Source organism: Corallococcus carmarthensis, assembly GCF_003611695.1.
In the GTDB taxonomy this organism is placed as follows: domain Bacteria; phylum Myxococcota; class Myxococcia; order Myxococcales; family Myxococcaceae; genus Corallococcus; species Corallococcus carmarthensis.
In genome coordinates, this window is the sequence record NZ_RAWE01000046.1 from 1 (window position 1) to 55213 (window position 55213).

A 55213-nucleotide genomic window follows, 5' to 3' on the forward strand; every position below is an offset into this window, starting at 1 on the left:
CAACTCCACCACCATCGGAGACGTCTGCAGCAGCACCGGGACGTGCGCCGGGACGGCCTGCAACACCCCTCCCAACAGCGAGTGCTACAACCCGACGGGCACGGACTCCAGCGGCACCTGCGTCTACACTCCGAAGTCCTCGGGTATGAGCTGCAATGACGGCAACTCCTGTACGACGGGAGACGTATGCAACGGCGGCGGCACGTGCGGCGGCACAGCCCTGAGTTGCTCCACCGCGAGCACGACCTACTGCAGCGGCAACGACGTTCGGAGGAGCACCGGCACCGGAACCTGCAGCGGCGGCGCCTGTAACTCCACCGACACGCTCGTCCAGACCTGTCAGACCGGCACCAGTGGTGCCTACTGTAGCGGCAACGGCGCCTACCAGACCGTCTACGGTGGTTGCAGCAATGGCACCTGCACGTCCAGCCAGCAGCTCATCCAGACGTGCTCCCCCTCGGACAGCTATTCCTGCAGCGGCAACACCGTCCAGAAGACCACCAGCGGCGTCTGCAGCGGCGGCGGCTGTTCTGGCTCCAGCACCGTCAACATCACGACGTGCTCCCCCTCGGACAGCTATTCCTGCAGCGGCAACACCGTCCAGAGGACCACCAGCGGCCTCTGCAGCGGCAGTGGTTGTTCTGGCTCCAGCACCGTCAACATCCAGACGTGCTCCCCCTCGGACAGCTACTCCTGCAGCGGCAACACCGTCCAGAGGACCACCAGCGGCTTCTGCACAGGCGGCGGCTGTGGTGGCACCAGCACCGTCAACGTCCAGACGTGCTCCCCCTCGGACAGCTATTCCTGCAGCGGAAACTCCGTCCAAAGGACCACCAGCGGCCTTTGCAGCGGCAGCGGCTGCTCTGGCTCCAACACCGTCACCATCCAAACGTGCTTCCCCTCGGACAGCTATTCCTGCAGCGGCAACACCGTCCGGAAGACCACCAGCAGCATCTGCAGCGGCAGCGGCTGTGGTGGCACCAGCACCGTCAACGTCCAGACGTGCTCCCCTTCGGACAGCTATTCCTGCAACGGCAACACCGTCCAGAGGACCACCAGCGGCCTCTGCAGCGGCAGCGGCTGTACCGGCTCCAGCACCGTCAACATCACGACGTGCTCTCCCGTGGACAGCTACTCCTGCAGCGGCAACACCGTCCGGAGAACCACCAGCGGACTCTGCAGCGGCAGCGGCTGCAGCGGCTCCAACACCGTCGACGTCACGACGTGCTCCCCCGTGGACAGCTACTCCTGCAACGGCAACACCGTCCAGAAGACCACCAGCGGCCTCTGCAGCGGCAGCGGCTGCACCGGCTCCATCACCGTCAACGTCCAGACCTGTGGCAGCGGACAGACGTGCAGCAACGGAGCGTGCGTCCAGGTCACCTGCGGCTCCGGGCTCACCATGTGCGACGGGGTGTGTACGGACCTGCAAACGGACTTTCACAACTGCGGCCACTGCAGGAACGATTGCGCGGCGGGCAACTATCACTGGTGCGCAGATGGCAACTGTGAGGGCATCTTGTAGTTGAAGCCCTGAGAACCCGCCTTGACGCCAAGGCCCTCGCTGAACTCCTGCCCCTGAGCCGCATGGCAGGCGACCTCCTGGCGGACATGCATCGCCAGGAGGTCCATGGGGCGAGGATTCCAGGCTCCAAGGCGTCTCATGCACAAAGCCAGACTCCCCGTATTCCTGCCGGAGGGCTGAATCCCCTGGCCGAGCCCAGCGAAGAAGCGCCTGGGCTCGCCGGGTGCGCGTCGCCCCCCGGTGACACCGCCTCCACAGGAGACGTCCATCACCTGCACGCTGATCGGTTACAGCTCGGGGATCACCGCCGGAAGCGGTAGCCTCTCCCGAACGATGAACCGCACCGAAGCCACCCAGGCCCTCGAACTCATGCGCCGGGTCGTCGCGCAGGCCCGCGACGACACCGCGCTCCAGAACTGGGGCGCCATCTGGATGCTCCATGCCTTCACCAACGGCGGAGGCTTCCTGGCCACGGACTGGCTCTGGGAAGCGGGCCACCGCGGCCCGGGTCCCTTCGTGCTGCTCTGGGGCGTGCTGCTGGTCATCAACTTCGCCAGCATCTTCATGATGAAGCGCGGCCAGACGGCGGGGGTGCGCTCGTTCATCGAACAGCAGATCTGGGCCATCTGGACCACCTTCATCGGAGGGTTGGTGCTGGTGGCGCTGCTCAACCTGCTGCTCGGGCTGGACCGGCTCTTCGTGCCCGCGGTGGCGTGCGTCCTGTTCGCCATGTCCTTCGCGTCCATGGGCGCGCTGATGGGCCGCGTCTGGTACGGGATGGCCGCGCTCTTCGCGCTCTTCGCATTGGGGATGACCCGCATGGAGGCCCATGCGTTCGCCTTGCTGGGCGGGCTGTGGTTCCTCGTCCAGTTCGGCTCCGGCCTGGCGCTCCACCGCGCAAGGAGCCGGCGGCTCGCCGCCGGGGGCGAGGGGCCCCGGCTGGTATGACCCCGGAGGCACTCGCGGCCCTGGTGGCGCTGGCCCTGGAACCGCTCGGGCTCCCCGAGCGGACGCTGACGGCGCGACTGAAGGCCGCGGGCATCGTGGAGCCCGGCTCGGTGCTGCGGCAGCTCGTCGCGGCGGGGCGGGTGCAGGCCACTCAAGGCGCGTGGGTGTTGACGCCGGCGGGACACGAGGCCCTGCGGGAGGCGCACGCCGCGCTCGCACGGGCCCAGGACCCCAGCCCGAGCTCCGCGGGCATGGAGGAATGTCCCTCCGTGCCGTGGCTCACGCAGGTGCAGACGCATTGGGTGGAGGCCGTCTCCGTCAACTACGCGGTGGACCCGGACCTCCTCGCGCGACTGCTGCCCGCGCCGCTGGAGCCCGAGGTCTTCCACGGCACGGCCTGGGTGCAGGTGCTGATGTCCTCGCTGCGCGACATGCGCCCCCGGGGACTGTCACCGCTGCTGGGCGTCTGCTTCTATCAGGTGAGCTACCGGGCCGCGGTGCGCTACCGCAACGCGAAGGGCGACTGGCGACGCGGCGGCTACTTCGTGCGCAGCGAGACGAGCGACCCCGTGATGCGCGGCGTGGGGAACGCGCTCAAGGAGTTCAAGTTCCACGAGTTCGGCGAAGCCCGGATGGTGATGGCGCGAGAGGGCGACCTGCTCACGGTGGGCGTGGATCCGGAGCCCGCCTTCCCCGGTGGGAAGCTGGTGGGCGTCTTCGACACCGAGCCGCGGACGCAGCCGCCCGAGGGCAGCGTGTGGCCGGACCTGGACGCGCTCCATGAGCCGCTGGTCGAATGCTACGACGCGTTCGGCGTGGCCGACGGGCACGTCTACGTGCTGACCATCGACCGCGAGCCCTGGAACGCGCGCTTCGCCAACCCGGTGCAGTTGTATTGCGAATACCTCCAGGAAGGTCCGCTCGCCCCGGGCGCGAGGCTCGACTCGGTGCTGCACCTCACCGAGTGCGCGTACCACTGGCGCCCGCTGCGTCGCGAGCGCTACGCGCGCTGAGCCCTGCCTTGTCGCTCCGCGCCCTCGCCCGCCACAGAGCGCGCACCGTGCCACCTGCGCGGTACAGCGCCTCCAAGGCCGCCACCGCGAGCGTGCCAAGCGCCGCTTGCAAGGGGATGGGCAGCCAGTGAAACCCTGGCGTCATGAGGTGCGGCTCGATGGGGAACCAGAAGTTCGGCGTCTGGATGAAGAGCACGGGCGCCAGCCGGCGGGCCTCGTGCGCGAACTGCTTCATCCGGGCCCATGAGCCCAGGTGCTCAATCATCGAGTTGGAATGAACAATGTCGAATTGATGGTCGGCGAAGCTCCTTTGGATGGGAACTCCAGGAACAAGAACCGTGCCGGGCCAGAATCCCCGGAGCGGACGTGCAGGGGCCGGGTCCCTTTTGAATCATCATTGTTCATGCATTCACATAAAGACCGGCCTGTCTCGTTTTAGCCGCTCTGACCGCGGCTCTCCAGTGCGGGGATTGCTTGACGCTCATGCCTGTCGTTGGGCCTTTGAGGTGGGGTCGCAATTACTCCCTCTGGTTCAGGACACCCTCACCGGTGCTTGCATTGTGCGTCAAAAGCAGAGGCCCCGTTGCTTGTTCGACACATTCCAGGCTCTAAGGCGCCTCATGCACAAAGCCAGATTCTCAGTCTTCCTGCTCATCGCACTCGCGATGGGCAGCTTGAGCTGTAACTCCAAGCCCGCGAGTCCCACGCCGGCCAGGACCGCCAGCTCCCAGGCGGCCCTCACCACGGGATGGCAGGAGACAGGCTCGATGAGCCTGACCCGCAGGTTCCCCACGGCCACCGTGCTCAGCTCCGGCAAGGTGCTCGTCGTCGGCGGCTGGGACAACGGCTTCCTCGCCTCGGCGGAACTCTATGACCCGGGCTCGGGCACGTGGCTCTCCACGGGGGCCATGCCCTTTGGACGGGAGGGCCACACCGCCACCCTGCTGCCCTCTGGCGAGGTGCTCATCGTCGGCGGGGAGATTCAGTCCGCGCCGGGCTACACCGCCACCGCGCTGCTGTATGCGCCGCAGACGGGCCTCTGGACGCAGGTGGGCTCCACCTCCATGGCACGCGCCTACAGCACGGCGACGTTGCTTCCCTCCGGAAAGGTCCTCGTCGCGGGGGGCGGCAACAACAATGGCTCTTATGCCAACGTGGACGTGTATGACCCGACAGCGGGCTGGTCCACCCTGCCCTCTGGGATGAACGACGAGCGCAGGCGCCACACGGCGACGCTGCTTCCCTCCGGAAAGGTGCTCGTCGTCGGCGGCCGGGGCTGGCGCATCTTCGAAACGGTGGAGGCTTACGACCCGAACCATCCGCAATCGGGCTGGACTCCGGTCGCCTCCATGGCCACGCACCGCTACGACCACACGGCGACGCTGCTGCCCTCCGGCAAGCTCCTCGTCGCGGGCGGCAGGAATGAAACGGGCCCTCTCAACACCTCCGAAGTCTATGACCCGACGACGAATAGCTGGACCGCCGCGCAGATGGCCACGCCTCGGACGCTCCACACGGCGACGCTGCTGCCCTCCGGCAAGGTGCTCATCGCGGGTGGCGAGGCGGCCACCCCTCTGGACACCGTGGAGCTCTACGACCCGGAGACGAACACCTGGTCCTCCAGCATCACGCTGCGGACTCCGCGCAGGCTCCACGCAGCCGTCATGTTGAACGCCCTCGCCAAGGTCCTCGTGCTGGGGGGTGAGCATGTTGTCTCGGGCCAGACCGCGAGGCTCAGCACCGCGGAGCTGCTCGGTACCTGCGAAACGGTTACGTGCAACACCGCGCCGAGCCAGTGTCACAGCTCGGCTGGCGTCTGCTCCAACGGCGGCACCTGTACCTATCCCCTCCAGCCGACCGGCTTCAGTTGCAACGACAGCAACGCCTGTACTGGCAATGACGTCTGCGACAGCACGGGCACCTGTGCCGGCGCTCCCGTCGCCTGCGAGGCCCCTCCTGGGCAGTGCTACCAAAGCGCCGGCTCCTGCTCCGACGGCTCCTGCTCCTATGCCTACAAAGCGGCGGGGGCCGCGTGCGATGACGGGGATGCGTGCACGCTGAGCGAGACGTGCAATGGGTCTGGAGGATGCGCTGGCACGCCGGTGAGCTGCACCACGCCTCCCGGGCAGTGCTACCAGGCGGCGGGAACCTGCGGCGGTGGGGCATGCACCTATGCGCCGAAGGCCGCGGGTGCCACCTGCAATGATGGCAATGCGGGGACCCTCAACGACGTGTGCAACGGAGCGGGGGCCTGCGCGGGAGTCCCGGCATGCACGACGCCGCCGAGCGCGTGCCATGACTCCCCGGGCACGTACGCCAACGGAGCCTGCACATACCCGGTGAAGGCGGCTGGGACGGCATGCGGCGCCGGACAGGTGTGCAACGCGGCGGGCCAGTGTCTGAGCGGGTGTTGGATTGGAGGGGCGTACTACGCGGCGGGGGCCACCAACCCGAGCGTGGCCTGCCAGGAGTGCAACCCGGGCGTAACGACGAGCGGTTGGAGCAACAAGGCCGTGGGAAGCACGTGCGCTGCCCCCACGAATGGAAACTGGGGGAGCTGCGGTGGATTCAGTGACACGTGCGATGAGACGGGGAGCCAGTCGCGCACGGTGACGGCGTATGCCTGCACCAGCAGTGGGACGTGCGGCTCCTCCACCGGCACGGAGTCTCAGGCATGCACGCGCAGCACGGGGGGCACGGCTTGCGGCACGAGCTATGGGGGCTGGGGAAGCTGCGGGGGCTTTGACGACTCCTGCGACACGACGGGGACGCAGTCGCGGACGGTGACGGCGTCGACGTGTGGCACCGGGACGTGCAACGCGTCGAACACCAGCACGGAGACGCAGGCGTGTACGCGAGCGGCGCCCAACACGAGCTGCGCGGCGCCCAGCTACGGGGCGTGGAGTGCGTGCAGCTTCAGCGATGTCTGCGCGCAGACGGGGACGCAGTCGCGGACGGTGACGACCTCCAGCTACAGCTGCGCCACCGGGCAGTGCGTGGCGTCCACGAGCACCGAGACACAGTCCTGCACGCGCAACACGAACGGCAACAACTGCGGCGCCCCCAGCGCCGGAGGCTGGGGCACCTGCAGTGGCTACAGCAGCACCTGCGACGAAACAGGGACGCAGTCACGCTCGGTGACCTCGTATACCTGCTCCAATGGGACGTGTGGTTCCTCCACCGGCACGGAGTCGCAGACGTGTACCCGCAACAGGGACGGAGTGTCTTGCGGTACGAGCTCTGGAGGCTGGGGAAGCTGCGGAGGCTTCAGTGACTACTGCGACGCGTCGGGGTCCCAGTCGAGGACCGTGACGGATTACGAGTGCGGCGGTGGATCGTGCAACCTTTCGAGCAGCGACACGGAGACGCAGACTTGTACGCGGACGCCTCCCGGTCCTCAGGCCTGCCCCCCGAGCTATGGGAGCTGGAGCGCCTGTAGTGGGTTCAGCGATGCATGTGACGCGACGGGCACGCAGTCTCGCCAGGTGACTCAATACACCTACAGCTGCGCGACAGGACAATGCACGCCGACATCCAGCAGCGCGGAGACGCAGACGTGTACGCGGACGGCTCCCGGTCCTCAGCCGTGCCAGCCGACAAGCTACGGGCCGTGGGGCACGTGCACCCGCGCTACCCCCTGCGGGCAGGGGTTCCAACAAAGGTCGGTGACGACCTACAGCTACAGCTGCGCAAGCGGGGCGTGCGGGGCGACCACGACCACGGAGACGCAGGACTGTTCAGTCCCCGCGATTCCTGGCTGGACGCAGTGCGGCAACACGTGCTCGATTCTGGAGTCCGACTCCAACAACTGTGGCGCTTGTGGGAATGCCTGTACGGGCCCCAAGTACAATGTTTGTATGGGTGGAAGTTGCTGTTATTCGCCCACCAATTGCTTGTAGGTCCTGGCGCTCCGTCATGACGTGAGGACTGGAGCGTGAGCAGGTCCGTCACCGCTCGACGTGTTCGCCTGCATGAGGTGTGGAGGCAGGCGGCGAGTGCTGGCGGACGGGAAGAAGGCGGGGCTGGCGCGAGCTGCCCTTCCGATGCTCCTGGGCATTCAACGCAGGCTGCGATTCGCATTTCGCGTCGCAGCCTGCGTTTCCATGCTGTGCATTGGGGCGCCGACCTACGTCCATCCGTCCCGGACTGCACGGCGCCGCCACTCCTGTTGGCTTGCGCCTCAAAGCATCTCCCTGACGCGTTCAGCGAGGCTCCTGACGTGTCAGGAGCCTCTCCTGTTTCGTGGCTCCAGAGGGGAAAGGGGCTGGCACGTGCCTTGGATTGAGCGGGGCTCGCCTCCCGTTTCCATCCGCCAGGAGTCCCACCCCATGAAGCACCTTGCCTTCCTCTTCTTCTTCACCGCGACCGCGCATGCCGCGGCGCCGTTGGGCACCGACAAGGAGCGGGACAGCTACGCACTGGGTCAGGACGTCGCGGAGTCCATCAAGCGCACCGACGCGGACCTGGACGTCAACGCGCTGGTGCAGGGCCTCCGGGACAACCTGGAGGGGAAGCCCTCGTTGCTGAGCGGACCGGAGCTCACCCAGGCGCGGACGCGGGCGCAGGGCACGATGCTCCAGAACCGCACCGCGAAGCGCGCGGCGGACTCGGCGAAGTACGGTGCGGCGGGCCAGTCCTTCCTGGCGACGAACAAGGCCCAGAAGGGCGTGGTCACCACCGCGAGCGGGCTCCAGTACCAGGTGCTGACCGCCACCACCGGCCCGAAGCCCGGCCCCGCGAACCGCGTGGTGATTGACTACAAGGGCACCGTGGCCGGCGGGACGGGCACGGAGTTCGACAGCTCCGCGGCCCAGGGGAAGCCGGCCGTCGTGGGCGTCAGCGACGGCATCGCGGGTTGGAAGGAAGCCCTCCAGCTCATGACGATTGGCAGCACGTACCGCTTCGCGCTCCCGCCGCAGCTGGCCTACGGCGCGCAGGGGCTGCCCGGCAAGGTTCCGCCGAACGCGACGGTCATCTACGAAATCACCCTGCGCGAGGTCGCGAAGTGAGCGCCCCGAACCTGCACGTGGCGTTCTGCGCCGCGCTCCTGTTCATGGGTTCGACGGCCGCCGCGCAGACGCTCGACTGCCAGACGTCCCAGGAGCGCTTTCCCTCCGCGGGCCTGACGCCCAACCCGAAGGTCGTGGCGATGGTGCCCGCCGACAAGCTGGCCGCGGGCTACGTCCGCGTGGGCGGTGGGTGCGAGGTGTCGCGCTTCGGCTTGGAGTCCGTGCACGCCGCGGTGATGGTGCAGAACGCACCCGACGGGACTTCCGGCTGGCGGTGCAAGGGCGCGGACCCCGCGTTCGTCTCCAACCCGGCCTGGGCGAAGGCGTCCGTCACGTACTGCCGGGCCACCGACGCGGGGGGCACCCCGCTGCCGCTCCAGTGCACGACGCTCACGAAGAAGACGGGCCTGCTTCGCAACCCCACCGTCGAGGTGACCCTCACCCCCAACCTCGTCACCGACGGTTACGTGGTGGTCTCCGGTGGCTGTGACACTTCCCATTTCGGCAATGGCTCCGTGCACGCGGAGAACGTGGTCATCTCCCGGCCCACGCCCGGCGGGCAGGGCTGGTACTGCCAGGCGGCGGATCCGCCGAACCACGCGCAGGACGCCACGGTGGAGGCCTCGCTCGTCGCGTGCCGCGTGGGCCCGACGGCCGTCACGCCGAAGCCCAACCTCCAGTGCACGGTGACGCAGGGCGCGCAGGGCACGGGGGCCTATCCGAAGTCCGTCGCGAAGGGGACGGGCAGGACACTGGGCGGCGGCTGCGAGCTGTCCTCCGCGGGAAATGGCTCCCTCCACGCGGAGTTCATGGTGCAGCAGGGGCCGCAGGCGGATGGCTCGTGGGCCTGCCTCGCCGCGGATCCTCCGCTCATCTCCAACCCCGGAACCGCGAAGGCCAGCGCCGTGAGCTGCAACCTCACCACCACTCCCCTGCCCCCGCCGGTCGTCGTGCCCGCGACGCGGAAGAACCCGGTCATCATCGTGGGCGGCACGCTGGCGAGTGAGATCCTGTACTGGATCCTGGCCGGGCGGCTCCGGGCGGACGGCTACTACGTGGAGATCTTCGAGCTGCCCGGGGGCGGACTCATCGACATCCGCGAGGGCGCGCAGGTCCTCAAGAACCGTGTCTCGGAGGTGCTGCTGAAGACCGGCGCGGAGAAGGTCAATCTCATCGGTCACAGCCAGGGCGGCATCACGGCCCGGACCTACGTGCATGACTACGGCTGGCGGCTGGTGGACCACCTCATCAGCCTGGGCTCGCCCCACAAGGGAACCCACGTGGACCCGCTGCTGGCCGCGCTGCTGGTGGGGTGCACCGGAAAGCCCACGGACAGCCCCATCTGCACCCAGCTGCGCGCGGGCGCCTTCCTGGATGAGATCAACCAGCGGGCCCCGGACGACGGCATCGCCTACACGAACATCAACAACCTGAAGCAGTTCGATGTCTTCACGGACGGGCTGACCAACGGGCGCATGGACAACTGCGACCGCACGAACGCGCAGGGACAGGCGCTCAAATGCAACGTGGTGGTCCAGGAGCAATGCCCGGCGATCTTCGTCGAGCACATCGGCCTGGCGTCCAGTGGGGCCGTCTACAGTGGCGTCCGCCAGGCCCTGGCGAACCAGCCCCTCCAGTTCAACTGCGCGGAACTCTAGCCCCAAGGACCTGCACATGAATCCCAAGCATTGGCTGTCCCGGATGGTCCTCGCGGTGCTGGCGGTCCCGGGCCTCGCGTCCGCGGCGGCTCCGGCGTACCAGACCCAGAACATCGAAGGCTGGACGGTGAACATCGACACGCGTCTGCCGGCGACGAACAAGGCCGCGACGGACAAGGCCGTCGGCCTGCTGACGTCGCAATTGAAGGACATCGTCCGGGGGGTCCCGGCGGGGCCCGTGGCGGAGCTGCGCAAGGTGACGCTGTGGTTGTCGCCGCAGTACGCCGGCCAGCCCCCCAGGGCCGAGTTCCACCCCAGTCCCATCTGGCTGAGCCAGAACGGACGCAACCCGGCCATGGCCCTGGGCGTCGAGATCTCCAACGTCTTCGTCTATGAGGCAGAGACGCAGCGGATGCCCCTGTTCGTCCTGCACGAGCTGGCGCACGCCTACCAGAACCGGGTCCTGGGCGACGGGAACGCGGACATCCTGGCTGCCTTCAACCGGGCCACCGCGAGCAAGACCTATGAGCGCGTGGAGCGCTTCAACGGCCCCGGCCTGCCCGTGACGTACGAGCGCGCCTACGGCATGAACAACGCGGCGGAGTTCTTCGCGGAGACGAGCGAGGCGTACTTCGGCCGCAACGACTTCCAGCCGTACACGCGCGACGAGCTGGCGAAGCATGATCCCGTCACGCTCGCGATGCTCCACAAGGTGTGGCAGGTGCCGCAGCCCCAGCCGGCGCCCCCGCCCCCCACGACGACGGCGGGCTTCGACACCCGCTGCTTCTACCGGCTGACGACCCAGTGGCAGGGAGAGGGCATGTCGCTGGACATCGTCAACGACGGCAAGAACAACACGCCCATCCTCGCGAAGTCGGGCAACTACGCCGGGCAGCTGTGGAAGCTGATGCCGGAAGCCGGCGGCGCATACCGGCTGGTGACCCAGTGGCGCGGCAACGGCCTGTCCCTGGCCAACACCGCGGGCAACCGGCCGCTGCTGGTCAACACGGCCGCCGCGGCGGAGCAGCTGTGGAAGGTGACGCCGGAGCTCAACGGCACCTTCCGGCTGACCAACGTGGCCCAGGCGGAGAGTCTGTCCTTGGACATCCTGAACGACGGCAAGGCCAACACCACGCCCATCCTCGCGAAGAAGGCCCTGGTGTCCGGACAGCTGTGGAAGGTCGCTCCCGTGAGCCCGTGCCCTTGAGGGACGGCGGCCATTGCCGCGGCGCTCGCGCTCAGCGCGGGCCCATGGCTTCGCCCGTCTCGACGCCCAGCTCCGGGCAGGCTCCGGGGAGGACCTCGTCCTTGACCGGACGGAACGTGCCCTTGTCGAGGACGAAGTCCCGCAGGACGCAGGTCTCGGCCCCGCTCTCGTTGCCGCCCATCCAGATGGCTCGCATCCACCGGCTGTCCGGGCGGAAGGCCAGCTGGAGCTGCCGGTAGTCTTCGCCACTCGCTGGCAGGGGCATGACGTGGCCGGTCTTCGCGTCAATCACGAAGCCGAGGATGCACTCGGTGCCACAGCCGCTGATCATCACCGCGTACTGGCCGCCGAACGTCACCCCTCTGGCGGCCGCCTGACGGAGACGGGTGCGGTACAGCTTCACCGCCGCGCCACCCCCAGCCAGGTCGGGCTTCGCGAGCGGCCCGGTGTAGACCTGCGCGGGATGCGCCTGGAAGGCAGCGGGCGGGAGGACCGCGGCCGGCGGCTCGGCGTCGCTGGCCTCCTCGGCCGCCGGCGGCGAAACCACCGCCGTCGCGGTGGACACAGGCGGCGGGGGCGCGGCCTTCTCACCGCAGGCGGCCAATGCCAGCAGGACCGCGTGCCTCAGGACCTTCGCGTTCGCCACGTTCGAGCCCGCTCGCATCGTTGCGGACAGGGGCTTCACCCGCCCCTCTCCAGGCGTTCCCGCAGGGCCTCCACGGCGTCCTTGGCTTCCTTCAGGCCGACACCGTGGCGCTCCCGGTAGAGCTTGATGGCCTGGATGAGATTGCCCTCTTCCACGGCCTGCGCGATGGCGGCATCCGCATCCGGGGCGGGAACGTTCCCGGTCGCGGGCGGCCCGATGGGGGCCCGGCCATCCCGCATCGCGTCCACGGCGTCCTTCGCTTCCTTCAGGCCCGTGCCGTACAGCTCCCGGTAGAGCTTGATGGCGTCGATGTGCCGCCCGGAGGTGATCAACAGCGAGAGACGGGCCTGCCCTTCCTCCGGCGTCAGCCGGCGGGCCTCCGGCTCCAAAGTTCCCGAGGAGGCGCTACGAAAGAAGCGCCACAGGAGCCCCGCGACGCCTCCGACGAGCGCCGCGACAACGACCCAGACGATGCGATCCATGGACATGCCGTCGAGCATAGCTCCGGCCTGCTCTCTTGAAGGGAGATCGCCGTGCCGTTCCCCCTGGCGTCCCAACCGAGATGGAGTTCATCGGATTGGGATTGCGGGTTCTGCTCTGTCCAGAGCCGACAATAATAGGAAGAGCGGAAAGCGCCACAAAGTCCGACCGACTGTGACCTGAACCGCCACAATCCCCGGACGGCAATCATTGCCATCCAAGGACTTGAACAGACGAAAGTCATGGTCTGGCCATTGCAGATGACTGGCATTCGCTGTCCACACCCAGGGAGGCATGGATGTCAAAGATGCGCACGAGAGTGTTCATGGGCCGGCTGCTGACGGCCACGATGTTGGGAGTATTCGCGGGCTGTCAGGCGGAGCCCTCGCAAGAGTCCGGCCCCAAAGCCACGTCGCAGGAAGTCACGGCGGCCACGGATAACTGCGTGAATCGCTTCGAGGGCATCACCCACTGCACCACGGGCAATGCGGCGCTGGAAGCCACGGACGAGGGCCTGGTGATCACCGGCCTGGCCAACCAGGAGCAGGACGGCATCGTCGGGGCCGTGGGCCGCGCTGAGAGCTGGCGGCAGCGGTCCATCGTGGACTTCGGCGAAGGCGACAAGGCCGTGACCTATTACGGCCGGAACGAGGACCAGGTCATCAGCACGCTGCGAATGGCCCCGGACCCGGACCATCCGGGCGTCCTGCGCTTGCGACCCACGTTCACTGGAAGCCCTGGCGGCTCCACCTACACCGTCACCGTGCGGGACCACGGCGAGCCGACGGCCTACAAGCTTCCGTACGGCTATTTGGATGAGCTGCGCATGGCCCTGGCGGAAATGCAGCGGCTGAACCGCCTGGCCGCCACCTTCTCCCGAACCGAGGGCGGATCGTCCTTGGGTGGGGACACCCAGGGGGCCTGTATCTGGACCGTGCGCTTCGAGGAAGCATCGTTCCAGTTGACCCTGAAAGATGGCACGGAGGTGACGGGCGATGAGATCGAGTTCGTGGAGGAGCTCGCGGACGGCGCCTACCCGTACTCCTCGTTCACACACATCGGGATGACCGGCGCGGTGGACAAGGTCACCGTCCTGGACGAGTCCGTGACCCTGAACAGCAAGTGATTGCCCGGGGCCCGCGCGTGGAGTGGGCGCGGGCCCCCTTGAATGGATGCCGGAGCCGCCGGCCTCAGCCCAGCACGGCCCAGAGGTAGACGGCCGAGTACGTCTGCGCCTCCGTGTAGATCTCCGTCCCCGTCCTCACGATGGTGGTGCAGTCGGCCAGCCACCGCGTGGATTCGAATTCGAAGACGCCGGGCGAGGCCGGCACCGCCACCGGTTCGCCCGCGCCCATGGTCACCGAGCTGAGCGGGCTGGTGGACAGGTTCGTCGCGCTGAAGCGCCCGTAGAAGGACTGGAGCAGCACCGCGGCGTGCCGCAGCGGCACCGGCGCGCCCGTCTCCACCCGCAGCGTCGTCTTCCCCCAGTTGGTGTCGTTGACGGTGTAGGTCGACTCGTCGGCGACGAGCCCGAACCACGCGTTCTCCTCGGCCTCCCCCAGCACGAGCCCCGACGGGCTCACCGTGCAGTTGGAGGCGCCCTTGCCCGTCAGCGTCCCGGCGCCCGTGACGTAGGCGCTGCCCGGGTCGGTGAGGGACGCAGAGATGCCCGCCGACGCGCCCACGCCACCGACGTTGTGGCTGCCCGAGGCGAAGTCGAGCTTGAAGCCCGACAGCGCGGCGGCGGAGAACTCCGGCCAGGCCACCACGGCCTGCGGCCTGGACATCTGTCCCGTCGCCAGCTCCTCGCCGCTCACGACGTAGCGCGTGCTGGACGCGCCTCCGACCCAGGCGATGACGGTGATCCACACCGTCGCGGAGGACAGCGGCGTGCCCGTCACCTCCGCCTTCACCTTGACCTGCCGCTTGCTGTTCTCCCCCGCGTTCTCCCGCGTCAGCTTCACGCCGAACCCGGAGATGGGGGAGCCCCCCAGGTTCCCTCCCGAGGCCTTCGTGGCGAAGTTGATGTCGAAGCGCGAGATGCCATACAGCGCGAGCCCCACATCGCCCGAGAAGTCGAACGTCGCCGTGTCCCCGGATGCCACTTCCTTGCGGCTGAACTGCCAGCTCATGACGCACCTCCAGGCCGCGGCCTTGTGATTTCGGCGATGACGAACGCCGTCAGGTTGCTCTCGGGGGGCGGCGCGACTCCGTAGTCGTCTCCCGTGCGCGAGTTGAAGATGTTCAGGATGAGCGTCCCGGAGATGGTCTTGCCATTCGTGACGCTCAGCGTGTCACTGGTGACGCCCGCCTCGAACAGCTCCAGGTCGCTCGTCTTGTCCCGCTCGAAGTTGATGTTCACGTTCTGCAGGAGCACCCCGGCCCGGCGCACCGTCTCGCCCGACGCCAGGGTGGGCGTCACGCTGAAGGCGCACGTCACGCCGTAGCGCTCGTCGTCGACCTCCGTCCACTGGCTGGAGCCCGTGTCGATGGACAGGACCCGGTAGGAGGTCACCCCGTCGGTGGACAGGAAGGCCACGTCCGCCGTTCCCGTCCGCTCCTCGTCACCGCTCTGGGTCGCCGTCCCGCTCACCTTCGCCTGGGCGCCGCCGGGCCGCTCCACGGAGGAGGTGAAGGACAGGCTGCTCAGCTCCTTCGCGCTGCTGCCCGCGATGTAGAAGCCCGCGAGGAACGCGCGGGCCTCCGCCGACGCGGAGGCGATGGGGATGGCGTCGGCCCACTGCCCGGCGAGCCCGTAGAGGTTGCCCGCCACCGCCTGGTACGCGGGGTTCATCACCCCGAGCACGGCGACCACGGTGATGCGCACGAAGCTGTCGTGCCCGGTGCCGTCCGTCGAGCTGGCGGCCTCGGCGCCATCGTAGTTGGTCATCACCAGCGACGCCGTCACATGGACGGCGTCCTCGGTGAGGTTCGGCACCAGCGTGACGCTGGTCTGTCCCACCGCCTCGGAGGTGGAGCCGTTGTCGGCGTAGTACAGCCGGAAGTAGCTCAGCCCCGCCATCGCCGCGAGCACGCGCTCACCCGGCAGCAGGTCTTCACCGAAGTCCACCTTCATGGGTGACGCCCAGGTCTTGTTCTTGGGCATCACCGCGGTCTTCACGCAGATCCTCATCGACGCTCTCCTCTTCTCAGGAAATTCCCATGACGCCGACGAGCCGGCCGGCCGGCCCGAAGTCCATGCCACCCGCGCCACCCACCACGCTCGATCCCGACAGTCCGTCCAGCATCGCGCTGCCCGCGGATTCGAGTTTGCGCGTCAGCCGCTCCTTGAGCTTGTAGCGATTCTTGACGTAGCCGAAGGACGTCCCGCCCACGCCCACGGTCAGCCCCCAGGCCCCGTCCAGGATGACGTTGACGGCGTCCTTCCAGTCCATCCCGAACTCGTTCTCGCCGGAGACGACGAGCGTCACCAGGTTGGTCAGCGGGATCGAAACCAGTCCGGCGACGGTGTAGCCGATGGTGTTGCCCAGCGCGCTGTGCGGCAGGGCCACCACGAATTGCTCCCACGCGTCTTCGGCGGGGTTGAGCTTCTTCTGAAGCTGGTCCCAGTAGGTGGACTCGGACATCCACTTCCTCGCCTTCGTCGCGCGCGAGGCGTCCGGCCTCGCCGCGTCCTCGGCCAGCCTGGCGGCCTGCTGCGGGAAGCCCCGCACCTTCTCCTCGCGGCCCGCCCTGGCGCGTCCCTGGATGCCGCCAGAGATGGCGCCGCGGATGAAGCCGGTCGCCGCGCCCACGGCCACCGCGCCGGAGAACTCCTTCCAGCTGAAGTCGTCGGCGGTCAGCGCGTAGGTCATGCCGTTCCAGCCGGCCGCGGAGACCATGCTCGCGAGCGCCGACAGCCCCGCCGTCCTCCCCATCGTCGTCACGTCCAGGACGAGCCCCGCCACGGTCCCCGCGGCGGAGACGGCGCCAGAGAACACGACGACCGCCATGCGCATGCCGTCCGAGATGGCGCCCGTGCGGTCCACCCGCGTGGTCGGGTGGTTGCCCGCGTAGGTGTAGGGGCTGGGGAACTCGTCGGCCGGGTCCGGCGCGTAGAAGCGGCCCAGCACCGGATCCATGAGGCGGGCGTTGAGGTTGTAGAGGCCCGTCTCCGCGTCGTACTCGGCGCCGGAGAAGCGCAGGCGCATCCACGGCGCGGCGCCCGTCGCCTCCCGTGCCGCGCCGAAGGCGGTGTAGCCGAAGCCCTCCACCAGCGTGCCCTGCGCGTCGAACAGCGCGCGCGTGGAGCGCAGCCGGTCGCTGGAGGCGTGGTAGCGGACACCGTCGCGGTACACCAACGGGCAGCCCGTGGGGCCCGGCACGTACAGCACGGTGCCGCTCTCCCCGCCCGTCACGAAGAGCGGCTGGTTCTCACCCGGGAAGCGCACCTCGCGCTGCTCGCCGACAGGGCCTTTCACCCGGGTGGCCACGCGGACGCCGTCGGCGTCGTAGGCGTACTCGACGGTGCTCGCGTCGCTGGCGCCGGGGCGGACCTGGATCCGGCTTGGCAGCGCCATGCCCGGCGAATAGGCGAAGTCCAGGTCCACGGGTCCGGAGCCCCGCGTGCGGCGCGACGACACCGTTCCGTCGGCCCGCCAGGTGAACGACGTCTCGCCGCCTTCCGGCCACGCCACCACATCCAACCGGTTGCCGCCCGGCACGTACGACAGCCTCGCGCCGGAGAGCTCGTGGATGTTGCCGTTGAGGTCTTCCTCGTACTGGAAGCGCTCGGGGGCGTCGGTGCCCTCTACCGTCTCGGAGGCGGTGATGCGGCCCAGCCCGTCATAGCCATAGGCGAGCTGCTCCCGCTGCGTGCCGAGCACCGCGCTGACGCCGCGCACGTTGCTGTCGGGCGCGAAGGTGTACGCCTGCGTGGCGCTCGTCCCGGCGGAGGCGGTGGAGTGCAGCAGGTGGCCCGGCGAGTCGTATTCCAGCTCCCAGCTCACGGGGCCGGAGCGGCTGGTCCGGACACGCGCCATCGCATCCCACCCGAACGAGGCCAGCTCCGTGCCCGCCTCGTCCTGGATGGAGGTGATGTTGCCCTGGACGTCGCGGCCGTACCGCAGAGGCCCAGGCTGGGGGAACAGCTCCCGCGGCAGGCCCAGCCGCACCAGCGCGTTCGTGTTGTCGTAGCCGAACGTCACCTCCAGCGGCGCGGCCTCCTCGCCGTCGTCCCACGTCACGCGCAGGGTGCGCGCCTCGAGCTGTCCCAGCGGAGTCCAGCGGTACGCGGAGTCCACCGTCGCGGGCGCGCCCGTGTCCTGCGAGCGAGAGCCCACCAGCTGTCCCAGCGCCAGCGCGTCCCAGCCGTCGCCGTCGTAGCGCCACACGCCCGTCGTCACCGCGCCCGAGCCCGGATCCGTCAGCGGCCAGCCCGGGAGCTCCGCCCGCTCGAGCAGCAGCGCGTTCCATTCGGCCGTCACGTGGCCACGCGCCGTCATCCGGCTCAGGGCGTCGTAGGTCGTCCAGGTGATGCGGCCCTCGGCCGCGTCCGCCGCGGTCTGGGCGAAGCGCGCGCGCCCGCCCCGGTCATGGACGTAGCGCGTCTCCCCCGCGTCGGGAGTGGACTCGCGCAGCAGCCGGCCCAGGCAGTCATAGTCGCGGACGATGGCCGTGTCCGTGCCGTCCCGCCAGCCGTCGGGGAGGATGACGCGCGTGCTCGTCCCCGTGGGCTCCATGCACAGCTCCATCGCGGAGACGTACGTGGAGTCGTCCCGCAGCGGCACGAGCACGGCGAGCGGGGCGTCCTTCGCGTCACGCACCCGCAGGCTCCGCTCGCCCACGGGGGAGATGAACGTGGTGACGCGGAAGTCGGTGGCCGGCAGGTCCAGCCCCGGGAGCACCGCCGCGTCCGGCGCGTAGCGCACCTTCGCCGTGGGCCGCGAGTCCGCGGGCGTGGTGTACGGGTCGACGATGGCCCACGCGGCGCCCGCCAGGCCCACCTCCACGGTGCGCCCCAGCGGTGACGCCTCCAGCAGGCGCCGCGAGTACGGGTAGCCCCCGTCCGCGGAGCGGCCCGCCTGGCCATTCCAGTAGTCCGCCGCATCGCCGGCCATGACGCCGCTGCCCGCGAGCGAGGCCTGGAAGGCCGGCAGGTCCACCAGCCCCGTTCGATAGAGCAGCGGGGCCAGCGCCGCGCCCGAGCCGAAGTCGCCGGGCACGGACTTCGTCTTCACGATGGTGCGCCCCAGCGCGTCCTCGATGAGCTGGTTGACGAGGTACGTGTCCCCCCCGAGTGCCTGGAGCTGACGGTCCGCGCCGGTGGAGTCCTGAAGGCGCGCTTGAATCACCGGGCCCTCCATCCACGCCAGGTGGCGCAGGCCGAGCGCTCCCGTGCCCGAGGTGAGCGCCGCGCCTCCGCGTACGTCCGCCGCCACGGAGAACACCAGGCCGCCGTCCGTCCAGAACAGCAGCCGGCCTCCCGTCACCACCAGCAGCAGCGAGGCCGGACTGGAGGCACCCGTGCCCACGGGCGAGACACCCTGCCCTCCCACTTCCAGGTGCCAGCCCCCGTCCCAGGAGAGCCGCGCGGCGGTGCCCACCGTGAAGCCGAAGCCCGGCGACAGCCGCACCGGGCCACCATCCACCGCGGTGGGCTCCACGTAGAGGGCCCACGCCTCCGTCTCCGGCGCGGTGGCGGTGAGCGACGCGTCGGTGGTGCCCTCATGCAGCAGCAGGCCCGAGGCCGCGCGCCACGCGCCCTCCGCCGACGGCGTCCAGGCATCACGCCACGCCTCACCGTCGCGGAACGTCTGCACGGTGCCGCCGCGCGTGGCCTGGAGGGCCACCTGGGCGTTCGGATCCCCCGGCTCGAAGGCGGCGTTGCGCTGGCGGGAGCTGAACTCGAGCTGCACGCCCTTCAGCGATCCGTTGGCGCGCACCTGGCCCACCATGCGCCGGGTGGGGCCATAGATCGCCCGGGACGTCAGGCCTCCGGGGCCCACGTTGGCCGTCAGTTTTTGCGTCCCCGGCTCGAAGGCCTGCGCCATGACGTTGGCCTCGCGCGGGTAGAAGCCCACGTCGTCCACCCACAGCTCGCCTCCGCCCGCCTCGACGCGGAGCCTGACGGAGAGCGGGCCGCCGGATGCGACGTGCTCACCCAGCGGAATGGCCGCCTGCGCCCAGGCCCAGCGCCCGGAGGTGTCGTCCAGCGCGATCCGGAGGGGCTCGCCCACCACCGTGCTTCCCGAGGTCACGGTGATGATCAGCACGGGCGACGCGCCTGCCGCGGCGTCGCGGGGGCGCGCGTACCAGCAGCCGGCGACGTAGGTGCGCGCGTTGTCCGCGGGCGTCAGTGGTGCGCGCTCCACGGCGGCGGTCCCGCCCGGCAGCCACGCGCAGCGGACGCCGGTGTGGGCGCGCTCGGTGGTGACGGCGGCGCCTCCGGTGAAGGTCCACGCGGCAAGCGGCTCCTGCGACTCGAAGCCGCAGGCGTCGGCCTCCTGCGCTGCCAGGTCCGCGTTCGTCACCATCAACAGCGGCAGCTGCCCGGTGGCATCCACCCGGGTGGAGTGCGCCACGCCCGTCGCGTCCTTCGACAGCGTGGCGATGCCCCGGGCGTCGCGCGTCAGGATGCTCGTGCGCATGAACCATTCCGGGGGAACGGTGTCCGCGCCGAACGGGAACCGTGCGCCGTCCGATGCCGTCGAGCCGCCCCAGTCATAGCGGGCGGACACATCGAGCACCATGCAGCCTCCGGCCGTCTCGAAGGAGCGGTAGGTGGTGGCGGCGCACGCGGACACGGCGTCCACGCCGTCCTTCGGCCACACGCGGGTGCGCATCTGCGCGACGGAGGTCAGCACGTTCTCCCACGCCAGGGCGCGCCAGGCGGGCACGGCGGCGGCGAAGGTGGTGGCCATCTCCGTCGTCCACGTCACGCCGTGGACGTCGCGCGTGTCGAACGACTCGGAGGTGGTGCCACCCGTCAGCGGCGCGGGGAAGCCTCCCAGGTAGCCATAGCGCGTCTCCAGCGCGAGGCCGTCCTTCATGGAGCGGATGCTCGCCGGCCGCACGTAGGCGCCATGCAGCATCACCTCGCTCCACGTTCCCGAGGCCGCGTCCTGGAGCGACGTGAAGCCGGCGCGCGACGTGAAGACCTCCCAGGTGTTCGTCTCGCTGGCGACCAGATGGCCGGTGTAGCCGCGCACCGCCGTGGGGGACTCCGGATCCTCGTCGCTGTCCACCGTGTAGCGGCGCCGGGTGGTGGGATCCTCGACGGACCAGTACAGGAATCTCCCGTCGACGCGGCGGGCCTCGTAGACGGCCTGGGCGGACAGCGCCGCTCCTGCCGGGAACAGCGCTCGCAGGGCCTCCGGCACGGGGGTGCCCGGCGCCACGTCGGGAGTGAGGCCCAGGGCCGCGGAGGTGGGCGCGGCGAACAGCGCGGCGCCCTCGAAGGTGAGCGTCTGGAGGGGCTGGCCGTCCAGCATGCTCAGTCCATCGGCCGTGGTCCCGTTGTCGTAGGTCGTCACGGTCCGCCCGCCATGCGCGGAGGACGGATCGTCACAGCCATCCCAGGCCGTGGAGCGGTAGTACTTGATGACCTCGCCGGACGGATCGCACGCGGCGCTCACCCGGTCGAAGCTCCACACGGAGCGCAGCGGCTCACCCAGGCCGGTGTCGATGGACAGCGAGCGCACCGGGTAGTCCACCAGCGCGCCCTGGATGTCGCCGCCCACGAAGCGGTGCAGGGTGAGGCTTGGCGCGCGCTCGAAGTCGGGCGCCGTCTGCGGGTAGGTGACGAGGGTGGCGGGGCCCGCGGGGCTCTTGCCCGCGCGAGGCGGAGACAGCAGTCCCTCCGGCGACAGGGGGCTGACGAACGTCTGTCCGGCGATGGTGGAGGTGGCCTTCGCGCGGCCGTTCTCCAGCAGGGCCAGGGCGATGCGCGCGGCGCCCTGCCCCGGCGGCAGGCGCCACCCCGCGAAGTCCGGGGCCGCGTCGACGACGCTGAAGAAGTCCGCGCCTTCCGGAGCGCCCTCGTAGACGGGCTGCTCGCTCTCCGGCCCCGTCCATCCGGGTGCGGCGCCGCGGTACCAGACGGTGTTGGCGGCGACGATGAAGTCCTCGCCGGTGGCCGCGGGGTAGCCGGAGTCCTCCCCCGGCGGCAGCGCAGGCAGCGTCCTCGGCGCGCGGGCGAAGGTGCCACTGTCGGCGTCGTAGGCGAGCAGCCGCGTGGTGATGCCATCCGACACGTTGAGCACCTGCAACACCACGTCGCGCCCGTACGCGTAGGCCAGCCAGCCCGGCCGGCCGCGCCCCTGGTCGGTCAGCGCCTCGGAGGTGTTCCAGCCCACGCCATCGAAGCGCCACAGGTACCGGTCGGTCCCCACCAGCTCATTGCCAGACACGGACGGCACCGGCGGCCATGAAGGCCTGGGCACCTGCGTGACGGAGGACAGGCGCAGGTTCTCCGCGTCCACGCCCTGCCCTTCCTGGAACTGGTAGTCCGCGTCCCAGCGGCGTACGCGCAGGGCGTAGCGGCCGGTGGCGCTGGAGTCCGTGGCCTCGCACCACGCCACCATCGACGGGCCGTCCGCCCAGGACATCTCCGTCTGCCGGGGCCCCAGCTCCACGTCCAGGGAGCCGCCGTCGTTCCACCGGTGGTCGCCGTCCAGCCACGCCAGCGACACCGTCCCCCTGCCGTTGAGGTGGTGCCACAGCAGGTAGCGCTCGCCGCGAGCGAGCACCTGCATCATCCGTCCCTGCACCGCGGGCGCATCCCCGCCATTCCAGGTGCGCTGCTGCCAGTCCCAGGTGAGCCGGTAGAGGCTGTCACCGGCGCCGTCGAAGCCGGAGACGGTGGCCAGCAGGAAGCGCTCTCCGGCGGCGAGCCGGGCGCCCGTCGCCCGCGGGAAGGTGAGCCACGACGTGCCGTGCCCGCCCGAGTACGGCGCCCACTCCCACGCGCGCAGCGTGCTGCGCCGGAACGGGAGCACGCGCACCTCGTCGCCGACGCGGAAGGTCAGCCCGAAGAAGTCCATGGAGGTGACGCCCGCGAGCGAGTCCGCGTCCAGCGCCTGCTCACCTTCGTAGACGAGCCCTTCGCCGAGGGTGGAGCGCTGCCAGTGTCCCGTCCACGTGTGGACCTGGAGGCTCAGCCGCTTGCGCTGCGCATCCAGCCAGCAGGTGACGGCGTAGTCCGGCCCCAGCCAGACGAAGGGCGTGTTGCCGGTGGCGCTGAAGCCCACGGGCGGCGTGACGGTCAGGTCGCGCTCGCAGATGTCCAGCGGGATGGCGCCGTCGTAGGTGAAGGTGCCGGTGGCACCCTCGGGATAGGTGATGCGCGTGAGCGCGCCCGGGTGGGCCGCGCTGTCCTCCAGCGCGTAGCCGAACACGTAGCCGGGCAGGCTCCGTCCGGCCGGGTCCTGTTCGGTGATGCCCGTGAGGAAGCGCTTGCAGAGATCGGCGGACGACACGGCGGGGGTGCCGGGCAGGGCCTGGGGCGGCGCGTAGTCCAGCTTCACGCGGTACAGCTCGCGGCCCGCGTCGTCCAGGACGCGCAGCCGATGGAGGTACAGCGTCTCGTAGCGGTCCTGGAAGGCGTTGGGGGTGGTGAGGTTCCCTGGCGCCACGCCGTCGGCGGCGGGCGCGAGCACCTTGTGCGGATCCTGGTACTCGTGGACGGTGGCCGTGTACCACTTGGGCGCGTAGTCCAGCGCCACGCTCCGGCCGCCCACGCCGGTGATGCTCGAGAGGTAGCAGGCCTTGGTGTACGGCAGCCCTTCGGAGCCCACGCGCTGCTCGACGGTGGGGAGCAGTCCGTCCGCGCCGCGCTCGAAGGTGTTGTACGCGTAGGTGACGCGGTCGCCGTAGCGATCCACGCGCGCGACCAGGTTCCACGCGTGCGCGTACTGCGCCTGGCCTTCCCGGCGCGTCGAGCTGCCCACCCAGCCGCCCCGCTCGCCGCCGAAGCGCACGCCCCACTCGATGCCGTGGCCGGTGCTGGTGGCGAAGCCCTGGGGGGTGACGGAGACGCCACCGCCGAAGACCCGCTGCGTGCCCGAGTCGTCCACCGCCACCCAGCGCTCGTAGGCCGGGTAGTAGCGGACGCGCCAGAAGCTGAAGTCCTGCGGCTCGAAGCCGAGTCCGCCCGCGGCCACCGCGAGCACCGGGGCGCCGTCCGTGCCGGCCTGCTCGGACAGGACGAAGGACTGCTCGTGGAGGGGATCCTCCACGTCCCACGGGCCCTGACCGCTGACGGTGGCCTGGGTGGACAGGGGGAGACCGGCTGCGGCGAAGGCGGCGATGAGCTCCTGCGAGACATGGGGCCCGCCGAGCCGCGAGGTCAGCACCGCGTCCAGCAGCGCGCGGACCCACGGGCGGGTGGTGGGCACCAGCCGGTTGCGCGAGCCTCCGGACTCCAGGCTGAAGCGCCGCGCGGCGAGCGACAGGGCGCCGTCGGACTCCGCGACGATCCGCTCGCGGGGGAGCATCCATCCCAGGCCGGCCACGCCCGTGGGCGCGTCGAGGTTCCAGCGCGTCGCGGCGAGGTGGATGGAGCTGTCATAGGAGAGGCCCAGCTCCACCGCGAGCGTGTCGTCTCCGAGCTTCCCCGGGAGTTGGACCAGCGGGCGCTGGTAGCTCACCGAGCCTCGGAAGAGGTTGATGCTCTGCCGGAGGGAGCCGACGTCGGTCGACGCGAACTGGGCAGGACGCTTCGGAGGAACCTGGTTGGGGGCGCGGGGAGGCATGACGGTCCAGGGAGGGGATTGGATGGGCGCCCGTGATCAGGGGGAGAGCGCAGCGCGGGGTAATGCGTGGAGCGTGCCAGCGCGTGTTCAGGCGCGGCGTGGGGCCGCACGCCTGGGGAACACGGGGATGAAGCAGGTGATGACGCGTTACCTGGGCACGCGTGTGCGTTCTGGAGGAACGCGCTCGGCAGCAAGAAGACGCCCCCGGGTTGGAGCTTCGCCTCCTTCTCGGACTGGGACCGATCCTTCCGGGAGGCCGCCACGACGATCGCTGAAGGAGCTGGAGGCAGCAGGCTACCGTCTGGAGAAGATGAACAAGGGCTCCCAGCCCTATCGGATTCGCCGTCCGGACGGGCAGGCCCTGGGCGACGAGTACGGAGCGCTCACCATCACCGAGGACGCGCTGGTCGTGCTCAAGGTCGGCAAGGGGACGCCCCGCCTCAGTATCTTCAGCCGCTACCGGAAGAACTGGGGCTGTCCCTGATCTCCGGTCCGAAAATTCAACCTGCCGGATCGAACATCGGGGTTGGACCCGGCTTCGGGAGGCATCAGGAGGTTGCCAGCCAGCGTCAGGCATGATCAACGCTGGCTGTGCGCCGACATGAACTGAGCGATGCCGAGTGGAGCCGCATTGAGCCCCTGCTGGGCTTGCGCAGCGGTCCTCCCTCGAAGCGTGGGGACCGCGACTTCATCAACGCCGTCATCTGGCGTGTGAAGACGGGCGTGCAGTGGCGCGACCTGCCCGAGCGATTCGGCCACTGGAAGACGGTCTACAACCGCTTCCACCGTTGGGCGCAGGCTGGGAGATGGGAAGCCATCTTCAAAGCCTTGCGGCTTGAAGTGGATGAGCGCGGCTCCCTCGCGGATGCCTCCGTCGTCCGAGCGCACCAGGACGCCTCGGGCGGAAAAGGGGGGTCCGAAGAAATGCTCTGGGACGTTCTCGAGGAGGTTTTTCAACGAAAGTTCACGCCGTCACAACGACGGGCGGTAAGCCGCTCCACCTCGAAGTAACGCCCGGCCAACAGCATGAGTCCACGATGGCCGAGGAGCTGCTGGTGCACGCCGAAGGCGACGCCTTCATCGCGGACACGGGCTACGATGCCGACCGCATCCTCGCCAACGTGCGCAAGCTCGGGATGACGCCTGTCATCCACTCCCACCCGGGCCGCAAGCACCCGCCGCCCTTGGACCGCACCCTCTACCGGTTGCGCTACCGGGTGGAATGCTTCTTCCACGACCTCAAGCGCTTTCGGGCTGCTGCTACCCGCTACGACAAGACGGCGACCTGCTACCTCGCCGTCCTCCACGTCGCCTCCATGCTTCTCTGGCTGCGTTAATCAGGGACAGCCCCTACCTGGACTGGGTGGAGAAGACCCACGGCCCGGCCGCCCGGAAGGCAGCGGAGGTTCGCATCGCTCGCGGAAATCCCCCAAATACAACAGCGATGTCACCACCCTGCCCGATGATGCGCTGGAAGCCCTTGATGACGCCCTGAGCAAGCGCAAGCCAGGATCCAGCCCGGCACCGCGTGAGATCGAGGATGGTATCGTCGTGGGGGTGAAGCTGGCGTTGCTGGAACTCCCATCCCACGAGGAGTCACTCACGGCATGATGTACGCACTGACGGCCGACATCTCGCACATCGAGGAAGAAGATGTCTTCGACGCCGTCAGCATCGAGTTCGACGGCTTCGAGTCCGTGACGTTCCACAAGCCCGGCATCGACTACCAGCGGGAACGGGGGGCTCCCGAGGTCATTGAGTTCGTTGGCAACCTGGAGAACGCCGCCCGGCTCGACCACCTGTTCACCGCACCCCGGGGGCTGCTGCTGATCTCCCGGCGCATGGTGCGCGTGCTCGAATCCGTGGGGCCATTCCGCCACCGGCTCATCCCCACGGTCATCTACTCGGAACGCATCAAGCAGCTGGTGCGGGACCGGTTCACCCGGCAGCGGACCTGGTACCCGGTACAGGACCCCGCGATGAAGAACGAGGACTTCGTCATCCTCCAACTGCTGGAGGAGACCGACTGCCTCGACCGGGAACGAACCCTCGTGAAGGGCGTGCCCTTCCACCAATCCGGAGCGGGACTCCTGGGCAGGGAGAAGGCCCGTCCCCTCGTGCTCCACCCACCACCGGGAGGCTTCCCTCCCGTGTTCGCCGTCCCCGAGCTGGCCTTCTACTGCTTCACGGAGGCAGCCCGGCAGGCATGTGAACAGGCAGGACTGAAGGGGCTCTGGTGGAGGCCCCAGCAGTAATTGTGGGTGCCTGGGGTTCAACACCCAGTGAACACAGCCAGATTCAACCAACCCTACGGTCGCCTTCGATGTGCCGCACCGGACCCGAGGAATGGACAGACGTGCAGGTCCAGCCTCGCACCGGTGTGTGACATTGACATTCACTGAGGCGCGACGAACCTTCCGGGCAGAAAGCTCCGCTGCTCCCTGCTCCAGGAACCCGAGGGCCGTCACGCATGGACACGACAGGCGAGCCCCCCTTCATCTCCACCGGGCAGCTCCCCGCCGCGGAGCGGGTCCGGGCGCTGGTGGACGAGGCCTACCAACGCCACCGGGGGAACACGGAGGGACAGTGCTCCCAGGTCTACCCTGCCCTGGCGCGGGTGGATCCCCGGCTCTTCGGCGCGTGCGTCGTGGGGATCAACGGCAGCAGCCATGGGGCTGGGGACGTGGACCATCCCTTCTCCATCATGAGCGTCTCCAAGCCCTTCCTCTTCGCCCTCGTCTGTCAGGCCCTGGGGCCCGAAGTGGCCCGGCGCAAGCTGGGGGTCAATGGCACCGGCCTGCCGTTCAATTCGGCCATGGCCATCGACCAGAGCCCGGACGGACGGACGAACCCCATGGTGAACACAGGAGCGCTGGCGACCACCAGCCTCGTTCCAGGCAGCAGCCCCGAGGCCCGGTGGCGCTTCATCCATGAGGGGTTGTCTCGCTTCGCCGGACGTCCGCTCGCGCTCGACGAAGAGGTGTATGCCTCCGCGCGAGAGACCCACCACCGCAACCAGGGGCTCGCCTTCCTGTTGCACGGGCTGGGCCGCCTGGAGACGGATCCGGTCCTGACGACGGAGCTCTACACCCGCCAGTGTTCCCTGGCGGTGACCGCCAGGGAGCTCGCCGTGATGGGGGCGACCCTGGCGGACGGAGGCGTCAACCCGCTCACCGGGACGCGCGTCGTCGACGAGGAGGTCTGTCATCACACGCTCGCGGTGATGGCCACGGCGGGGATGTATGAAACCTCCGGGGACTGGCTCTACGACGTGGGGGTCCCGGGCAAGAGTGGCATTGGTGGCGGCATCGTCGCCGTCGCGCCGGGAAAGGGCGGGCTGGGCACCTTCGCCCCGCTGCTCGACGCGGCGGGGAACAGCGTCAAGGGGCAGCTCGTCGCGCGGTTCCTGGCCCCACGGCTTGGCTTGAGCCTGTTCATGTCGCGCCCCAACCCCTGAGCGCCCTGATGCGGGATCTGGCAGTCACCACGCTGTTGGTGTTGGCCCTGGAGGGGGTGCTCTTTCTCACGCTGCTGCTGGCCATCGAAGTGGCCTACCGCATCGCGCGCAAACGGAAGTTCCCCTCCTCCCAGGCGCGCTCGGTCAACGCGGTCACCAACGTCGTCTTCTCCTTCATGGGGCTCATCCTGGCCTTCTCCTACTCCGAGGCGGGAAAGCGCCTGGAGGTGCATCGGAACCTGGTGGTCGACGAGGTCAACGCCATCAGCGGTGTGTGGTCGCTCGTGGACGTGGTGCCGGAGGCGGATCAGGCGCCGCTGCGCGACCTGCTCCGGCAGTACCTGGACGCGCGCATCGAGGCCCATCAGATGCTCCCCTGGGTGGAGGAGTTCGAAGCGCGCCGCGCCTGGGCCGCCCGCCTCCAGAAGCAGGTCTGGGCGTCGATGGTGGCCATCACCCAGGCCGCTCCCGACAAGGAGGTCCTGCTGCTGCCTCCCGTCCGCCTGATGGCGGAGGTCGCGGCGAAGCGAACGCTCGCCGTGCGAACACACATCACCTCGCCCACCTTCATCTTCATGCTCGGGCTCTCCGTGATTGGAGCCATGCTCGTGGGCCTGACGACGGCGCGGGGCGAGGGCCGCAACTGGCCCTACCGGTTGCTCTTCGCCTTCGTCATCTCCTCGGCAATCCATGTCGTCGTGGACCTGGAGTACCCCCGCACGGGCATCGTCAGCACGGAAGACGCCGACTCGCTCCTGCTGGAGCTGCGCGAAAGCATGGAGTGATTCCTGGCAATCCACATCCGAGCGCCCGGACCGGGGTAGCCTCTCCCCATGAGCACTCCGATGGATCCCTTCATGCGCGTGGCCTACCGCGGCGCCTACCACCTGGCGCTCGCGTGGTGGTTCGTGCGCCGTCCGCGCACGGAGGGCACGCTCGTAGGGGTGTGGCGCGGCCGCGAGGTGCTGCTGCTGCAGAACTCCTACAAGCAGGCCTTCTCCCTGCCGGGCGGCGGCCGGCACCGCGACGAGTCCCCGGAGGAGACGGGCGCGCGGGAGTTGCGCGAGGAGGTGGGCCTGGATGTGCCGGCGTCGCGGCTGCGCTTCGCGTGCGAGCTGCACCACACGGACGAGTTCAAGCGGGACCGGTGTCACTTCGTCGAGCTGGAGCTCGACACCGAGCCTCACCTCGTGCTCGACCAGCGCGAGGTGGTGTGGGCCCGGTGGCTCGACGTGGAGACCGCGCTGCGGCTGCCGCTCATGCCCGTGGTGCGCGCCTACCTCGAGGATGCCGCGCGGCGGCGGGGATTCATGCCCTGACGGGACGGCCTTCGGGCCTCAGCTGAAGCCATCGTCAGTCAATGACAGACATTGCCCCGGTTCGTCCATGCGAGGAGCCTTGACCGCGCTTCGCCGCCGCGCGACGAGCCCACGGACGGAGGCCTGGAGCCCCCAGCCCAACGCGACCAGCCCCACCGATTCTCCGATGCGCGTCAAGCGGCGAAGACAAGCCGGCGCGGGCGCCAGGTGCCCCGTCGCGGGATGCTGGCGTTGGACGCCCGTGCTCACGGTGCGCGCGGGCCGCGGGGTTGCCCGTGGCCGCCTGCTCCGGGTGCCGTGAGGACGGGGTAGGCTCCCGGGCTCATGAGCACGAGCGGAACGGCGGCGCCCGGATTCTGGCTGGAGGTCGACCTCGCGCTGGCAGGCGAGGAGGTCAGCGCCACGGCGCGGGGCAGCGGGGGCCAACAGCCCGCGCCGCACATGTTGGGGCCCGCGCACTCGCTCGAGGCCCTCCGCCGCTTCGGCGAGTGGGTGCGGGACGCGGCCGTGCGCGGGGGGCCCCTGGAGTCTCCCGAGCAGGCGCGGGCGCTGCATTCCGCGCTCTTCCGCGATGGACTCCAGGAGGTGCTGCTCGAGCTGCGCGGGGTGTTGCGCAACACCGGGAGCAAGAAGCCGCTGCTGCTGCGGCTCCTGCCCCGGGACCGCGAGCTCCAGGCGCTTCCCTGGGAGGCGCTCTGTGGACCGCTCGGGGCGCTCGACTTCCTCGGCATCTCGCCGGAGATGTGCATCGTGCGCGGGGTGCAGTCCACGAAGCCCTGGCTTCCTCGCGAGGTCACCGGCGCCGTGCGGCTGCTCGTCGTCTCGCCGCTGGACGCGGAGGCACCGGCCCGCCTGCGCGCCATGCTCCAGCCGGCCATCGACTCCGGAGCGCTGGAGTGGATGGAGCCGCTCGTGGGGCCCCGCACGCGGCGCGACTACGTCATCGACCGGCTCCGCTCCGAGCCCGCGCCGCACATCCTGCACTTCATCGGGCATGGCGGCGTGGACACGCGGGGAGCCCCGGTCCTGCAACTCACGGATGCGGACGGCGCGTCCGCGGGGCTTCCCGTGGAGCTGCTGGCGAAGGAGCTGGCGGGAGCCTTCCGGGGCGACCTGCGATTGGTGGTGCTCGAAGCCTGTGAGGGCGCGCAACCGGGGACGCTGACGAGCGCGGCGGAGCTGCTCGCACAGGGCGGCGCGGACGCGGTGGTGGCGCACCTGTGGCCGGTGAAGACAGACGTGGCGCGCGCGTGCTCGCGGGCCTTCTACCGCGCGTTGGTGGGAGACACCCGGCACCGGGGCGACGTGGCCCGCTGCCTCCACGACGCACGCAGCACGGTGCTGACGGAGTTCAACGAGAGCGCCGAGGCCTTCTCCCCCGTGCTGTACCTGCGGGGCAGTGACACCACCCTCTTCTCCTTCCGGCCCGCCCGGGCGAACAGCGCCCCCCGAGCCCCCGTGCAGGCCGAACCGGTGCGCGCGGAGGACCCCTCCCTGCGCGGGCTGATGGACCTGGTCTCACGTCCCTTCTCCCTGGTGCTGGGCGACCACGGCGGCACCCCGGACGACGACCTGCGGGAGCTGCTGCACGGCCGGATGCGGGGCACGCCGTGGGCCGTGCCGGAGGCACTGCCGATGAGCGCGCTGGCGCAGCGATTCACGCTGCGCTTCGGGCCGAAGACGCTGGACTCGCACTTCCAGGAGGTGTTCCGGGATGCGATGCCCACCCTGCCGCTGGTGGAGGCGCTGGCGCGGCGGCTGAGGCCCGGCGTCCACATCACGCTCTTGCGCATGCCCGTGTTGGAGCAGGCGCTCGCGCTGCACCGGCCCGAGCTGCCGCTGTACGTCATCCAGCCCTCGACGCCCGACGAGGGCTCCGCGCTGATCCGGCGGCGCCTGCCGGGGCAGGACTGGGAACCGCTCGACACGCTGCCCCTGGACTTCGACCCATCGCGCGACGTGGCGCTGGTGAGGCTGTACCGGGGCTACCTGCCCGACCGCGTCTTCGAAACGCCCCTGCTCACGGAGGACGACTACCTGCACGGCGTGCGCGACCTGGAGTCCGTCCTGCCGCCGGACCTGGCGGACGCCATCCTGGGGACGCTGGACAGCCGGCCCGCGCTGCTCATCGGACTGTCCTTGCTCGCATGGCACCACCGCATGCTGCTGTCGCGGCTGTTCGGACGCCGGCCGCTCCCTCGCAAGAGCCTGGTCCTGCTGGAGCCCGGGGTGCATGAGGCGGAGTCGTGGAGGTCTGGCCGGGGCCTCCCCGCGGGCGCGGGCATCCAGGTGGTGCAGGCGGACGCGGGCGCGGTGGCCGAGTCCCTGGGCGTGGGGACGCCGGGAGGTTCGCGATGAGCAACCTGGTGAACCCCTTCCTCGGGCCGCAGCCCTACCGCGCGGCGGACCGCGAGCGCTTCTTCGGCCGCGAGACCGTGACGCAGCGGCTGGTGAACCGCATCCTCGCGCACCCGTGCCTCACGCTCTTCGGCCCCTCGGGCGCGGGGAAGTCGTCGGTGATGCAGGCCGGCGTGATTCCGCTGCTGGAGGAGGTGCACGAGTTCCGCACGGTGCGCATCGACGGGTGGCTCGCGGGGGAGGCTCCGCTGGCGCGGCTGGTGCGCACGATGCACACGGAGCTGGAGCTGGGGCCGCCGCCGGAGCAGGCGGGGACGGCGCAGGCGCTGGACGCGGCGCTGGAGCTCGCCTCGCAGCGGTCGGACCGGCCGGTGCTCATCTACCTGGACCAACTGGAGCAGCTCTTCCTTCCGGGGCGCGACGTGGAGGCGACAGGCGCGCTGCTGAAGGGGCTGGACGCGCTGGCACGCAAGCCGGTGCGTGGGCTGCAGCTCGTGCTGGCGATGCGCGAGGACTACCTGGGGCGCTTCCGGGACCGAGTGCGGGGCCGGCGCGAGTTGCTGGAGCAGGGCTTCCGGCTGGGGCCGCTCACCGTGGGCGAGATGGTGAAGGTGTCGTGCCGGCTGGCCACCGAGAAGGGCCTGCCCTCGCAGCCCTGGGCCGAGCAGGAGGTGCGCGCGCTGATGCGGCAGGTGCGCATGGCGGGCCAGGGCGAGCAGGACGATGACGCCGAGGTGCAGGCCGCGTTCGCGCAGATCGTCTGCCGGGCGCTGTGGGACGAACGGGCGCGGGGCCAGGCCGTGGAGCCTGTCGCCGCGGAGCCGATGGTGCACCGCTACCTGGAGGCGACGCTGGACGCGCTCGGCTCCGACAAGAAGAAGGCGACGCGCCGGTTGCTGGAGCAGCACCTCATCGCGAGCGACGGCAGCCGGACCCTGCTGACGGAGCAGGAGGCCCGCGCCGAGCTGCCACCCGAGCACGCGGACGCGGTGCTGACGCACCTGGAAGCGGCGGCGGTGCTGCACGCGGAGCAGCACCAGGGCAGCCGGTACTTCGAATTGGGACACGACTGGCTCGCGCGCAAGGTCTTCGACCTCAAGCAGCAGCGCATCGAGCGGGAGTCAGCGCAACGGCAGCGCCGGCGTGAAGCGGCCGAGCGGCGCAGGCTCATCGTCCTGGCCTCGGTGGCGGTGGGCGTGGCGGTGATGATGACCCTGCTGCTCGTCTGGGCCTGGACGGAGCGAACCCAGGCGGAGCGGGCGAAGAAGGACGCGGATCTCGCGAAGCAGGAAGCCGTCAGGCAGGCGCGCGACGCGCGGGGATTGGCGTTGATGACGGGGGCTCGCGACCTGCAAGGCCGCGGCTACACCGCGATGGCCACGAAGCTGCTGCTCGAAGTCCCTGAACCCGAGCAGGCGCGGTGGTGGACGCAGCTGGCGCATGACTTCCTGAAGGAACCCCTCCCGGAGGCGACGCTCCAGGGAACAGCTCCGCTCAACGTCGCGGCCTTCAGCCCGGACGGCCAGCGGGTGGCGGCGGCCTCCAGGGAGGGACCGGCGTGGGTATGGCGCCTGGACGGGACGGGCACACCCGTGGCGTTGACGGGCCATGAGGGCATCGTCGGCTCCATCGAGTTCAGCCCTGACGGGCAATGGGTCGCGACCGCCAGCCAGGACGCCACCGTCCGGGTGTGGCGGGCGGATGGGACGGGCACGCCCGTGGTGCTCCAGGGGTACGAGGACACCGTCCACTCCGCGAGGTTCAGTCCGGATGGCCAGTGGCTGGTGACGGCTTCGGCGGACATGAGCGTGCAGGTGCGGCGGGCGGATGGAACCGGCAAGCCCGTGCTGCTGGCCGGGCACGAGGCCTCGGTCCTGTCGGCGCGCTTCAGCCCGGACGGGCGGCGCGTGGTGACGGCGTCGTACGACGGGACGGCGCGGGTGTGGCGGGCGGATGGGAAGGGCTCGTCCGTCGTGCTCAAAGGGCACACGAAGCCCGTCTCCTCCGCCGGGTTCAGCCCGGATGGCCGGTGGGTGGTGACGGCTTCCGAGGACAAGACGGCGCGGGTGTGGAAGGCGGATGGGACGGGCTCGCCCGTCGTGCTCAAAGGGCATGAGGGGAACGTGACCTCCGCCACGTTCAGCCCGGATGGCCAGTGGGTGGTGACGGCTTCCGAGGACAAGACGGCGCGGGTGTGGAAGGCGGATGGGACGGGCACACCCGTCGTGCTCAAAGGGCATACGGACCTCTTCACCTCCGCGGAGTTCAGCCCGGATGGCAGGTGGGTGGTGACCACGTCCCTCGACGGGACCGCGAGGGTGTGGAGGGCGGATGGAAGGGGCCCCCCCCGGATGCTCAAGGGTCACCAGGGCTGGGTCGCGGACGCGCGATTCAGTCCGGACGGGCAGCGGATCATCACCGCGTCCAGCGATGGAGCCCTCCGGGTCTGGAAGGCGGGCGGGCCGGAGCTTCCCGTGGTGTTCCAGAGCCCCGGAGACGCGGCCGACGCGGTCCGGTCCGCGCGGTTCAGTCCGGATGGGCAGCGGGTCGTCACGGCGGGCACCGACGGAGCGGCACGCGTCTGGCGCACGGAGGGGACGGGAGCCCCCGTGGTGCTCGATGGGCACGCGGGCCCCGTTTCGTCCGCCGCGTTCAGCCCGGATGGACACCAGGTGGTGACGGTCTTCGAGAACGGGAGTGCGCGGGTGTGGCGGGCGGATGGGATGGGCTCTCCGGTGATGCTGGAGGATCCGCACAGGCCCATTGGATCAGCGGAGTTCAGTCCGGATGGCCAGTCGGTGTTGACCACGTCCGGGGGCGTGCCCCAGGTGTGGAGGGCGGACGGGAGCGGGACACCTCGGGAGCTGGGGTCCGACGATGCGCGCTCCGCCCGGTTCAGCCGCGATGGGCAGTGGGTCGTGACCGCGTTTGTCCGGACCCCGAGGGTGCTGAGGACGGATGGAACAGGCACGCCCGTGGAGCTCAAGGGACATGAGCGCCGCGTCCTCTCCGCCGAGTTCAGCCAGGACGGCCAGTGGGTGGTGACGGCTTCCGAGGACTGGACCGCGCGGGTGTGGAGGGTGGACGGGACGGGCACGCCCGTCGTGCTCAAGGGGCATGGGGGTGACGTCTATTCCGCGAGCTTCAGCCCGGATGGCCAGTGGGTGGTGACGGCGTCCGCGGACAAGACCGCGCGGGTGTGGAGGGCGGACGGAACGGGCACGCCTGTCGTGCTCAAGGGACACCTGAACGTCGTCTCCTCCGCCCGCTTCAGCCCGGATGGCCAGTGGGTGGTGACGACCTCGGTTGACCAGACCACGCGGGTGTGGAGGGCGGACGGAACGGGCCTGCCCCTGGTGCTCCAGGGATGTGAGACGGAGGTCGCCTCCGCCGAGTTCAGTCCGGACGGGCACCAGGTCCTGACCGTTTGCGATGATGGAGCGGCGCAACTCTGGCCCCTGGATGTTTCGGAGCTCCAGCGGCGGCTTCGGGCCGTCAACAAGGACTGCCTTCCTCCGGACGTCCGTCGCAGCTACCTGGACGAAAGCGAGGAACAGGCTCGAAGCGCCTATGCGGAATGTGAGCGGGTCCAGGGACGGGATCCGCTCGTGACGCCGCCCCCGACGCTACGGCTGCTGCCCTGAAAGCCTTGCAGCGGGGTCTCCGAGCAGCACGTAGCCGCGCAAGTCATTGCGTTGCATCCACTGATGACCCTGTCGCTTCGGATCGACAGGATCCGGAATGCCATACACCTGCGCGTCCTGCCGCGCCCGGTAGCCCGCCAGCAGCGCATCGTTGACGCCCCGGTATGCGCTCATCAGCGCGTCCAGGGCGACGCCCGCGCGGCTGCCATTTGACAGGACCTGGAGCGCGGAGAGGACGCGCGAGGCACGGCTGCGCGTCATGTCCTCCGTGTCCAGGAACCCGAGCGTCCACGCCAGGTCGCTGTGGCCGATGATGCCCAGCGGGCCGCGCGGGTTCGCCAGCAGGGCCTGGGGCAGCGCCGCCACGAAGGGACGCTCCCCCGCCCTGGGCAGGCTGTGCAGCACGGAGTCGGGACGGCCCGAGAACCCGCCGGCCGCGGCGATCTGCGCAAGCCATGCATGGAACGCGCTGTCCGCCGGGGTCGCCGCGCCGAAGCACGCCACGCTGAACCACATGCCTCCCGGCAGGAAGGGCGTATCCCGCAGCAGCGCTCCCGTGAGCGGTGGGCCTCCGCCCAGCGTCAGCGCGCCCTGCATGGCCCGCTGCTCCTGGGCAGAAGCCCAGCCCTTCGAGGGCCGCCCCAACCCATGCGCCACCGTGAGCATCACCGCCGAGCGCGCATGGGCCGCGGCCTCCAGCAGCGCGTCCGCGTCCGAGTAGTCATAGGGAACCTCCTGGACCTTCAACGCGGGCCGCTTCTGCTTCCACCGCGTCTCCATGATCTGCCGGCACGGCTCCACCAGCAGCTGGTGTCCCGAGGCCGTGGCCGTCGTCCCGTCCCGCGCCGTGTACAGGAGCATGTCGGGGGCCTCCGGAGGCGCGCCCCGCTTCTCGGCCGCGATCACCTTCTGGGCATAGGACGTGTAGCCCGAGAGGTCCGGTTCACCGTCGGGCAGCCCCACGTGAAGCCGTCCCACGAACGCGCCATGCGCGAGCACGTGCTGCAACTCCATGGACACGTCGGGCAGGTCCCCGAGCAGCAGCAGGTACCTGGGACGTTCCTCCTCGGGGACGTCCTCGGCCCGGTGCACCGATTCCTTCCAGCGCACCGCCGCGTTCGCGTCCATGCCGGGAGGAACGCGGTAGCGCATCACGGGAGCGCCCTGCTCCTTCTCACGGTGCTGGAGGAGCGGCTCCATGGCGCGCAGCAGGGCATCGCCCGTCGTGCCCAGGGGCGCGATGACACCCCAGCGCTGCGAGGGCAGGTCATTCGGGTTCGCGTCGGGGCGCTCCAGCGTCATCCCCTCGGCACCGCGAAGAAGCGGCGCGGGCCTGGGTGCATCCCGGGTGGAGTCCGCGGGAAGTCCTTCCTCCAGCACGGGCCGGCGGTCGTCAGCGCGCGAGAGCAGGAGCTGCAGCGCTTCATCCTTCACGGGCTCGGGCATCCTTCGGCTTCCGGTAGGAGCCCGTCAGAACCGCGGCACGGGTGGGTGCCCCCTGTGCAGCGGTCTGGCGGACTCGGTGCCCCAGCATCTTCGCCGAAGACCTGTCCGCGGCACCGGCTTCCCCCGGCTTGATTCCAGATTCCGGAGCCCGGTCCAGGAAATGGAAACAGCCCTCCGCCGTGCTTGCGCCCTCTCCGCCAATCCCTTGCAATGATTGAAATTGAGCCGTGACACCCTGCGTGGCACAACCGCTGCACTGTTCTTATGCATGCACGGTAAAATCCTCCTCCTCGATTCGAAGCCCCCGGTTCGTGGGGCAACGGCGCGTCACCTGACGGCCGCGGGCTTCACCGTCCTCACCGCTCGCACGGATGGGCAGGCGCGAAGCCTGCTGGACACCAATCTGTTCGACGCGGTCCTCATCGACCACCCCTTTGGCCGGCCCGGCATGGAGGAAGGCCTGCGCTTCGCGCGCGACCTCCGCCTGCAGGACGCGCGCGTTCCCCTCCTGCTGATGACGGCGCTACCCCTGGACGAGGTGCGGCATTCGGCCTGGGCAAGCGGCATCACCAAGCTGCTGCCCAAGCCGCAGCTGATGCCGGTGCTCATCCTCCACCTGTCCGCGCTCATCCCCGCCGCGGACAACGAGGACCAGCCCCAGCCCATCCCGATGCGCTAGAACTCCGGGCTGCCTGGGTCCCGATTCCGGTCCGGATTCCGGAAAATGGATCCGCAAGCTGGACAGACAGGCTCGGCGGACGGTGTTCCGCCGGGCCAAGTGGCTGTAACGACTTCACACTGTTTTATTCCCAGGTCCCTGGCCTCGCCCTTGCTCATGCCTCCTCGTGTGCCCCGGAACCTGCTGATCATCGATGACGAAACGGTCCTGTGCTGGGTCCTGGGCCGCTTCTTCTCCAGCGCGGGGTACGAGGTCGACTCGGCCACGGACCTGGATGAGGCGTTGGAGCGGGTGAAGCACGGCCGCTACGACCTGGTCATCAGCGACCTGCGGCTGAGCGGGACGCAGTCCGAGGAAGGGCTCATCATCGCGGAGCGCCTGCGGGAAGCCTCCCCGGACACACGCATGGTGTTGCTGACGGCGTTCGCGACACCGGACCTGGGAACGCGCGCACAGGCACTGGGAGTGGACCTGGTGCTGAGCAAGCCCCAGCCGCTGCCGGACCTGGCGGAGCACGTCTCGCAATTGCTGGAAGCTCCGCGATAAGGAAACACGCGGTCGCCGCCCCGTAGAGGCCCATGAAAGCTCCCACCGTCGTCCCCCCCGTGCCCCGCAGGGGGTTCCCGGGCCCCGTGCCCGCTGTCCTGCGCCTGCCGATGTCGCGGCTGCCGTCCGCCGCGCTCGCGGAGGATGCGCCGGACTTCACCCAGACGGTTTCGAGCGTCCGGGCGGTGTCGCCCCGGCCCGATGGCCAGCCCCGGGGCAAGGACGTCCTGGAGGACCCCCTCACGATGGCCGTGCCGTTCCCCGGGCGCCGCCGCCGGGCCCTGCCTGCCCGGAGCATGGGCCGGGGCCTGGCGTTGATGGTGGCGGTGGGCCTGTCGCTCGGCGCCGCGTCGCGGGCGGAGGCCCAGCCGTCGGTGTCGCAGGCCATCGATGTGCAGCAGTACAAGCCGGGGCCGGGCGCGTACGACGTGCTCGGGCTGAACAGCGCCCGCGTCGCGCCGCACCTGACGTGGAACGTGGGCGCGTCGCTCAACTACGCGCACCGGCCGCTCAACTTCTACGACCCGCGCGAGGAGAGGTTCGTCTACCGCATCGTGGAGCGGCAGGTGTCGCTGGACCTGATGGGCGCGGTGTCCCTCTTCGACCGGCTGGAGGTGGGCCTGGTGCTGCCGCTGACGGTCACCGGTTCGCAGCCCGCGGGCGCCGTGTCGGAGCAGTTCGCGGACGGCGTGGGCACGGCGGGCCTGGGCGACCTGCGCGTGGTGCCCAAGCTGGCGCTGCTGTCGAAGGGCGCGCTGAACCTGGCGGTGGTCGCGCCCTTCACCCTGCCCACCGGCGGCGGCGACCACTTCCTGGGCGCGGAAGGGCTCACCTTCCAGCCGCGCGTGGCCGGTGAGTGGGCCACGTCGTCGCTGCGGCTGCTCGCCAACGTGGGCGTGAACCTCCGCGAGGCGCAGGACCTGCGCAACCTGCACGTGGGCAACGAGCTCGCGTTCGGCGTGGGCGCGGAGGTGCCCATCACGCAGGCGCTGTCCGCGCAGGCGACGCTCGCGGGCGCGGTGGGCCTGTCGGAGTCCGACACGGAGGAGTTCCCGTTGGAGCTGCTGGGCGCGGTGAAGTACCGCTTCGCCCAGGGCTTCGCCGCGCATGTGGGCGCCGGGCCGGGCCTCACGCGCGGCTACGGCACGCCCGCCTTCCGCGTGCTCGCGGGGCTGGCCTACACGCCGGGTGGCCCCCCTGCTCCGGTGGCCGCCGCGCGCGCTCCTGGCTGTGCGCTGGGCCCCGAGGACTTCGACGGCTTCCAGGACGACGACGGCTGCCTGGATCCGGATGACGACAACGACGGCATCCCCGACGTGAACGACATCTGTCCCACCGAGCCGGAGACGGTGAACGGCGACCGCGACGACGACGGCTGCCCGGACACGGTGCCGGCAACGAAGGCCACCACCGAAGGCGCGCCGCCCCCGGCCGCGCTCGCCCTGCCGCCCGCTTCCTCGGACACGGATGGCGACGGCATCCCGGACGCCGAGGACCGCTGCCCCACGGAGGCCGAGGACCAGGACGGCTTCGAGGACGAGGACGGCTGCCCGGATCCGGACAACGACAGGGACGGCATCCCGGACGCGGCGGATCAGTGCCCGCTGGAGGCGGAGGTCATCAACGGGGCGAAGGACGACGACGGGTGCCCGGACAAGGGCGAGTCGAAGGTGCGCCTGGAGGGCTCGCGCATCGTCATCCTGGACAAGGTGTATTTCGCCACCGGCAAGGACGTCATCCTGCCCCAGTCGTTCCCGCTGCTGTCGCAGGTGGTCTCCATCCTGCGCACCCACCCGGAGCTGGAGCGGGTGCGCGTGGAGGGCCACACCGACAGCCAGGGCAACGACGCGAAGAACCTGGACCTGTCGCAGCGGCGCGCGAACAACGTGCGCGACTGGCTGATGAAGGGCGGCATCGCGGGAGCGCGCCTGGAGGCGGTGGGCTACGGTCAGACGAAGCCGGTGGACACCAACGACACGGCGAAGGGCCGGGAGAACAACCGCCGCGTGGAATTCAACATCCTGAGGACCGCCGGCCAGGCGGATGGAGTGTCGCCGTGAGGAAGTCAGGCGCCCCCTTGATGCTGTCGCTGCTGCTGTTGGCCTCGCCTGTCGCGGGCTTCGCGGCGGAGGCGGACAGTGCCTGTGGCGGGCTGACGTTCGACAACGGGCGGCTCACGACGGGCCGTCCCCTGGAGGCGAAGGGGCCCCAGACGGAGGCCTGCCTGCGCGAGGTGGCGGAGGCCGTGAAGGCGCGCCCCGCAATCCGGGGCCTCACCGTGGCCGCGAAGCTGCCGGACGCGGAGCGGCTGGACGGCCAGGGACTGGCGGTGGCGAAGGCCGCGGCGGAGGTGCTGGTGAATGCCGGCATCCCCCGCACGCGCGTGTCCTTCGTGGCGCCCCCGGCCGAGGCCAACACGCCGGGCCGGTTGCAGCTCGCCTACGTGGAGCGCCCCGCGCAGCTCGCGGTGGCGCGGCTGCGCACGGCCAGCGGCCAGGTGACGGTGAGCCTCGGCGAAGGGCAGCCCACGCCGCGACTGACGGGAGATTCGCTGTACGCGGGTGAGCTCGTGGCGACGAACGACACCGGCCGGGCGGAGCTGGCGCTGGCGGACGGCAGCCTCCTGTTCCTGTCCCCCCGGAGCGCGGTGCGCCTGGGCACGCTGGAGCTCACCGCCGAGCGCCACCGCAAGGTGCTGCTGGACCTGGTGAAGGGCACGGTGGAGACGCAGGCGGCTCCGGGCGGCGCGGGCTCCACCTTCGAGGTGCGCACGCGCGGCGCGGTGGCGGGCGTGCGCGGCACGCGCTTCCGTGTGTCCCAGCAGGAGGACGGCACCAGCCGCGTGGAGACGCTGGAGGGAAAGGTGGCCCTGGGCGCGGAGCGGCGCTCCGTGGACGTGGACGCGGGCTTCGGTTCACGGGCGAAGCCGGCCCAGGCGCCGGAAGCCCCCCGGGCGCTGCTGGCGGCCCCGGCGCTGGAGCGGCCGCGCGGCGGCGTATACCCGAAGGCGCCCACGCTCGTCTGGAAGGCCGTGCCGGGCGCGAGGACGTACCGGGTGGAGCTGGCGTCGACGGCGGACTTCGCGGGCGACGTGAAGGTCCAGGAGTCGACGCACCCCACCGTGGACGCGGCGGCGCAGGGGACGGGCAAATGGTTCTGGCGGGTGCTGGCGGTGGACGCCGACGGCTTCGTAGGCTACCCGTCGAGAATCTTCAGCTTCGACGTCGCCGGGTGAAATGACGCTGCCAGATCGCGGTCCCAGGTCCTCGCGCTTGTCCTCTCCCGCCCTGCAGCGGGGCCTGGGCGCGGGCGTGGGCCTGCTGCTCGCGGTGGGCACGGCGGTGATGGGCGGCGCGCCGGGCCCGGGCGAGCGGGCCCTGTATGACTTCGCGGTGAGCCGGCTCCTGTCGCCGCTGCCCACCACCGCGGACCTGGTGCTGGTGGAGGTGGACGACCGGGCGCTCGCGGCGCTGGGCGAGCGCTGGCCGCTGTCGCGCGCCACCTGGGCCAAGGCCTTCCAGGCGCTGGCGGAATACCGTCCCAACGCGGTGGTGGTGGACGTCCTCTTCGACGCGCCGGAGTCCCGCGACGCGCTGGACCTGGGCGAGGACGTGCTGGAGCGCCTGCGCACATCGGGGCTCGCGAACACGCCCGCGGGCGCCTCGCTGGCCAGCGACCTGGAGGCGCGGCTGTACGCGCAGGATGGCGATGCGCGCCTCACGGAGGCCTTCTCCGGGGTGGGCACCGTCATCCTGGGCAGCATGGCGCTGGCGGACGACACGGGGGGCCTGCCCGTGCCGGGAGACCCGCTGACGCCGGTGCCCCTGGACGCGGGCCGGCTGCGCCTGGACGCGAGGGGCCTGTCCACGAACCTGGCCCCGCTGCGGCTGGCGGCCTGGGGCAGCGGGACGTTGAACGTGCTGCTGGACGCGGACGGTGTCATCCGGCGCTACCCCTACGCGGTGCGGGTGGACGGCAAGGCGTGGCCCTCGCTCGCGCTGGCGACGGCGCTGCGCCTGTGGCCGGAGCGTTCCGAACCCATCCTCCGCGTGGCGTCCACCGACGACGGCGCCCCCCTGATGCGGCTGCCCGCGCCGGACTGGTTGCCGCGCGTGAGCCTGGCGGACGTGCTGGCCGCGGGGCCGTCCTCCGTGGGGCTGGACCTGGCGCTGCGGGAGAAGACCGTGTTCGTGGGCGTCACCGCCACGGGGCTGCACGGTCAGAGCACCCTGCCCGGCCAGCTCGCGGTGCCGGGCGTGGAGATCCACGCCTTCGCGATGGACAACCTGCGCACCGGCCGCGTGCTGCGGGCCACGGGCCCCGTGGAGGTCCTGGGCCTGGTGGAGACGGCGCTGGTGCTGGGCCTGCTCCTGTGGCGCCGGGGCCGCGCGAGGAGCCTGGGCGCGGTGGTGGTCCAGGCCTCGCTGCTGCTCGTCGCGCACACGGCCTTCGTGGGCTGGCTCCTGGCGGATCCGGGCTGGGTCGTGCCGCTGCTTCCCGCCGCCGTGGGCGTGGTGCTGGTGACCCTGGCGGAGGCCGTGGCGCGCACCGAGGACCTGCAGCGGCAGAGCGGCGCCCTCAAGCGCCTGTTCGGCCGGTTCCCCCGGGAGGCCCAAGCCCCTCCTCCCGGAACACCGGACGCGAGCGCGCCCCCGGGCGATGCGGGCTCCGGGGCTTCACGCTCACTGCCGGGCGATCCCCGGGGCTGACCAGGCGCGGCGGAACCCCCTGGGGCTTCGCTCGGCCGACCCGGGGCCCGGCGCGCGCCCCTTGGACAAAGGACCAGGGTACGTCCGTGCGACATGCGTGACACCATGTGCTGACCACCATGCCCCGCTACGCCCTCATCGCCGAACCGGATCGCCACCGTGCCGCGGGACTGCTCGCGCTCGCCCAACAGGAGGGCCTGGAGGGCACTGTTGCTCGGGATGGGGCGGAGGCCCAGGAGCTGGTGCGCCAGCGCGGCGCCCCTACCCTCCTGGTGACGGACCTGGCGCTGCCCCGCGTGGACGGGTTCGCGCTGCTGGCGTGGCTGCGGGGCCGCCCGGACGCGAGCGGTACGGCGGTGATGGTGGTGACGGCGTTCGACGAGCTGCGAGTGCGCGCGTGGCAGCTCAAGGACGCGCTGGGCATCCACGCGCTGCTCAGCCGGCGCGCGGGCCCGGAGGCGATGCGCGACGGCGTGCGGCGTGCGCTCGCGGGCCAGCTCGCGGGCAGCGGCTCCATGGAGCCGAACGCGGACGAGGAGAAGCGGCGGCTCGCGCGCATCGATGAGCTGCGGTTGGTGGACCCGGGCGTGCCCGACCAGGAGTTGCAGGAGCTGGTGTCGGAGGTGGCGCAGGCCTTCGGGGTGCCCGTCGCGCTGCTGACGCTGGTGCTGGGGGACCGCCAGTGGTTCAAGGCGCACGTGGGGCTGCCCGCCGCGCTCGCGAAGGACCGCGGCACGCCGCGCGACTGGTCCTTCTGTCACCACGTGGTGCAGGGCCGCGAGGCCATGGTGGTGCCGGACGCCACCCGCCACCCGGTGTTCCGGGACAACCCGCTGGTGCGCGACGGCATCGTCGGCAGCTACGCGGGCGCTCCGCTCATCACCTCCACGGGGGAGGTGCTGGGCTCGCTGTGCGTCATCGACACGCGTCCGCTGATGCTGGGCACGGAGGACCTGGCGGCACTGCGCGAGCTGGCGGGCCGCGTGGCGGAGGACCTGGAGCACTCCACGGCGCACGGACGGCTGCGCCCCGCCATGCCGCGTCCCAGGAGCGCGCCGGAGCCGGTGCTCACCGAAGCGGCGGCGCTGGCGCTCGTGCGCGAGGCCGTGAGCGCCCTGGACGTGCCGGTGCTGGTGGTGGCCCCGGGCCGCAAGCCCTTCGCCGCCAACGCGGCGCTCGCGGAGCTGCTGGGGCTGCCGGAGGAGCGCCTGTCGGGCATGGCCTTCGATTCGCTGTGCCAGCACATCGCGAACCTGACCGCGGACCCCGGCGGCACGCTGCGGCAGCTGGACCTGGCGGCGGAGAGCTCCCGAGGGCTGCACCTGACGCTGTCGCTGGAGCGGCCCCGGCCGCGCGTGGTGCGCTGGGTGGCGCGGCCCTTCCTGGTGCCCGGGGGCGTCGCGCAGATGCTGTCGCTGATGGACCTGAGCATCGGCTCCGACCTGGTGGGCAATCGCGAGCGGCTCCTGCGCCAGGACGCGCTCACGGGGCTGGACACCCGGCGCGTGGGCGAGGAGCGGCTGGCCAAGGAGATTGGCCGCTGCCGCCGGGAAGGGCTGCCCGTCAGCCTGGTGCTGGTGGACCTGGTGGAGCTGGGCACCCTCAACCGCACGCGAGGCTACGACGCGGGCGACGGGGCGCTGCGGGAGCTGGCCCGGCGCGCGGAGAGCCTCTGCCTTGCGCCGGGCTTCGCGGTGCGCTGGACGGGGGACACCTTCCTGCTCGCGCTGCCCGGAGCGGATGCCGTGGGCGCGGAGGCCGTGCGCCAGCAGCTCCACGACCTCCCCGGCCAGCCCGCGTGCGTGTCCATCGCGGTGACGGTGCAGGGCGAGGAGGATCCCCACGGCACCCTGGCCCGCGCGCACGCCGCGCTGGTCCGCGCCAAGCCGGAGCGAAAGGCCGCCCCCCCGCACGACTGAGGCCGCCCCCCGGGCGCGGGCTCGGGCAATCCTGTCCGGCAGTCGGACCCGTCAAGCAGCCAAGGCGTCGGGCAGACGGGTCCTACAGTCGGACCCGCTGAGCGCCCTCGGTCCCCGGACGCGTCTGGCGACAAGCCAGGCTGATGGGTGGGTGGGCCCCGGCTTGCCAGGCCGGAGGGCGCTGGGGGCGTCAATGGCGTGAAAACCCCGGAGCCCCTGGCTATCGAAGGGCTTTCCCGCCCCCCGTGGCGCGAGGGTCCCCCTGATGATCCCCTTCTCCGTCCTCGACCTGTCCCCCGTCATCTCCGGGGGCGACCCCGGCCTCGCCCTGCGCAACAGCCTGGACCTGGCCCGCCACGCGGAAGACCTGGGCTACCAGCGCTTCTGGCTGGCCGAGCACCACAACATGACGGGCATCGCCAGCGCGGCCACGTCGGTGGTCATCGGGTACGTGGCGGGGGGCACGAAGAAGATTCGCGTGGGCGCGGGCGGCGTCATGCTGCCCAACCACGCGCCGCTGATCATCGCGGAGCAGTTCGGCACCCTGGAGACGCTCTACCCCGGCCGCATCGACCTGGGCCTGGGCCGCGCGCCGGGGACGGATCAGCGCACCTCCGCCGCCCTGCGCCGGGGCCTGGGCGGTGCTGACAGCTTCCCGCAGGACGTGGTGGAGCTGCAGAACTACTTCAAGGACCCCACGCCGGGCCAGGCCGTGCGCGCGGTGCCGGGCGCGGGCCTGCACGTGCCCCTGTGGCTGCTGGGCTCCAGCACCTTCAGCGCGCAGCTGGCCGCGGCACTTGGCCTGCCCTTCGCGTTCGCGTCGCACTTCGCGCCCGCGCAGATGATGAGCGCGCTGCACCTGTACCGCACGCAGTTCCGCCCGTCGGACGTGCTCCAGAAGCCGTACGCGATGATTGGCGTCAACGTCTTCGCCGCGGACACGGACACGGAGGCCCAGCGCCTCTTCACGTCGCTGCTCCAGGCCTTCATCAACCTGCGCCGCGGCCGTCCAGGTCCGCTGTTGCCGCCGGTGGACAGCATGGACGGTCAGCTCAACGAGATGGAGCTGGCGGAGATCGAGCACATGCTGGCGTGCACCGTGGTGGGCTCGCCGGACAGCGTGCGCGAGGGGCTCCAGTCCCTGCTCAAGCAGACCGGGGCCGACGAGCTGATGATCACCGCGCAGATCCACGACCACGCCGCGCGGCTGCGCTCCTTCGAAATCGTCGCTCAGGTGCGCGAGCAGCTCACGGCCGCTGACACGCGGCCCGCACCGTCCCCGCAAGCCGCGCGATGAGCTGGGCGTCGTGGCTGCCGAAGACGCGGCGCGCGCCGCCCGGCAGCCCCAGCACCAGGTAGTGGGTGTCCTCCACCACGAGCAGCGCGGCCATGGACGCGAAGAGGCCCAGGGCGGTGAGGACGAGCCCCGCCTCGTACGCGCCCCTCAGCGCCGTGACGCTGACGGACAGCCAGGACAACAGCGGCAGTCCCAGCGCCCCGGCCAGTCCCACCGCGAGCAGGTAGGGCCACACCTTCGGAGTGCGGCGCGAGGTCTCCACCTGGAGCACGTCGCGCAGCGCCCAGCTCTGGCCCCCCACGACGAGCCGGTCGCGGGTGACGCGAACCTGACCGGCCTGGAAGAGGGAGGGCTCACCCGCGTCCGGCACCGGAGCCACCAGCGGCTCCGGCGGAGCCACCGGCCGGCGGTCCACTTCACGCAGGGGGACAACGGGACGCAGCACGGTGACGACGGTCATCGGTTCACCCATGGGTGGTCTCCAACAGAGGAAAGTGCGAGCGCAGGAGGGCGCGAAGCTCATCGAGCGGACGGCCCAGCGCGAAACATGCCCGGGCCCCCTGACACAGGGCGCGGGACACCAGGCGCTCGTCCGCGAAGGGCAGCAGGACGACGACGGGCGCGGCGGCGGCGCAGGCCCGCGCGCGCGTCAGCACCGGGAGGATGGCCTCCCCGCGCTCCACATGCGCCAGCACCAGGTCCGGCCGGGCCGCGTCCGCGGCGTCCAGGAACAGGGCGATGCCCAGGTCGCCCAGCACGTCCGCCAGCAGCGAGGCCAGGGACTCATCCGCTCCGAGCAGCAAGGCCCGGGTTGTGCGCAGGGACGCCACGGCCCCACGTCACAGCAAGCTACATGCCGGAACCACCGTCCCCCGGGGCCAGGGAGTGATCGCCAATGGACCGTGGCAATCCGCCATCCCCCCGTGGCGGATTGCCACGCGGGGGCTCTACCGCTCCCGCTCGCGACGATGGATGGTGGACACATCGATGCCCAAGAGCTCCGCGGCGCGGGTCTTGTTCCCGCCGCAGTGCTGGACCATCCAGTGGATGTACTCCCCCTCCAGCTTGCGCAGGGTCCACACGCCCTCCCGAGCCTGGGCGAGCGGGTCCGCCTCCTGCGCGGAGGGCACCGGAGCATGCGGCCGCAGGTCCTCCAGCGTCACCGTCTCCCGGGGGACGAGCACCACCAGCCGCTCCACCAGGTTCTCCAGCTCGCGCACGTTGCCCGGCCAGGGCATGGCACCCAGCGCGGCCACCACCTCCGGTGACAGCGACGTCACGCGGGAGCGCGGGTTGCGCGCACGGGAGCGGGCGGTGAAGTGCTCCACCAGCTGGGGGATGTCCTCGCGGCGCTCCTTCAGCGAAGGCACCCGCAGCGTGACGACGTTGAGCCGGTAGAAGAGGTCCGCGCGGAAGCGCCCTTCCCGCACGCGCGCCTCCAGGTCCTGGTGCGTCGCCGCCACCACACGCACATCCACCGTGCGGCTGGCATCCGAGCCCACCGCGCGCACCTCGCCGTCCTCCAGCACGCGCAACAGCCGCGCCTGGAGCTCCGTGGGCATGTCGCCAATCTCGTCCAGGAACAGCGTGCCGCCGTGCGCCTCCACGAACAGGCCGCGCCGCACGGACGTCGCTCCGGTGAAGGCGCCCTTCACGTGGCCGAACAGCTCGCTCTCCAGCAGCGGCCCCGGCAGCGCGGTGCAGTTGACGGCCACGAAGGGACTGGACGCGCGCGGCCCTTCCACGTGGAGCGCGCGGGCCACCAGCTCCTTGCCGCTGCCGCTCTCGCCCCGGAGCAGCACCGGGGCCGCCGCGTGCGCCACCCGGTCGATGAGCTCGTACATCCCGCGCATGGGCGCGCTCCTGCCCACCATCGCGCCCAACCCCGAGCGCTCCTGCGACGCCTGCTTCAGCGCCCGGTGCTCGGCGCGCAGCCGGCGGTCCTCCAGCGCCCGGCCCAGGTAGAGCCGCACTTCGTCCAGGCGGAAGGGCTTGGTGAAGTAGTGGTACGCGCCCCGGCGCATCGCCTCCACGGCGCTCTCCACGCCGCCAAAGGCCGTCATCAGCAGCACGGGCAGCTCCGGGTCCACCGCGCGGGCCGCGTCCAGCACGTCCAGCCCGTCCACCTTCTCCATGCGCAGGTCGGTCAGCACCGCGTCGTACACGCGCGAGCGGATGAGCGTCAGCGCCTCCTGGCCGCCCGTGGCCAGGTCCACCGTCCAGCCCGCGTCGGCCAGCGGCTCCTGGAGCATGCGCCCCATCTCCACGTGGTCGTCCACCACGAGGATGCGTGCGTCAGACGGCAAGTCGCTCGGCATGGCGTTCCTCTGGGACGGCGCGGGCCACCGGCCACAGCACGGTGACGCGGGTGCCCTGCCCCGGCGTGCTCTCCAGCTCCACCCGGCCGCCGTGGTTGCGCACGACGTGGGCCACCATCGTCAACCCCAGCCCCGTGCCCTGCCCGCGCTTCTTCGTCGTGAAGAACGGGTCGAACACCTGGTTGAGGCGCTCCTTGGGAATCCCACACCCGTCGTCGCGCACCGTGAGCGCGACCAGGCCCCAGGTCCCCTCCTCCGGCCCCGCCAGCGCGGAAGCGGAGACCTCCACCTTCCCGCCCTCGCTGCACGCATCGCACGCGTTGAGCGTGAGGTTGAGCAGCACCTGCTGGAGCTGATCCGAGTCCGCCGCCAGCGAGGGCACCGACTCCGGCACGTCCACGCTCAGCGTCACCCGCCGCCGCTCCGCTTCCACCTGCAGCAGCTCATGCACGCTCCGCGCGAGCGGTCCCAGCGCCACCGGCCGCACCATCGCGGGTTGCAGGCGCGAGAAGTCCAGCAGCTGGCGCAGCGTGCGGCTCACCCGGTCGATCTGCTCGACGATGACGCCCAGCCCCGGCCCCTGCGGGTGCGAGGGGCCCAGCTTCCCCTGCACGTACTCCGCCCGGCCGCGCACCACGCCCAGCGGCGTGCCGATTTCATGCGCGATGCCCGCCGCCAGCACACCCACGGTGGCCAGCTTCTCCGCGCGCAACAGCTGCGTCTCCAGCGCGCGCACGTCACTCAGGTCCTCCACGACGAGGAGCGCGCGGGTCTCCTCCTTCGGATCCTCGGCCGTCAGCGGCACCGCGTGCAGGTTGTACGTGCCCTCCTCGCCAAAGAGCGCCAACGGTTCTCCCAGCAGGCTCAACGGCCGGTCCTCCTGCTGCGCGGAGGCCACCAACGCCGCGAGCCGCTCCACCACCGGCGCCGGAGCCGAAGGGAACGCGGCCGTCAGCGGCGCACCCGTCACGTTGCCGGGCACGCGTGAGCGCAGGGCCTGGTTGACGGCGCTGATCCGCCCGTCCGCCGTCAGCGCCAGGACGCCCGTGGGAATGTGGTCGAGGATCTTTCGCGTCCGGTCATGGAGCGCGGCGAGCTGGGCCGCGTGCCGGCGGCTCTCCCGGAGCGCCACCGCGCGACGGCGCGCCAGCACCACGTACACCGCGAAGGTCACCAGGAAGAACGCCACCAGCGCGCCCGCGCCCAACAGCCGCACCACCAGCGACTGCTCGTGCGAACGCAGCGCCGCGGTGGACACCAGCGTCGCCACCGCCCAGTGGCTGCCGCCGCGCATGCGGATGGGCGTGTAGACGGCCACCACCTCCGCGCGCCCCAGCCCCAGCCGCTCCGCCTCCTGTTCGGACAGGGGCAGCATGCCGCGCGCGCCGGCCTTCAGCCGCGTCACGAGGAACGCGAAGCCCGGCACGCCCGCGTCCTTCTGGCTCGCGCGGCGGAACCACTCCGCCAGGCCCGGGTCGCTCGCGGGGGTGGGCTGGCCGTGCGTGCCCACGAGCAGCATCCGCGCCTCCAGGTCCGACGTGACGATGCGCAGCGGCGCGAAGAAGGACTCCGTGTCCACCAGCACCGCCACCGCGCCCTCGGGCTTGCCGTCCGTCGCGGGCAACGCCGTGGCCAGGATGCGCAGCCAGCCGCCGTTGGCCGCGTCCAGGATGGGCGACGTGGTCAGGTCCCCCGGCGGACGCTGCAACGCCCGGCGCGCCGTCCCGGCCATCTCCGCCACCAGCCCCTCGCGAGTCACCTGCGCGTCCGGCTTGCGGTCCAACAGCAGGAGCCGCTCCGCGCCGTCGCCGTCGTACGCCGCGATGGCCTTGTACTGGCCCACCGCCTCCAGCAGCGCGCGCAGCTCGCGCCGGTGCTCCGGCAGGCTCCCCGGCTGGGACATCAGCTCCCCGGCGAAGCGCAGGTTCTTGCCCACCTCCTCCAGCGAGTCGGTGACGCCGCCCACGGCCTCGTCCAGCTGCTTCTGCCGGTCCCCCGCGAACTGCTCCACCAGGGCCGTCCGGCTGCGCTTCACCAACGTCCAGACCCCCACCCCCACGCTCGCGAGCGCGGCGCACAGCAGGAGGATGGGCAGGAGTGTGGACCGCATGAAAGACCCACAGCCTAATCCGTCGGGTGGGTCCAAGTCCTTGTTTCCAATGGCTTTTATCCCACCTGCCCTCCGGTGCTTGCCCATTGACGAACTGCGTTGGCCAGTGCTACCTACCGGTCGGTAGGTGAAGTGACCTACCGGTCGGTAGGTGGTTTCAGCCCGGCAGGAGCAGGCAGGCCGGCGAGGGAAGGCACGCATGACACCCACAGGGCGCAAACCGGATGAGGGCGAGCGGTACCGGACCATCCTGGAGACGGCGGCGCGGCTCATCTGCGAGCGCGGCTACGAGGGCACGTCGATGCAGGAGATCGCCGCCGCGTGCCGGATGACCAAGGCGGGGCTCTACCACCACATCCAGAACAAGGAGCAGCTGCTCTTCGCCATCATGAACTACGGCATGGACGTGTTCGAGGAGCAGGTCCTCGCGCCCGTGCAGGACGTGGTGGACCCCGTCGAGCGCCTGCGCCAGTGCATGCGCCAGAACATCCACCTGGTGACGAGTGGCCGCAGCAAGGAGGTCATCATCATCCTCCACGAGCACGCCACGCTCACCGGTGAAGCGCGCGAGTACATCGACCGGCGCAAGAAGCGCTACGTGCGCTTCCTGGAGGACGCGTTCGCGGAGGCCAACCGCCTGGGCCGCCTGCGCGGCGTGGTGGATCCCACCGTCGCGGCCTTCTCGTTCCTGGGGATGATCCTCTGGGTCTACAAGTGGTTCAAGCCGGACGGCCGCCTCACCGAAGAGCAGATCGCCGACGGCATGGTGGAGCTGCTCTTCCCCAGCGCAGCGGTGGGTGTGTCCGCCGCGGCCCCTGCGTCTGATGACCAGGACGCGCCCGCGCTCCGCATGGTGCCGCGCGCCGCTTCCGCTTCAGGTTCCGGAGAGGAGCCCCAGTGAACCGCGCCCGTTGGAGTTCCCTGTCGGAGGCGGTGGCCTCCATCCCGGACGGCGCATCGCTCGCGGCCGGTGGGTTCATGCTGGGCCGCGCGCCCATGGCGCTGGTGCTGGAGCTGGTGGCGCAGGAGAAGCGCGACCTGCAGCTCATCTCCCTGCCCAACCCGCTGCCGGCGGAGTTCCTGGTGGCGGGCGGGTGCCTGAAGCGCGTGGAGCTGCCCTTCGGCGCGCTGGTGCTGGAGAACCGCGTGCGTCCCCTGCCCTGCCTCAAGCGGGCCATCGAGGCGGGCGACATCGCGTGGCGCGAGCACGACGGCTACCGCGTGGTGCAGCGGCTGCGCGCGGCGTCCATGGGGCTGCCCTTCATCCCCGCGCCGGACGCGGACGTGTCGGAGCTGGCGGAGGTGGACGCCCCACGCACGGTGGAGGATCCCTTCACGGGCCGCCGCGTGCCGGTGGAGCCCGCCTACTACCCGGACGTGGCGCTCATCCACGCGCGTGCGGCGGACGACAAGGGCAACCTCTTCATCGAGGACCCCACCACGGACCTGCTCGTCGCGGGCGCGGCGAAGCGGATCATCGTCACGGTGGAGGAGCGCGTGCCGAAGCTGTCGCGCGTGACCATCCCCGCCTTCCAGGTGGAGCGCGTGGTGCTCGCCCCCGGTGGCGCGCTGCCCACGGGGTGCCTGGGCAAGTACCCGCATGACGACGCGATGCTGGCGGCCTACCTGGCCGCGGCGGAAGCGGGCGAAGCGAAGGGCTTCCTCATGTCGCTGCGCGCGACGCGGAGCGCGGCATGACGGCGACGACGGTGGACGCGACGCCCGCGGAGACGGTGGTGTCGCTGCTGGCACGGGAGATTGAGGACGGCTCGGTGGTGGCCACGGGTGTGGCGTCGCCGCTGGTCATCCTGGCGATCGCGGTGGCTCGGGCCACGCATGCGCCGGGGCTGACGTACCTGGCGTGCGTGGGCTCGTTGGATCCGGACCTGCCGGAGCTGTACCCGTCGTCGGAGGACCTGCGGTACCTGGACGGCCGGTCCGCGGAGGTGAGCATCGCGGACCTGTTCGACCACGCGCGGCGCGGCCGGGTGGACACGGTGTTCTTCGGCGCGGCGGAGGTGGATCCGGCGGGCCGCACCAACATGACGGCGTCCGGCAGCCTGGAGAAGCCTCGCGCCAAGTTCCCCGGAGTCGCGGGCGCGGCCACGCTGCGCCAGTGGGTGAAGAACCCCGTGCTGCTGGTGCCCCGGCAGTCGCGCCGCAACCTGGTCCCCCAGGTCCAGGTGGCCACGACGCGCGACCCCAGCCGTCCGGTGCGGCTCATCTCCGACCTGGGCACGTTTGAGCTGGGCGGGCCTCGTGGGGCGCGGCTGTTGTCGCGTCACCCGTGGGCCACGGTGGACGGCATCGCCGAGCGCACCGGCTTCGAGTTCGCGGTGCCGGACGCCCTGCCCGTCACCTCGCTTCCGGACGCGCGCACGGTGTCGGCCATCCGCGCGCTGGACCCCCGCAACCTGCGCGACGCGCTGGTCGGCGGCTGAACCGTCTTCCCCCACCCTTTAGCGCAACACGGAAAGAGGCACCGCATGGAGGCTGTCGTTCTTCGCCAGTTCGGGAGTGCAGAGAACCTGCGTCTGGAGACCGTGCCGATTCCCCGGCCGGGCAAGGGCGAGGTGCTGCTGAAGGTCCACGCGTGCGGCGTCTGCTACCACGACGTCATCAACCGCCGCGGCAACCTGCCCCGCACGCACGTGCCGGCCATCCTGGGGCACGAGGCCGCGGGCGAGGTGGTGGAGGTCGGCCCGGACACGGTGGGCTGGAAGGTGGGCGACCGCGCGGCGACGCTGCAGCGCATGTCCTGCGGCGAGTGCGCGCTGTGCCTCTCCGGCCGCAACAGCCTGTGCAAGACGGACAACCGCTTCTTCGGCGAGGAGCTCCAGGGCGGCTACGCGCAGTTCATGGTGGCCCCGGTGCGCGGCCTGGGCCGCGTGCCGTCCGACCTGCCCTGGGCGGTGGCCGCGACGGTGTGCTGCACGCTGGGCACCGCCGTCCACACGCTGCGCACGCGGGCGAAGGTGAAGGCCGGTGAGACGGTCCTCATCACCGGCGCCAGCGGCGGCGTGGGGCTGGCGGCCGTGCAGCTGGCGAAGGTGGACGGGGCGCGCGTCATCGCCATCACGTCCGGCGAGGCGAAGGTGGCGGCGCTGAAGGAGGCGGGCGCGGACGAGGTGATTGTTTCGCGCGGCCTGGACTTCGGGGCAGAGGCGCGAAAGCGCACGCAGGGCCAGGGTGTGGATGTGGCGGTGGAGATCGTCGGCAGCGCCACCTTCGACCAGACGCTCAAGGCCATGGCTCCCGGTGGGCGCGTGGTGGTGGTGGGCAACCTGGAGTCGGGGGTGGTGAACCTCAACCCGGGGCTGGTCATCGTGAAGGAGCTGGAGATTCTTGGCGCGTACGCGACGACGCGCGAGGAGCTGGACGAGTCCCTGCGGCTGACGGCCAAGGGCCTCATCCGCCCCTTCGTGTCGGAAGAGGTGGCGCTGGCGGAGGCGGGCCGCGCGCACTTCCGGCTGGAGAACCGGGAAGTGGCGGGCCGGCTGGTGCTGGTGCCGCCGGCGGCCTGAGGCCCTCTGCATTCGCGACCTTTTGACTTGAGGAGTTCCCCATGAAGAAGCGGGTTGGAATCGAAGCGCTGGCGGTGGCGGTCCCCCGGCGGTACGTGGACATCGAAGACCTGGCGCGGGCGCGCGGCGTGGACCCGGCGAAGTTCACCGCGGGCCTGGGCGCGAAGGAGATGGCGGTCAACGACCCGGGTGAGGACTCCGTGTCGCTGGCGGCCACGGCGGCCGCGCGGCTCATCCAGCAGCAGGGCGTGGACACGTCCAAGCTGGGCATGCTGGTGGTGGGCACCGAGACGGGCGTGGACCACTCGAAGCCCATCGCGTCGCACGTGCACGGCCTCTTGAAGCTGCCGCGCGCCATGCGCACGTTCGACTCGCAGCACGCCTGCTACGGCGGCACGGCGGGCCTGATGGCGGCGGCGGAGTGGATTGCGTCCGGCGCCGCGGCGGGGCGCTCCGCGCTGGTGGTGTGCACGGACATCGCGCGCTACGGCCTGAAGACGGCGGGCGAGCCCACGCAGGGCGGCGGCGCGGTGGCGCTGCTGGTGTCGGAGACGCCGGACCTGCTGGCGCTGGACGTGGGGCTCAACGGCGTGAGCACCGCGGACGTGTACGACTTCTGGCGGCCGGTGGGCCGGCGCGAGGCGCTGGTGGACGGGCACTACTCCATCACCTGCTACCTGGACGCCATGGCGGGTGCGTACCGGGGCTGGCGCGAGCGCGCGCTGGAGCAGGGGCTGGTGCGGTGGGATTCGAAGCTGCCCAGCGAGCAGCTGGCGCGCATCCTCTACCACGTGCCCTTCTGCAAGATGGCGCGCAAGGCGCACGCGCAGGTGCGGCTGTGCGACCTGGAGGACTCCAGCAACGGGCCGGTGACGCCCGAAGCCCGCGACGAGTCCGCGAAGTCGCAGGCCAGCTACGACGCGCAGGTGGCGAAGTCGCTGGGGCTGAACGCCCGGGTGGGCAACGTCTACACGGCGTCGCTGTACCTGGCGCTCGCGGGCCAGCTGCACGCGGAGGGCGCGGCGCTGGCGAATCAGCGCATCGGCCTCCTGTCCTACGGCAGCGGCTCCTGCGCGGAGTTCTTCTCCGGCATCGTCGGTGAGAAGGCGGCGGAGCGCATGGCCCGCGCGGACCTGGACACGGTGTTGGCGAAGCGCGAGCGCGTGTCGGTGGAGGAGTACGAGCGGCTGATGAACCTGCCCTACGACGCGCCGGAGGCGATTGCTCCGGAGCCGGGCACGTTCCGGCTGGCGGAGATCCACGAGTTCCGCCGCAAGTACGCGGGCGCTTGAGGCCAGTGTCTGGAGTTTGAGGCAGCTCACGGGCGATGCGCGCTGGTCGGCGTGCATCGCCCGTTCGCGTACTCGGTAGTCAAGAGGTAAGCGTTCACGGGGTGGTGCTCGCCTGAGGGGGCGGTGAGGCAGCGAACGGTGGGCCTCACCACGCTCGACGTGGGCCGGGGGCGGATTAGAAATAATGGGGCGTGGCCACGCCCGACCCAAGAGATGCGCGTATCGCGGAGCTGGAGCGACTGCTGAGCGCTGCGCTCGCGCGAATCGAGCAGCAGGAGGCTCGCATTGCGCAGCAGGAGGCTCGCATCGCAGAGCTGGAGGCGCGGCTGCGGAGTACCTCGCGCAATTCCTCGAAGCCTCCGTCCTCGGACCCACCCGGTACGCCGCCCAGGAAGTCGGAGCCGACGGGGCGTAAG

At 70.8% G+C, this 55213-nt stretch carries 38 protein-coding genes and 1 pseudogene; 29 read left to right on the forward strand and 10 right to left on the reverse strand.

What is annotated here, in order from left to right; genetic code table 11:
* The 7 genes from D7X32_RS45455 to D7X32_RS15075 form a co-directional block, all read left to right on the forward strand.
* Window positions 1–1525, forward strand: a 1525-nt coding sequence (locus D7X32_RS45455) for a hypothetical protein (protein ID WP_158625686.1), incomplete at its 5' end; no start/stop codon positions are given.
* A 333-nt stretch (window positions 1526–1858) separates the two neighbouring features.
* On the forward strand, window positions 1859–2473 hold the full coding sequence (locus tag D7X32_RS15045) for a hypothetical protein (RefSeq protein WP_120603238.1): 615 nt from the start codon (window positions 1859–1861) through the stop codon (window positions 2471–2473).
* The gene (locus tag D7X32_RS15050) at window positions 2470–3486 is read left to right on the forward strand and encodes a DUF2071 domain-containing protein (protein ID WP_120603239.1); all 1017 of its coding nucleotides are present in this window, start codon (window positions 2470–2472) and stop codon (window positions 3484–3486) included. The genes D7X32_RS15045 and D7X32_RS15050 overlap by 4 nt, the downstream gene beginning before the upstream one ends.
* A gap of 767 nt (window positions 3487–4253) precedes the next feature.
* Entirely contained in the window at window positions 4254–7385 is a 3132-nt protein-coding gene (locus D7X32_RS15060) for a Kelch repeat-containing protein (RefSeq protein ID WP_158625688.1), read from the forward strand.
* A gap of 429 nt (window positions 7386–7814) precedes the next feature.
* On the forward strand, window positions 7815–8495 hold the full coding sequence (locus D7X32_RS15065; protein ID WP_158625689.1) for an FKBP-type peptidyl-prolyl cis-trans isomerase: 681 nt from the start codon (window positions 7815–7817) through the stop codon (window positions 8493–8495).
* Entirely contained in the window at window positions 8492–10153 is a 1662-nt protein-coding gene (locus tag D7X32_RS15070) for an alpha/beta fold hydrolase (RefSeq protein WP_120603243.1), read from the forward strand. Before D7X32_RS15065 ends, D7X32_RS15070 begins: the two co-directional genes overlap by 4 nt.
* 16 nt (window positions 10154–10169) lie before the next feature.
* Entirely contained in the window at window positions 10170–11360 is a 1191-nt protein-coding gene (locus tag D7X32_RS15075) for an RICIN domain-containing protein (protein WP_147450157.1), read from the forward strand.
* Window positions 11361–11391: 31 nt separating this feature from the next.
* Here the strand turns inward: D7X32_RS15075 and D7X32_RS15080 are convergent, their stop codons facing one another.
* Both D7X32_RS15080 and D7X32_RS46245 read right to left on the reverse strand, forming a co-directional pair.
* Complete coding sequence (locus tag D7X32_RS15080) at window positions 11392–12045, reverse strand: hypothetical protein (RefSeq protein WP_147450158.1); 654 nt, start codon at window positions 12043–12045, stop codon at window positions 11392–11394.
* Window positions 12042–12488 (reverse strand): ribosomal L7/L12 family protein, encoded by a 447-nt coding sequence (locus tag D7X32_RS46245; RefSeq protein ID WP_208752424.1) that lies wholly within the window; start codon window positions 12486–12488, stop codon window positions 12042–12044. Before D7X32_RS46245 ends, D7X32_RS15080 begins: the two co-directional genes overlap by 4 nt.
* 305 nt (window positions 12489–12793) lie before the next feature.
* Between D7X32_RS46245 and D7X32_RS15090 the strand changes: the two genes are divergently transcribed.
* A complete protein-coding gene (locus tag D7X32_RS15090) occupies window positions 12794–13612 on the forward strand; it encodes a hypothetical protein (protein ID WP_147450159.1) in 819 nt (272 codons plus the stop codon).
* Between the two features lie 64 nt (window positions 13613–13676).
* On the opposite strand, the gene D7X32_RS15095 is transcribed toward D7X32_RS15090, so the two are convergent.
* The 3 genes from D7X32_RS15095 to D7X32_RS15105 are packed head-to-tail and all read right to left on the reverse strand — an operon-like array spanning window position 13677 to window position 24179.
* Complete coding sequence (locus D7X32_RS15095) at window positions 13677–14618, reverse strand: hypothetical protein (protein ID WP_120603247.1); 942 nt, start codon at window positions 14616–14618, stop codon at window positions 13677–13679.
* Entirely contained in the window at window positions 14615–15619 is a 1005-nt protein-coding gene (locus tag D7X32_RS15100) for a hypothetical protein (RefSeq protein WP_120603248.1), read from the reverse strand. The genes D7X32_RS15095 and D7X32_RS15100 overlap by 4 nt, the downstream gene beginning before the upstream one ends.
* A 16-nt stretch (window positions 15620–15635) precedes the next feature.
* Window positions 15636–24179, reverse strand: a complete 8544-nt coding sequence (locus D7X32_RS15105; RefSeq protein WP_120603249.1) for an RHS repeat-associated core domain-containing protein — start codon at window positions 24177–24179, stop codon at window positions 15636–15638.
* A gap of 310 nt (window positions 24180–24489) precedes the next feature.
* On the opposite strand from D7X32_RS15105, the gene D7X32_RS45460 reads away from it, so the two are divergent.
* The 8 genes and pseudogenes from D7X32_RS45460 to D7X32_RS15150 all read left to right on the forward strand — a co-directional run bounded on the left by D7X32_RS45460 (window position 24490) and on the right by D7X32_RS15150 (window position 34957).
* Window positions 24490–24663, forward strand: coding sequence for a hypothetical protein (locus D7X32_RS45460; protein WP_158625690.1), 174 nt, complete (start codon window positions 24490–24492; stop codon window positions 24661–24663).
* Window positions 24664–24770: 107 nt separating this feature from the next.
* A pseudogene (locus tag D7X32_RS46735) lies at window positions 24771–25516 on the forward strand (IS5 family transposase).
* Window positions 25517–25786: 270 nt separating this feature from the next.
* Window positions 25787–26434 (forward strand): hypothetical protein, encoded by a 648-nt coding sequence (locus D7X32_RS46250; RefSeq protein WP_171447475.1) that lies wholly within the window; start codon window positions 25787–25789, stop codon window positions 26432–26434.
* A gap of 215 nt (window positions 26435–26649) precedes the next feature.
* Window positions 26650–27636, forward strand: coding sequence for a glutaminase A (glsA, locus tag D7X32_RS15130; RefSeq protein ID WP_120603253.1), 987 nt, complete (start codon window positions 26650–26652; stop codon window positions 27634–27636).
* 8 nt (window positions 27637–27644) lie between these two features.
* On the forward strand, window positions 27645–28421 hold the full coding sequence (locus D7X32_RS15135) for a bestrophin-like domain (RefSeq protein WP_120603254.1): 777 nt from the start codon (window positions 27645–27647) through the stop codon (window positions 28419–28421).
* Window positions 28422–28481: 60 nt separating this feature from the next.
* Window positions 28482–28955 carry an NUDIX hydrolase gene (locus tag D7X32_RS15140; RefSeq protein ID WP_244239021.1) on the forward strand — a complete coding sequence of 158 codons (474 nt, stop codon included), beginning with the start codon at window positions 28482–28484 and terminating at the stop codon, window positions 28953–28955.
* 324 nt (window positions 28956–29279) lie between these two features.
* Window positions 29280–31313, forward strand: a complete 2034-nt coding sequence (locus D7X32_RS15145; RefSeq protein WP_120603256.1) for a CHAT domain-containing protein — start codon at window positions 29280–29282, stop codon at window positions 31311–31313.
* On the forward strand, window positions 31310–34957 hold the full coding sequence (locus tag D7X32_RS15150; RefSeq protein ID WP_120603257.1) for an nSTAND1 domain-containing NTPase: 3648 nt from the start codon (window positions 31310–31312) through the stop codon (window positions 34955–34957). Before D7X32_RS15145 ends, D7X32_RS15150 begins: the two co-directional genes overlap by 4 nt.
* On the opposite strand, the gene D7X32_RS15155 is transcribed toward D7X32_RS15150, so the two are convergent.
* On the reverse strand, window positions 34940–36403 hold the full coding sequence (locus D7X32_RS15155; RefSeq protein WP_120603258.1) for a hypothetical protein: 1464 nt from the start codon (window positions 36401–36403) through the stop codon (window positions 34940–34942). The genes D7X32_RS15150 and D7X32_RS15155 overlap by 18 nt on opposite strands.
* Window positions 36404–36671: 268 nt before the next feature.
* On the opposite strand from D7X32_RS15155, the gene D7X32_RS15160 reads away from it, so the two are divergent.
* From D7X32_RS15160 to D7X32_RS15190, 7 genes are all read left to right on the forward strand, one after another.
* On the forward strand, window positions 36672–37082 hold the full coding sequence (locus D7X32_RS15160) for a response regulator transcription factor (RefSeq protein WP_120603259.1): 411 nt from the start codon (window positions 36672–36674) through the stop codon (window positions 37080–37082).
* A gap of 156 nt (window positions 37083–37238) precedes the next feature.
* On the forward strand, window positions 37239–37628 hold the full coding sequence (locus D7X32_RS15165) for a response regulator (RefSeq protein ID WP_120603272.1): 390 nt from the start codon (window positions 37239–37241) through the stop codon (window positions 37626–37628).
* A 32-nt stretch (window positions 37629–37660) separates the two neighbouring features.
* Window positions 37661–39688 carry an OmpA family protein gene (locus D7X32_RS15170; protein ID WP_244239022.1) on the forward strand — a complete coding sequence of 676 codons (2028 nt, stop codon included), beginning with the start codon at window positions 37661–37663 and terminating at the stop codon, window positions 39686–39688.
* The gene (locus D7X32_RS15175; protein WP_244239023.1) at window positions 39685–40863 is read left to right on the forward strand and encodes a FecR family protein; all 1179 of its coding nucleotides are present in this window, start codon (window positions 39685–39687) and stop codon (window positions 40861–40863) included. The genes D7X32_RS15170 and D7X32_RS15175 overlap by 4 nt, the downstream gene beginning before the upstream one ends.
* Window positions 40864–40900: 37 nt before the next feature.
* A complete protein-coding gene (locus D7X32_RS15180) occupies window positions 40901–42337 on the forward strand; it encodes a CHASE2 domain-containing protein (RefSeq protein ID WP_244239024.1) in 1437 nt (478 codons plus the stop codon).
* 119 nt (window positions 42338–42456) lie between these two features.
* The gene (locus tag D7X32_RS15185; protein WP_120603274.1) at window positions 42457–44256 is read left to right on the forward strand and encodes a GGDEF domain-containing response regulator; all 1800 of its coding nucleotides are present in this window, start codon (window positions 42457–42459) and stop codon (window positions 44254–44256) included.
* 265 nt (window positions 44257–44521) lie between these two features.
* On the forward strand, window positions 44522–45553 hold the full coding sequence (locus D7X32_RS15190) for an LLM class flavin-dependent oxidoreductase (RefSeq protein ID WP_120603262.1): 1032 nt from the start codon (window positions 44522–44524) through the stop codon (window positions 45551–45553).
* Here the strand turns inward: D7X32_RS15190 and D7X32_RS15195 are convergent.
* The 4 genes from D7X32_RS15195 to D7X32_RS15210 all read right to left on the reverse strand — a co-directional run bounded on the left by D7X32_RS15195 (window position 45504) and on the right by D7X32_RS15210 (window position 49981).
* Window positions 45504–46025: a DUF6232 family protein gene (locus D7X32_RS15195; RefSeq protein WP_147450160.1), complete on the reverse strand. Its 522-nt coding sequence runs from the start codon at window positions 46023–46025 to the stop codon at window positions 45504–45506. The genes D7X32_RS15190 and D7X32_RS15195 overlap by 50 nt on opposite strands.
* Complete coding sequence (locus tag D7X32_RS15200; protein WP_120603264.1) at window positions 46018–46383, reverse strand: DNA-binding response regulator; 366 nt, start codon at window positions 46381–46383, stop codon at window positions 46018–46020. The genes D7X32_RS15195 and D7X32_RS15200 overlap by 8 nt, the downstream gene beginning before the upstream one ends.
* A gap of 117 nt (window positions 46384–46500) precedes the next feature.
* Complete coding sequence (locus tag D7X32_RS15205) at window positions 46501–47871, reverse strand: sigma-54-dependent transcriptional regulator (protein ID WP_438358976.1); 1371 nt, start codon at window positions 47869–47871, stop codon at window positions 46501–46503.
* Entirely contained in the window at window positions 47849–49981 is a 2133-nt protein-coding gene (locus D7X32_RS15210; RefSeq protein ID WP_120603265.1) for a two-component system sensor histidine kinase NtrB, read from the reverse strand. Before D7X32_RS15210 ends, D7X32_RS15205 begins: the two co-directional genes overlap by 23 nt.
* 199 nt (window positions 49982–50180) lie before the next feature.
* Between D7X32_RS15210 and D7X32_RS15215 the strand changes: the two genes are divergently transcribed.
* The 6 genes from D7X32_RS15215 to D7X32_RS46255 form a co-directional block, all read left to right on the forward strand.
* Window positions 50181–50882 (forward strand): TetR/AcrR family transcriptional regulator, encoded by a 702-nt coding sequence (locus D7X32_RS15215; RefSeq protein WP_120603266.1) that lies wholly within the window; start codon window positions 50181–50183, stop codon window positions 50880–50882.
* A complete protein-coding gene (locus tag D7X32_RS15220; protein ID WP_120603267.1) occupies window positions 50879–51679 on the forward strand; it encodes a CoA transferase subunit A in 801 nt (266 codons plus the stop codon). Before D7X32_RS15215 ends, D7X32_RS15220 begins: the two co-directional genes overlap by 4 nt.
* Window positions 51676–52422 carry a CoA-transferase subunit beta gene (locus tag D7X32_RS15225; RefSeq protein ID WP_120603268.1) on the forward strand — a complete coding sequence of 249 codons (747 nt, stop codon included), beginning with the start codon at window positions 51676–51678 and terminating at the stop codon, window positions 52420–52422. The genes D7X32_RS15220 and D7X32_RS15225 overlap by 4 nt, the downstream gene beginning before the upstream one ends.
* Window positions 52423–52467: 45 nt before the next feature.
* Window positions 52468–53505, forward strand: coding sequence for a zinc-binding dehydrogenase (locus tag D7X32_RS15230; protein ID WP_120603269.1), 1038 nt, complete (start codon window positions 52468–52470; stop codon window positions 53503–53505).
* Window positions 53506–53546: 41 nt separating this feature from the next.
* Window positions 53547–54797 carry a hydroxymethylglutaryl-CoA synthase family protein gene (locus D7X32_RS15235; RefSeq protein ID WP_120603270.1) on the forward strand — a complete coding sequence of 417 codons (1251 nt, stop codon included), beginning with the start codon at window positions 53547–53549 and terminating at the stop codon, window positions 54795–54797.
* A gap of 191 nt (window positions 54798–54988) precedes the next feature.
* A partial coding sequence (locus D7X32_RS46255) for a DUF6444 domain-containing protein (protein WP_244239025.1) occupies window positions 54989–55213 on the forward strand: 225 nt, incomplete at its 3' end.

Bases quoted from the DNA above. Each gene is read 5' to 3' on its own strand.
- D7X32_RS15230 (WP_120603269.1), top strand. From the start codon at position 52,468: ATGGAGGCTGTCGTTCTTCGCCAGTTCGGGAGTGCAGAGAACCTGCGT.
- D7X32_RS15140 (WP_244239021.1), top strand. From the start codon at position 28,482: ATGGATCCCTTCATGCGCGTGGCCTACCGCGGCGCCTACCACCTGGCG.
- D7X32_RS46245 (WP_208752424.1), bottom strand. From the start codon at position 12,488: ATGGATCGCATCGTCTGGGTCGTTGTCGCGGCGCTCGTCGGAGGCGTC.
- glsA (WP_120603253.1), top strand. From the start codon at position 26,650: ATGGACACGACAGGCGAGCCCCCCTTCATCTCCACCGGGCAGCTCCCC.
- D7X32_RS15065 (WP_158625689.1), top strand. From the start codon at position 7,815: ATGAAGCACCTTGCCTTCCTCTTCTTCTTCACCGCGACCGCGCATGCC.
- D7X32_RS15215 (WP_120603266.1), top strand. From the start codon at position 50,181: ATGACACCCACAGGGCGCAAACCGGATGAGGGCGAGCGGTACCGGACC.
- D7X32_RS46250 (WP_171447475.1), top strand. From the start codon at position 25,787: ATGATGTACGCACTGACGGCCGACATCTCGCACATCGAGGAAGAAGAT.
- D7X32_RS15100 (WP_120603248.1), bottom strand. From the start codon at position 15,619: ATGAGGATCTGCGTGAAGACCGCGGTGATGCCCAAGAACAAGACCTGG.
- D7X32_RS15190 (WP_120603262.1), top strand. From the start codon at position 44,522: ATGATCCCCTTCTCCGTCCTCGACCTGTCCCCCGTCATCTCCGGGGGC.
- D7X32_RS15090 (WP_147450159.1), top strand. From the start codon at position 12,794: ATGCGCACGAGAGTGTTCATGGGCCGGCTGCTGACGGCCACGATGTTG.
- D7X32_RS15105 (WP_120603249.1), bottom strand. From the start codon at position 24,179: ATGCCTCCCCGCGCCCCCAACCAGGTTCCTCCGAAGCGTCCTGCCCAG.
- D7X32_RS15210 (WP_120603265.1), bottom strand. From the start codon at position 49,981: ATGCGGTCCACACTCCTGCCCATCCTCCTGCTGTGCGCCGCGCTCGCG.
- D7X32_RS15225 (WP_120603268.1), top strand. From the start codon at position 51,676: ATGACGGCGACGACGGTGGACGCGACGCCCGCGGAGACGGTGGTGTCG.
- D7X32_RS15145 (WP_120603256.1), top strand. From the start codon at position 29,280: ATGAGCACGAGCGGAACGGCGGCGCCCGGATTCTGGCTGGAGGTCGAC.
- D7X32_RS15205 (WP_438358976.1), bottom strand. From the start codon at position 47,871: ATGCCGAGCGACTTGCCGTCTGACGCACGCATCCTCGTGGTGGACGAC.
- D7X32_RS15095 (WP_120603247.1), bottom strand. From the start codon at position 14,618: ATGAGCTGGCAGTTCAGCCGCAAGGAAGTGGCATCCGGGGACACGGCG.
- D7X32_RS15235 (WP_120603270.1), top strand. From the start codon at position 53,547: ATGAAGAAGCGGGTTGGAATCGAAGCGCTGGCGGTGGCGGTCCCCCGG.
- D7X32_RS15155 (WP_120603258.1), bottom strand. From the start codon at position 36,403: ATGCCCGAGCCCGTGAAGGATGAAGCGCTGCAGCTCCTGCTCTCGCGC.
- D7X32_RS15185 (WP_120603274.1), top strand. From the start codon at position 42,457: ATGCCCCGCTACGCCCTCATCGCCGAACCGGATCGCCACCGTGCCGCG.
- D7X32_RS15195 (WP_147450160.1), bottom strand. From the start codon at position 46,025: ATGGGTGAACCGATGACCGTCGTCACCGTGCTGCGTCCCGTTGTCCCC.
- D7X32_RS15075 (WP_147450157.1), top strand. From the start codon at position 10,170: ATGAATCCCAAGCATTGGCTGTCCCGGATGGTCCTCGCGGTGCTGGCG.
- D7X32_RS15165 (WP_120603272.1), top strand. From the start codon at position 37,239: ATGCCTCCTCGTGTGCCCCGGAACCTGCTGATCATCGATGACGAAACG.
- D7X32_RS15160 (WP_120603259.1), top strand. From the start codon at position 36,672: ATGCACGGTAAAATCCTCCTCCTCGATTCGAAGCCCCCGGTTCGTGGG.
- D7X32_RS45460 (WP_158625690.1), top strand. From the start codon at position 24,490: ATGAACAAGGGCTCCCAGCCCTATCGGATTCGCCGTCCGGACGGGCAG.
- D7X32_RS15170 (WP_244239022.1), top strand. From the start codon at position 37,661: ATGAAAGCTCCCACCGTCGTCCCCCCCGTGCCCCGCAGGGGGTTCCCG.
- D7X32_RS15135 (WP_120603254.1), top strand. From the start codon at position 27,645: ATGCGGGATCTGGCAGTCACCACGCTGTTGGTGTTGGCCCTGGAGGGG.
- D7X32_RS15050 (WP_120603239.1), top strand. From the start codon at position 2,470: ATGACCCCGGAGGCACTCGCGGCCCTGGTGGCGCTGGCCCTGGAACCG.
- D7X32_RS15045 (WP_120603238.1), top strand. From the start codon at position 1,859: ATGAACCGCACCGAAGCCACCCAGGCCCTCGAACTCATGCGCCGGGTC.
- D7X32_RS15150 (WP_120603257.1), top strand. From the start codon at position 31,310: ATGAGCAACCTGGTGAACCCCTTCCTCGGGCCGCAGCCCTACCGCGCG.
- D7X32_RS15060 (WP_158625688.1), top strand. From the start codon at position 4,254: ATGAGCCTGACCCGCAGGTTCCCCACGGCCACCGTGCTCAGCTCCGGC.